Source organism: Klebsiella sp. BIGb0132 (assembly GCF_024810075.1).
In the GTDB taxonomy this organism is placed as follows: Bacteria; Pseudomonadota; Gammaproteobacteria; order Enterobacterales; family Enterobacteriaceae; genus Klebsiella; species Klebsiella terrigena.
Window position 1 is genome coordinate 230,687 of record NZ_JANUDW010000006.1, and the last position, 57,671, is coordinate 288,357.

Genomic DNA, 57,671 nt, shown 5'->3' on the forward strand with positions numbered 1-57,671 from the left:
AATGCAGCTGGCAGGCCCCGGCGTATTCGGCCCGCCAGCCGATCCTGAAAACGCCGTTCGCGTACTGCAGGCGGCGGTGGACGCGGGGGTCAACCATATCGATACCTCCGATTTTTACGGCCCGCACGTCACCAACCAGCTGATCCGCAGGGCGCTGCATCCCTATTCTGACGATCTCTGTATCGTGACTAAAGTCAGCGCCCGCCGCGATGAAAAAGGGAACTGGCTCCCGGCTATGTCGCCGGCGGAGTTGACCCAGGCGGTTGAGGATAATCTGCGCAACCTCAATCTCGACGTGCTGGAGGTCGTCAACCTGCGCAGCATGCTGAGCCCCCACGGCCCGGCCGAAGGGTCGCTGGAAGGCCCGCTGACGACGCTGCTCGAGCTGAAGGAGCGAGGGCTAATCCGCCACATTGGGCTCAGTAACGTTACCGCCACGCAGGTCGCTGACGCGCAAAAGATGACGCCGGTTGTCTGCGTGCAGAATCAATATAACGTCGCCAATCGCCAGGACGACGAGCTCATTGACGCGCTGGCCGCGCAGAATATTGCCTACGTGCCCTTCTTCCCGCTTGGAGGCTTTACGCCGCTGCAGGCGCAGGAGCTGAACGATATCGCCGCCGAACTTGCGGCGACGCCAATGCAGGTCGCCCTCGCCTGGCTGCTGCAGCGTTCAGCCAATATCCTGCTTATTCCCGGGACCTCATCGCTCCAGCATCTTGAAGAAAACCTTGCCGCCGCCACCTTAACCCTCCCCGCCGCTGCGCTCAGCACCTTAGATAACCTCAAGGTCTGAGCCGTTCCCCCTCTCCCCGGCGCGTCTAAGCGCATGGCGACAGGGGGGATTCTGCCGCTAATATTTGCCTGGAATTAACTCAACGCTGCTGGCACTATAGATCCCACAAATGGGTATTTGCCCCAGCCGTCCTTTCGCAAGTAACCCTATACAAAGCATCATTTTATACTATTTAGACCGGCCTCCTTATTGGAGGCCGCGGTCGTTTGTATCTATCTTCATTTTTTGAACTCTTGATTACAGGAAAAACAACTGCCAATTCGACGTTTATACAAATCAATTTAGCCAAAAAGATAGCTAATAACATCAAACGCTCATTAAAACATCTGATTAACACAATCAGAATGTTGTCATTGCTATAAAAAAAAATCCACACACACAATATAAAAATTAACAAGGACTTCACATGACAGAGGGAACAATAAAGACCAGTAAGTATGAGATCATTGCTATTTTCAGGGAGGAACTCAGAAAGCAGTCTGAGATAGAGATTTTCTATAATAACAAAAACTTCATTACGCAGCTGGCGCGTGTTGATTTTTCAGAATTTCACATCGTTACCCACAGTAAGATCCCTCCGGGGCACAAGTTCAAATTTGTTCTGCATAGCGATTCAGGGAAGATAGAGTTCTGTTCAACGCTGAAGAAACATTCGGGGAGCGGCAGCGCTAAAAGTAATAAAGTCTCATTTACCCTGCCTGAATGTATTCAGGTGGTCCAAAGGCGGCGCGATCCGCGCTTTCGGCTACAGCATCAGCATGATTTTTTTTGTCATGGCCGCCATAAGAATGGTGAGAATTACACGTTTGAAATTAAAGATATTTCAGATGGCGGCTGCGCGCTGATGGCCAAAAACCCGAACCTTAAATTTCTCACCCACAATTCGATCCTCAAAAATTCGATTCTATCAGCCGCCGAATATGGGGAAATCACCGTCGATCTGGTGGTTAAAAACGTCGTGTTGGTGACCCTCGATGAGGATGACGAACAGGGGGAAAGCTATCATCAGGTTTCTTGTCAATTTAAGTTCAGGCATCACGATGATAAGAGAAAAATTGAGAAAATGATGCTTGATTTGATTCTGGAAGCGAAAAGAAAAAAGAGAGTCTGAGCCCTTGGAGAGTATATTGCTATACACCGATGATAACCTCATCGGTCAATCAATACAGCGTTATATGATTGATAACGATAAAAACATTACCGCCTTAAGCTATCAGAACATTATGCAGGGGGAGGCGCTCCCTCAGGCTAAAATCGTTATTTTCAACGTCATTCATAAGGATATTTCTGCTGCTGACACGGTGCATCTGCTTAACAAACTGCGTTTCTGCCTGGCGCGCTGCGTCCGGCTGGTGCTGATCGTCAGGAGCGATATCGCCGGGCTGTTTCGGGAGCTGATCTTCCTCGAAAACCTGATAATTTTAACTGAAAAATCATCGCTTAACGATTTTTCAGACATCACAAACGTGCCGACCGCTGCCGCGGATTACCGGTTTCTGCTAACGCATAAAAAGCTCTCGGTCAGAGAGATTCAGGTGCTGGAGCTGATTATGGCCAGCTATAACAACAAGCGTATCGCCGCGGTGCTTCACATTGACCATAAAACGGTACACAGCCATCGAATTCACATCATGAAGAAACTCGGCATGGACAGCTCGCGGATTATGAATAAAAAAATAGTCACCATGTATCAGTGTTAGCGGTTCTTTTCACCCCGGGCTAAAGAAAGCGAGTGACCAATCAAAATACTGTCATCAATTGGTCACTTGCTTTTAATAAGAATTCACAACGGCATGAAGGTCACTTATAATAATTCTACCCTGCAGCGTACGCTTGCTAAATTTCCGACACGAGAAAATGAACGCAAATCTATTTTCAGACCACAATTTATCACGTGGCGATATCTCTGTTCGTTATGTTTTTCAGAAAATGTTCTCGCCGCAGGACCAGCTCGTCGCCGTTGAATGCCTGAGCCGCTTCGATCATATTCCCGTGGCGCCCGATTTTTTCTTCCGCCACGCCAACAAAGCGCTGCGTGAAAGTATTTTCATGGAGCAGCTGGCGCTGATTGAAAAGCACAAGGCGTGGTTTATTAAAAATAATATCTCTGCCACCATCAACGTTGACGACCATATCCTCAGCATTATACGCCAGCCGCAGATCGAAGCCTATATCGAGCGCCTCGGCTGCGTGCATTTTGAAGTGACGGAAAATTCCAACAACCTGCTTAATAATGCACTTAGCGCCTGGCAAAGCACGCAAACCAGCACCCTCTGGCTGGATGATTTCGGCGCCGGCAATGCGGGCATTAACGCCATTCGCGGATATCATTTCGATTATGTAAAAATTGATAAAAACTTTTTCTGGCACTTAATGCAAAAGGAGTCCGGGCGCCCGCTAATGGATGCGCTGGTGACATTTCTTGCCCATAATAACCATAACGTTATTATCGAAGGCGTTGAGAGCGAGGCGCATAAAAAGTGGTTGCAGGGAATGTCGTGGTTCGCCATTCAGGGCCACTACTGGAAAGAAGTCAGCATTGAACAGCTGGTCGAAGAAGATAAAGTGATTTAAAAAATGCCGGGCACGCCGGCATTTTTTTCGTTTTTACAAGGTCATTAACTTAGCGAAAAGTGCGCTTTTGCTGCTGTCGCGCAGCCACTTAATTATATACCAGCTCCCAGGTTGCCCAGCTGGTCATCGGGCCCGAGGTGGCTTTTTCCGGCGCCGGCGAGACGTAACCGATATAATAGGTAAATACGCCGCCATCTACCGCTTTTTCTTTAATCTGCACCCGGTTTTGCAGCGGGTCTGCCGGGACAATTTTATTGCTCTTATCCAGCGTATTGTTGTCATTGGTCGACAGCGCCAGATAGATGTTACGCGCGCCGTCCGGCAGCGTATTCGCCAGATAGCCCGCATTTTCATTGTTGACGGTATTGACCATAAATCCGTCGATCCAGCGAACGTTCACCGAACGGACTTCGCTTTGATCCGCCGCGCCGCCGTCATGGCGCAGCTGGCAGTTCGACAGCTCCAGGGTAAAAGGCTGCGCTTTCATAAAGGCCCCGGCTCCGCGATCGTGCACCTCCGCCAGGCTCACCGGCGCCAGCCAGACGCTGCCGCTGCCGGCATTATGGCCGCCGTTAAGCGCCACGCTGCAGGAGATATCCGTTACCCGGCCGGCAAAATCTACGCGCCCGTTATCGTAGTTGGTCATAAAACCCGCGGCGGAAGAGGCAACAAGCAGGCCGCTTATCGCCAGCAGGCCGGCAAATCGTTTGCCGCCGTTCTTAGATCCATTTTCCTTCATCCCCGCCTCCCGAATTAATCGTACGTCAGGTTAAAGATCATGTGAGACTCAACCTCGCCGGTGCTGGTGGCCGCCGCGTACTGATAAAAACGCGCAAGGAAAGGTATCGTGATGTAGCGCGTTTCCTGGTTACTTAAGGTCCCGACGTTGTAATTCTTATTGAACTCAACCGGCACGCCGCCTTTCAGCACCTGAATCCCAATCCCTTTGGCTATCGCGCTGCCGGCTTTTTCATTCAGCAACGCGCCACGGGTGAGGGTCGTGCCGGTCGCAAGGGTACCGGAGAAAGAGGCCTCGATATTGGCATAGCCGGTGGTGCTCAGCCCGCCGCTGCATTGCAGCTCAATATTAAAATTTTTGCCGCCGGCGTAGGTGCCGACGCCGTTCAGATCGCTGCGCTTAATGGTCCCGACGTCAACGTTCATATTCTTACCGCCGAGCACCGTACAGGAGGGAGAAACCACGGTAATCGCATTGGCGCTGAGGTAGGTTTCCAGAATCGGGTTGTTGCCCCGCTCCCAGTCGTAGGAGGTATATTTCCCCGCCGCCAGAGTACCGCTGCCGGTGACCGCGGCGGTTTTAATGATCTCCAGCGTAAAACGGGAGCCTTCCAGAGAGTAGTTGGTGGTTCTCGAGACGGACGACGAGAAAACGTCGGGATAGGTGATGTTCACCGTCGCGCCGCCGCGGCTAAAGCGCATGCCGATACCGGGCACGTTGGTGGAGTAGACCTTATTGCCCAGATCGCTCGAACCGGTAGAGACGATCTTCGCCGCAAAGCGGTTGGTGCCGGACGTACAGCTGTAGCTGGCCCCGCCCGGCGCGCTCATCGTCCAGTCCCGGGAGACAATCACCGAGCCCACCGGCAGATCGGGCGGAACCACAACCCTGCCGACGACCATATCCAGGTTCACCGTCGGCTGCGACAGGCGCGAGCAGGCGGCCCAGGCTGAGGTGGTCCCCAGCGCCATCAGGCCAATAAAAAGCGTCAGTTGTTTACTCAGCGACATACCCTTTCCTTTGATTTTGCCTTGCCCAGTTCCACCGTGCACTGCCCGCCGCTCCACTTAACGGTCGCGTGCTGAACGCTGGCGTCACTGATAAACATCATGCTGCCCTGGCCGACCACGCCAATCTCTTTGCCACTCGGGTCGAAAATGCTGGCAGCGAACGGCAGCGGCTGGCTATTTGCCTGGCGTGCCATAATCGTCACGTTGTTCTGCACCGTGGTGCCAAACGACACCTTCACCACGCTGCCTTCCCACGGCACCACCTGGGCCACGGTGCGATCGAAGGCGATATCGTCATGGCTGCCCTTCGGATCGATCTCGATGGAGTTAATCCGGTACGGGCGCAGATACGGCAGGATGGCGTAGCCGTTGCCGTCGACGCGGGTGCCCGGCGAGCCGGGCAGCATCGCACCTGCGGCATCTTTCGCTTCGATAAGCGCCATCGTGCTGCCGCTTTCCGGGGAGAACACCACGCCGTGGCGATGGGCGATCAGCGTCCCGCTGGCACCGAGGCCGCTCTGGCGATATCCCTCGCCCTGGCTATAGCTGCCGTTCAGGGTGGTCCACGGCGTGCGGTAGCTTCCGTTCAGCGCGACATCGTGCTGGCCGCCGGTGGCGGTAGTGGTCGAGACGCCGTAGTTGAGGTTGTTCTCGCTATCCAGCGAACCGTTGATGCCAATCTGCGAACTGCTAAAGCGCGAGTTATTAAACGAGGTATTCGACGTCAGGTTGGCGGTCCGATTTTCGCCAAACCACAGCGGATAGCTGAAGTTAAGCGAGACGCGGTCGTCGCGATTGTGGCCGGAACTGTCCGGCGTATAAACGCGCTGCGCGCTGGCGGACCACGAGAGGCGGCCGAACATATTGTTGTAGCTGAGCTGATACTGCTTCTCGGTGCCCGAACGGTTCCAGTAATCGGAGATCCGGCCGCTGAGATAAAAGCCGCCCCAGCCGTCCGGCAGGTTCTGGTTAACGGTGAAGGTCATGCCGTTTTTCTGCCGCCACAGGGTGTAGCTGCTGTTGCGGTTCTTCTCCTGGTCGACGGCGTACAGCGCGTCGTTCAGGTTGTAGTAGCCTTTGGTGGAGTAGCGATAGGCCGCCAGCACGATGCTGGTCTGGGTATCGGTAAACATGCGGTTAAAGGTGGCGCGGTAGCTCTGGCCGCTCTCGTCGAGGGTATCGCTCTTCAGCCGGGACTGGGTAATATCTAACGACAGCGCGCCGATGCCGGTATTCATCCCGGTCCCCAGCAGGAACGCCTGGTAATCGTCAAAGCCCGTGACGCCGGTATAGCCGGTAAAGACGTTATTCAGGCCGTGCTGCCAGGTCGCCTGGTAGAGCATCGGCTTGTTACGCAGCCCGCTGTCATCGACCTTACCGGCCGACAGCGCATAGCGGGTCATCCCCGGACGCAGCAGCTGCGCCACCGAGGCATAGGGAACGCTAAAGACCTGCACCGAACCGTCGGCCTCTTTGACCGAGACTTCCAGATCGTTACCGTAGCCGGAGGGATAGACGTCCTGCAGGGTAAACGGACCCGGCGGTACCGAGGTCTGATAGATAATGTTGCTGCCCTGACGCACCGTTACCAGGGCGTTGCTCTGCGCCACGCCGCGAATTTCCGGCGCGTAGGAGCGCATTCCGTCAGGGAACATGTTGTCATCGGTCGCCAGGTTGACCCCGCGCAGGCCAATGGTGTCGAAGAATTCGCCGTTGGTAAAAATCTGCCCGCCGCTGACGATCGAGTTGATCTGCGGGATCGGCCGCTGGAGATAGGTTTGGTTGCTGTTCCAGTGCGCTTTGCCCTGCTGCTGCTGCCAGTTCAGGTTACCGACGTGCTTGAGCAGCCAGCCGTCCCAGGAGAGACCGGCGTTAAGTCCCAGATAGGCGCTGCTGTTATCGGAGCCGTTATTCCCCGAGGTGTGGCTGGTCCAGGTGTTGGCCATCCAGCCGAGGTTCAGCGCCGCAATGCCTTTATCCCAGAACTCCGGGCTGACATAGTTTTTCAGGCGCTGATCTTCATAGATTTGCGGCACGGAAATTTCCAGCCGCAGGGAGGACTGAATCAGGTTGTCTTTAACGTTTTCTTCGTTACGCCACTCCTTCAGCCGTCCGCAGTAGCCTTCCTGCTTCCCCAGCTGCGGATTGAGCTTTTCCGCGGCAATGCCGTAGCGCTCGAGCATCTCTTTGGTGTAGCAGATCCCCATATTGCCGTCTTTATCGCGGGTGACCTGCAGCTCGTAGCGCCCTTTCCACTCGCTGTTGGTGTAGACGTCGAGGGAATAGGTGCCCTCAGAGATGGCGCTGGCGGAGAAGCGTGACAGATCGACCTTTTCTCGGCTGCCAACGATAAAACCGTCGTTAAACTGGTATACCGTTCCCGGGCTTTCCTGTCCGCTGGAAAATGGCGGAAAGCAGAGCAGCGCCATAGCGATCGCCGAACTTAACCTTCCCGGGCAGATGGTCCTCTGCTTCATGATAGTGTCCCTTATTTAACGGCTACTTTCACTGCCACATCTGCGCCATAGTCATTGATATTATTAATCGTCAGGGTCTCGCCTCTGCTCACGGCAGAAGAGAGGGCTACGGTCTGACTGGACTGTGGAGCGAGCATCACCGTTTTGCCGTTCAGGGCCTTGCCGCCGTCGCGGGAAATACGGCTTACGGTGAGATAAAATGGCGTAGGGTTGCTGACCGACAGGCTGCTGCCGCTGGCCGAAAGCGCTAATTTCTCCGGCGCAGCGTCGCGGTTGCCCAGCCCGGTCGGGCGGTAGATAAACTTAAAGCGCGAACGAATCGCCAGCTGCAGGATGTTCTGTCCTTCATTTTTTTGATTAGCCTCTACCGGCGGTATTTCCAGCAGATTAAGCCACCACAGCGTCTCTTTATCTTTGGCAAGCCCGGCGCTGCTGCCAAGCTTAATACGTAAGGTCTGCCCGCTTTTAGCATCCACGCGGGATATTGGCGGGGTAATAATAAATGGCGTGGTAATCGTATCCGGCGTGGCGTCGGCGTTGCCGTTATCCAGCCAGGCCTGCGCCAGCGCCGGACGATCGGCGGTATTCGAAAGCTGTACCGTTATTTCTTTTTCATTTCCGGGATAAATAAAGCGGGTGCCGTTAACAATAATATTATTGGCGTGGGCCGCAAAACTAAAAATGAAACAGAAACAAAGGGCAATACGCTTCATGCTGACCTCAGACGGGAAAAAATAAGCGGCAGCGGCTGCCGCTTTATCAATGCATATAACCGCCTCGAGCAAGGCGGTTTATTTTCAGACGATAATTACTGGTAGGTAATTTCGTAAGTCGCGTAGCTGTTAACCACGCCGGTAGTTACGGTAGCCGGGGTGCTGGTAGCATAGCCAACGAAGTAGGTGAAGCGCGCGCCATCCTGAACGGCAGAAGCATCGCCAGTTGCTTTAGGCTGAGTGCTGTCGCCCGGGATGATTTTGTTGTTCAGAGTAGTGGCATCGTCTGTAGACAGAACCAGCTGGATGTTTTGTGCACCGGCAGCTTCGGTGTTAGCCAGATAGCCAACCTGTTTGCCGGCAGCGCCAGCCAGCAGGTTACCGCCGGTCCAGTTCACGCCCAGTTTAGACACGTCGTCTTGTTTGGTGCCGTCGGCAGCCTGGCAATCAGATACGTCAATGGTGAAAGATTTCGGTTTCAGGTAGGTGTCTGCACCCGCCGCTTTCACTTCAGTTAAGGTTACCGGAGAGAGGTAAACGTTAGCATCGCTGCCCTGACCGTTTACGGAAACAGTACAAGATACGTCGGTAACTTTACCGAAGAAATTAACCTGGCCACCGCCAACAGTGGTATCAGCCGCATTTGCCGCTGCCATACCGAAAAATGCCGTTGCCATTGCTGCAGAGAGAAGAACCTTTTTCATTGCCATTTCCTTGTCAGAGTGAGTTTTGTATCAATAAACCAACAGTAAATCTGCAGACGATAAGAAACGTTATGCGATGCCCATCGCTGCAACTGTGAATAGAAACTTCGACTGACCGGAAGCCGCAATATTTAAGGCGTCAGGACGCGAATTCAAATAAGGAATTCGATAATGCTGTCGGCGTCAAAGAATGCTATTTTTCGCTGATAAATATACATTTGCTTATAACTTGTTACATCACGCTGACGATAGCTACCACCTATCAATTATTGATAAACAATAACTAAAAACGATAATTAAGTTATTTACTTCAGAAGGGATAAGGCGCAAGGGATATATCTATGGAGGTAAATATCATGACAAATATTGCTATTTGATGACCATCGGGAACAATCTGAATAATAGCGAGGATAAGGTCACGGGAATAGCGCCAGGCGATGTAATAAAAAACGTTCAGCCGCCGGTTTGTGCTGGCGGCCGGGCCCGGCGCCCTCCGCTCCTACAGCGGCAGCTGGAAGTGCCGGGCCAGGGCGCGCTTTCCTTCCGCGCTGACGGAAACCTCGCGAAAGCCCGGCGTCAGCACAAACCAGCCCTGCTGCTGACCATGCTGCAGGAGTGCAGCACCGACGATCCCGCCGGCGTGAAAGCGCCTTTCGCTCCAGTCCAGGCAGGCGCAGCACGCTTTGCGTCGGCCATCGCCGGTTAAGACAATCCCCAGACGGGAAAAGTGTGCTTCCCCCGCAGGCGTTACCGCCGAACCGTCGGGCGTAATCCAGGCCTCGCGCAGTAAAAATTGATAAATGGCCACCGCCAGCTCGCCGGCGAGATGATCGTAGCAGGTCCTGGCGTGGCGTAAATTAACCGGCGTTCGGGTGGTCAGCGTCAGCGCCCCCTTCCCGGCCATGGTCATCATATTCTCCACCAGGCCGGCGACGTCCGCCCCCGCCAGCCGGTAGTAGCGATGCCGCCCCTGCGCCAGGCATACCAGCAGCCGGCCGTTCACCAGGCGGCTCAGGTGCGCGCTGGCGGTAGAGGCGGAAATGTCCGCCGCCGTAGCCAGCTCCGTCGCCGTCCAGGCCCGGCCGTCCATCAGGGCGCAGAGCATTTTCACCCGCGAACTGTCGGCCATGGCGGAAGCGATCGCCGCCACGGCGGCGGCCAACGACTCATCATCGGTAATAACTGCGGCAGGTTTGAGCATATTGCCTCACGCGTGCGTGGCCCAGCGGCGCGTCGCCTCCTGCGCCAGCGGGAAATTATCGGTAACCAGAATCAGGCGATTATCATGGTCGCTGTACTGGGTCAAAATATTGACCCCCTGCGCGGCCAGCGCCCGGGCGATGGCGCCCAGCTCTCCCGGCTGCTCCTGCTTGAGGCGGCGAATTAGCGGCTGAGTAACCGCCATCACCGGGATCCCGGCCCGTTCCAGCGCGGTCCTGGCGCGCTCGCCATCGGCCACCAGGAAATGGGCGTGGCACCGGTCATCGACGGTGAAGACGCCGCCGCCCTCCAGGCCCACACCGCCCTTGCCGAGCGTTTGCCCGAGCAGCGCCAGCGCGCCCGGACGATTGGGCAGAATCACATAAATATCATACATGACCGCGATCCTCGCCTCTTTCAGCGCCTTTTTGCGCACCGTATTCACGCATCAGCCGGGTAATGCGAATCTGATAGTCGGCAAAGATACTCTCCTTACCCTCCTGCTGAGCCTCCCGGTGGGCGAGGTTATTTTTCCAGGCCAGTACCGCCTGCTCATCGCGCCACCAGGAAAGCGACAGAATTTTCCCCGGCGTCGTCAGGCTCTGAAAACGCTCAATGCTGATAAAACCATCGACAGTGCTGAGCAGCGGCTTAAGCTCCGCCGCCAGCGCCAGATAGCGCGCCTGGCCTTCCGGCGCCACCTCGGCTTCAAAGAGTACGGCAATCATTGTGTCATCCTTATTTATTCAGCGGTGCCGCCACTCTATGCCCCCCGCCCCGCAGATGCTTCGTCGGCGGACGAAGTATCGACCGCGCCTGCCTGGTTAAAAAAGCGCCAACACATTCACCAAAACAATGACCAAGACCCTGGAAAAGAAAAATCTCCGTGCCGTCGGCGGTAATTTTTCCTGAGAAATAAACCACGACCATTTTCATCAACCCACTGTTTTTATTGATTAATCAACATTGAAACGTCACCTGAACGTCATCTTAATGGCACAAAAGTGTGATCTAAATCGCACTTTTTGCAACGCGCGTTATAGTTAGCAGACTTATTATAAACCCATCGAAAGCACAGCGCTTTCCACCTGTAAAGTTAAAAGGAAAAACACCATGAAAAACGTAAAATTACTTGCCGCCGCCGGTATGCTGTCCCTGGTTTCTTTTGCTAGCTTCGCTCAGCACCCGGTCAGCGTGACCGCAGATACTCTGGACAGCGCGGAAGCGAAAATCGCTACCATCGCTAAAGATCAGGGCGCGTCTTACCACATTACCGAAGCCTACACCGGTAACCAGGTTCATATGACCGCCGAGCTGTCCAAATAACAGAATGGTTGCAGAGGGAGCTGCCGGACTGGCCGCCTGAAGGCGGCCCGTTTGGCTCCCGCCACGCAATAACCATGCAGCAATGTCGGGCCCCTTTATGGGGCCTTTTTTGTTAGCGCACGCTGAATAGACAGCACGCTGAGCAGCACCACGACCAGCCCCACCAGCGCCAGCCCCTGAATCTTCTGCCCGAGAATAATCCAGCCTAACAGCACCGCGGTCACCGGGCTCAGCAGGCTGAGCGCCGAGACCGCCACCGGCGAGAGGCGGCTAATCCCGCGGAACCACAGACCGTATGCCAGCATCGCTCCCGCCACGCACAGCCACAGATAGCCCGCCGCCTGGGTCAGGGTCACCTGCTGTAAAGGAGGATCGACCAGCAGCGCAATCGGCGCCAGCACCACACCGCCAATCAGCAGCTGCCAGCCCGTCAGCGCCACCACCGGCAGCGATATCGCCCAGCGGCGGGAGAGCCAGGTTCCCAGCGCCATGCTGACCGCCCCTAAAAACGCCGCGCCGATGCCCAGCGGATCCAGCACCGTCTGCGGAGAGAGCAGCAGCAGCGCCATGCCGATAATGCCGGTACAGGCCGAGGCAACCGCCATCCACGGCGATCGCTGCCTGTCCACGGACCAGGCCAGCAGCATCACCAGCAGCGGCTGAATGGCGCCGATCACCGCCGCCAGCCCGCCGGGCAAGCGATAGGCGGCAATAAACAGCAGCGCCTGGAAGGCGCCAATATTGAGGATCCCGGTGACCACCAGCTTCCACCACTCGCTGCGCAGAGGAAAGCGGCGGCACCAGATTAACAGGGCGATCCCCGCCGGAAGCACCCGCAGCAGCGCCGCGATAAACGGCCTGTCCGCCGGTAATAGCTGCGAGGTGACAATATAGGTCGTCCCCCAGATGGCCGGGGCCAGGGCGGTCAACAGCAGGTCAAAAACGGGCGAACGCGAGAGAAAGGTCATGATTTTATCTTCACATCAAGGTAAATTAGTCAGCCAAGTATGTATCGACAGATATCTTGATATCAAGGTAAGTGGGCACGAATGGACAAATCACCGCAAACAGACGCCGTAGACCGTATTCTTGAACAGTGGAAGCGGGAGCGTCCCGATCTTGACTGTAGCCCGATGGGGCCGATTGGCCGCCTGAAGCGCTGCGCCATGCTGCTGGAACCGCGCGTCGAGGCGGCGTTTATCCGCCACGATCTGGTGCGCTGGGAATTTGACATGCTGGCGACCCTGCGCCGGGCGGGAGAGCCGTTTACCCTCTCGCCGACCCAGCTTTTTTCGACGCTGATGATCACCTCCGGCACCATGACCCACCGCCTGAAGGCGCTGGAAAAACGGGGGTTCATATGCCGGCTGGCGAATCCGCAGGATGCGCGGAGCATGCTGGTAGCCCTGACGCCGGAGGGGCGAGAACGCATCGATCGCGCGGTTGAAACGCACGTCGAGAACGAACGCCAGCTGCTGGCGGGACTCACTGCGGAGCAGCGCCAGCGGCTGAACGACGCGCTGGCGGAACTGATGCGCCTGCTGGAAGCGGACTAGCAGCCGGCGGCGATATAGTCGCCGTTGGCGCTGATCGGGATCACCGTCAGGAACAGCACGCAGGCAAACAGAATCAGAATGATGCCGCCGGCAATCTTCACCGCCGGAACCAGCAGCCTGAGGCGCCCGCCGCCGCCGGCAAACAGGCCGACCGCCCGTTCGCGGGCGTAGCGCACCGCCAGCGACAGGCCGAGGATCGACAGGGCCGTCCCCAGCGACATGGCCATCACCGCGGCAATTCCCCAGCTGACGATCCCCAGGGCGTTGGCAAACAGCAGGATCATAATCGCCCCGCTGCAGGGCCTCGCGCCGATTGCCAGCACCACCCCGAGCCGGGTTTTCCAGTCCACCTGCGCCAGCTCGCGCCCGACGCCGTGGTGGCCGCAGCCGCAGTTTGCGCTATGGTCATGCAATGGCGTCAGCGAACCGATCGCTATCTTTCGCGGCCGCACGCTTTTAAGCGTTTGATAGATAATAAATACGCCGAAGGCACCGACCATCAGCGCGCTGATTTTTTCGACGTACCAACGGCTGGTGCTGAGATCGCCGGAGGCAAGATTGAGCCCTATCGCCAGAATAAATACGAACAGGATGGCGCACGCGCCCTGCATCAGGCTGCCGAGAAACGGCACCACCCGCGCCGCCAGCAGGCTCTCCTTATTGGTGCTGAGATAGGTGGTCACGATAAATTTTCCGTGCCCCGGCCCGACGGCATGCAGCACACCGTAGAGGAATGCCCCGCCAAGCAGCCATACGCCGCCGCTGTACTGGTGGTTGTTGAGCTGCAAAAGATACATCACCAGATAGCGGTGGAGCGTGATTTGCGTCGCCAGGCACCACTGAATAAACGCGCCCCAGTGCGCATGGAGTCCCCAGCCGCACCACAGTAACGCCAGCGCGGGCAGCCCCAGCGACAGCAGGCGCCAGTCGCGCGCGAGAATGCGAGTTGTCATCATTTTTCGCCATTAAGTGAATCTGAATTTTCCGCCCGGCGGGAGAGGCTCTTCCTCCGCCAGCGCGCTGAATAACGGGGATATTGCGTTTTGCAATACCCGCTAAATACGCATAACATCTGCCCCAATATATCGTCGTCAGGCAAGGAGATGCTTGTGGAACACAATACCGCTTCCGAGCGACCAGACAGCCACGAAAGCCGCTTCCATAAAGAAGAGTTTCCCTTCTTCTGGGTGGTCAACGTCTATGCAAAGTATACCCAGCAGATGGAAGTCGAATTAAAAAAAATCGACATCGACCTCTCGCGCTTTCGGGTGCTGATGCTGGTTCATCAGTACCACCGGGCCAGCATCTCCCGCATCACTGAATACGCCGTCAGCAAAATGCCCACCGTCACCAAAATTGTCGGCCGCCTGCGCGACGATGGTCTGCTGACCACCCACGTCAGCGCCAGCGACGGGCGCGTCACCGAAGCGGAGCTCACCCCCGCCGGCGAGGCCAAGGTGGCGCAGGCGCAGGTCCTGAGCAAAAAGGTCTTCACCAAAGCGTTCAAAGGGATTACCCCGGCGCAGGAGAAGAAAATGAACCACGTGCTCTCCCTGCTTCTGCACAACCTCGACGATTAATTCCCTTTCCGACGCGGCGACAATAACCATTTTGAGCCAATGGCTATTATCGCCTGCCCGCCTTACCCCTCGTTTTTCGCACGCTTTTTTATCATTTTTTTAACTTATATTTTGCGCTTTATTTTGTGACCAGCATCAAGAGAATAAAATATAACCACAACTTAATTCCAATAAAAATCAATATATTAAAAAATATTTTTTGTTTATAAAATGTTCTTATAGCTAAAAATGATGTGAAAAGTACGTTACAAATTACTTGAAGTTTCAAGTTTTAATGACAAGATTACCTCAGGTCCAGCCCGGCGTATTTTTCATACAGCCGACGCATTTCAGGTTATCGCTAAACGGGAACGTGAACCATGGCTAAGCAACATTGCACGGGTATTACCGAATCTCGTTCCGGGTTTATCTCTCGCTTTACGCTGGGCGCCGGGGAGCTGACGTTTGCGGCCAAAGATACGCTTGATATCGCCGGCCACCCAACCCGCGCCGGCAGCCCGGTGATGCAGGCCGCCCTGCCGGCGAGCGGGCACGCCGCGGTGATTCAGCGGCTGCTGGAGAACGGCTGTCGCCTGCTGGGCAAAACCACGCTTCACGAGCTGGCTTTTGGCGTTACCGGCATTAATGCGTGGAGCGGGACACCGCTTAACCCGCACTATCCGGCGCTGATCCCCGGCGGATCGTCCAGCGGATCGGCCACCGTGGTCGCCGCAGGCGAGGTCGATTTTGCCCTCGGCACCGACACCGGCGGCTCGGTGCGGATGCCCGCCGCCTGCTGCGGCGTGGTCGGCCTGAAGCCAACGTGGGGACGCGTGAGCCGCGAAGGGGTTATCCCTGCCCACAGCTCTCTGGACTGCGTCGGCTTCTTCGCCCGGGAGGTCGCCACCCTGCGTTCGGCTCTTGAGAAGGCGCTGGGGGAAACGGCGGCGCAGTTCCCGGCACAGCGCGGCGAGGCCGGCTTTATCTCCGGCCTGGCCAGCGCGGAGATTGACCGGCTGATCCTCGCGCGTCTGGCGCAGGCAGGCGTAGCGCCGTCGGCGGTGACCCTTCCGGGATTCAGCGCGGCGCACGAGGCCGGGCTGACGATCATCAGCCAGGAAAACTGGCAGGCTTTTCACGCCATCGTTGATGCCCCGGAGCTGGCGGCGGACGTTGCGCTGCGCATCCGCGCCGGGGCGGATATTAGTCCGGCTCAGCGGCAGGCGGCCGAGCAGGTGCGGGCAGCGTTCACCCGCGCCGTCGACGCGCAGCTGGCCAGGACGCCGTTTATCTTACTGCCGACCCTGCCGGCGCTGCCGCCCACCCTGCAAGAGGCGGCCGATCCGCTCAGGGTGGTCAACCTGACCCGGCTGGTGCGCCCGTTTAATTTAAGCGGCCATCCGGCGCTGACCCTGCCGGTTGGCGCAATAGACCAGCGCCCCGTCGCCCTGCAGATAGTCGGCGGGAAAAACAGAGAGTTCGCTTTACTCAGCTTTGCCGAATCGCTGCTGGCAAAACTGAAATAAAATTCAGACCCCAGGCAAAATATAATAATAGTCCAAAAGGATCCCCGCAGCTTATTCAGCCAGGCGGCGGGGATAGCCGAATAACGGCGGATATAAAAATTTATTCTCTTTAACTGGAAGAGGCAAAGTCGCATGTTACATTCATCTGCAATATCACGTGCGGAAAAGACGCTGCACGCCACGAATAGTGAATTAAGCGAACTTCTCGGCGATTTAAAACAGCGCAGCGAGGAATTTGAGCAGCAGAAATATATCTCCCACGATATTATTTCACGCTTTAAAAAGATTGGCGTTTATCGCGCGCTGGTGCCAAAACGCTACGGCGGCGACGAAATATCGCCGGCGGAATTCTGCCAGCTGGTGGAAACTATCGCCACCGCCGACGGCTCCGCCGGCTGGGTCGCCAGCTTCGGCATGAACCCGTTTTATCTCGGCGGCCTGCCGCCCGCAACCCTCGATGAAATCTACCGCCGCGGCCCGGACGTGGTCTTTGCCGGCGGCATTTTTCCACCGCAAAAGGCCACCACCCTCGACGACGGCTTTCGCGTCAGCGGCCGCTGGAGCTTCGCCAGCGGCTGTACCGGGGCCGAGCTTATCGGCGTCGGCATCCTCCCGGACGACGGTTCGGCCCGCCCGCTGCCGCGTATCGCGGTGCTGCCCGCGGACCGCTTCACCATCGACCCGGTGTGGAATAGCGTCGGCCTGGCGGGCACCGGCAGCCATGACGTGATCCTCAGCGACGCCTTTGTCCCGGCGGAGTGGACCTTTATCCGCGGCGGCGCGCTCAACCTCGACGGGGCGCTGTACCGCTACCCGGTGCTGTCGCTGGCCACCCAGGTGCTGTCCGTCGTCGCGCTGGGGATCGCCCGCGCCGCGCTGAGCGAAGTCTACGCCATCGCCGAGCGGCAAAGCTCCGTCACCGGCGCGCCCTGCCTCGCCGACCGCCAGTTTGCGCAGATGGAAATCGCCCACTGCGAGGCGGAGCTACGCTCGGCGCGCTGCTGGTTCTACGACGCCATTGACGACGTCTGGCAGGCGATCCTGCGCGGCGATGAACCCGGCGAAGCGGCCATCAACGCGCTGCGCCTCTCCTCCACGCATATTACCCGCGTCTCCTCCTCGGTCACCACCCGCGCGCTGAAGCTGGCCGGGATGCCGGGGATCGCCATGCGCAGCCCGCTGCAGCGCTACGCCCGCGACTCGATGGTCATCACCCAGCACGCCTTTATGGGCGAGCTGACCTATATCAATGCCGGCAACATGTTCTTCGGCCACCCGCCGCTGCCCGGCTACCTGTAACCCTATAAGGAGACTCACTATGATCCGCGTTTTATTCTGCATCGGCGTAAACCAGAACTTTTTTGACGCAACCCCGGAGGTGGGCAAGCAGGTGTGGGCCGCCTTCGGCGAAATGATGAACGGCATCGCCAACGTCGACGGCGTCACGGTCATCGGCAATATGGATGACGACCGGACGATGGTCGGGCCCTCAACCGGCTGGCCGTGGACCACCTACGTGCTGGCCGACGCCCGGGATTTCGAGGCCGTTACCGCCGCCTGCAATCTGTTTCGCAGCGTGCAGGTCGGCGGCGGCCCGGACCGGCTGTGGAAATATTGCAAAGTCGAAGCCCGTACCGGGCGAGAACTGATTATCCAGGCCTAGCCGATGAAGAATATACACACCCTGCTGCAGCGACTGGATAAGCTCGAAGCCGCCGACCAAATACGCCATCTCATCAGTCAATATATGCATTTATGCGATGACCTGAGCCATCCGGATATTGCCCGACAGATCGCCGACTTATTTAGCGAAGAGGCGGTTTGGGAAGGCGTTGGCGATTTATATCAAAGCAAGCTGGGACGCTATTGCGGACGTCAGGAAATAGCCGAAATGATGGCGCGCTATATTAGCGAGCCCGCCCACTTCGCCATTAACGTCCACTACCTGACCGCGGAATATATCGATATCGACGCCGAGAATAGCGCCAGCGGACGCTGGAAAATGCTGCAGGCGTCCACCTTTCGCGCCGGCGGCTCGCATTTGAACAGCGCCGAGCTGGTGATTCGCTTTAAAAAAACGGATGAGCGCTGGCTGATTGAACATTTCACCACCCGAAACCTGTTCAGCCGCCCGGTTGACGGCTGGCACTCGCTCGCCGATCTGCCCGTACCCGCCAGAGAAGCACAACAATAACGCCTGGAGATTGAGCAATGTCGATACCCGAAACGATCCCTGTTAAGAACCTCCTGCCCGGTGACTGCCCGGCCGCGCTGGGCGCGCTGGTGCAGTCAGACCGCGTGCATACTTCGCTGTACACCTCCAGCGACATCTTCGCCCTCGAGGTTGAAAAGATCTTTAACCGCACCTGGGTGTGGGTGGCCCATGAAAGCGAAGTCCCCGACGCGGGAAGCTTTAAGTCCGCCATGGTCGGCACCCAGCCGGTTATCGTGGTGCGCGATCGCAAAGGCGGGATTAACGTCCTGCTCAACCGCTGCCGCCACCGCGCCGCCACCGTCTGCGAACACCGCAGCGGCAAAACCAACGGCTTTACCTGCCCGTACCACGGCTGGGGCTACGGTCTGGACGGCGCCCTGCGCGGCGTTCCGCATCCGGAAAGCTACGGCGACACTCTCGAAAAGGACCAGCTTGGAATGGTGCGCCTGCGCACGGAGAGCTACGCCGGCATGATCTTCGCCAGCTTCAACCCGCAGATAGAGCCGCTGACCGATTTCCTCGGCCCGGCGATGAAGTGGATGGATCTGTTTATGAAACAGGGCGCCGGCTACCCGCTGCAGGCCACCACCGCCCACCGCTTCCGCTTTCCGGGCAACTGGAAAATCCAGCTGGAAAACACCACCGACGGCTACCACTTCCCCATCGTGCACAAGTCGTTCCTCAGCTCGGTCGATAAGCAAACGGAAGAGATGCTCAACTTCGTCGATGGCAAAGGTTTCGTCGAGGATCTCGGCAACGGCCACAGCGTGATGGTGATGATCCCTGAGCTTATCGATCTCGACGAAAATCTCGATGCGCCGATCCCCGAGCGCTTCCTCGAGCTGGCGCAGGGGCTGCGCGATGAGGGGCATGAAGAGCAGCAGGTGCGGCGGATCGTTCGCGCGGTCGGCGGCAGCGGCTTCAACCTCAACCTGTTCCCCAACGTCGCCTGCTCTATGGCGTTTTTCCGCGTGCTGCAGCCGCTGTCGGTCGAGGAAACTGAAATTCACCACGTGGTGCTGACCATGAAGGACGGCCCGGCCATCGCTAACCAGGCCCGCCTGCGGATGCATGAGCACTTCCAGGGGCCGATGGGCTTCGGCACGCCGGATGACTCCGAGGCCTGGGAGCGCGTGCAGCGCGGCGGCGGCGCGGGCGGCGATCTGTGGATCATGCTCAACCGCGGCCTGCCGGGAGAAACACGCACCGCCGACGGCCTGCGCGGCGACGTCAGCGCCGAAACCGGCATGCGTGCCGCCTATCAGCAGTGGAAACGCTACATGACCGCAGAGAACAGGGGGCAAAAATGAACCCACAGCCGATCCTCAACGCCGCCGTTCACTTTATTAATCTCGAAGCGGACCTGCTCGATCAGGGCGAATTCCGCGAGTGGCTGACGCTTTGGCAGCCGCAGGGGATGTATATCATTCCCGTCGACCAGCAGGCCACCGACTTTGCCAACACCCTGAACTACGCCTACGACAACCAGGCCATGCGCGAAAAGCGCGTGAACCGCCTGTACAGCGGGGAGTCTATCTCCACCACGCCGCGGGCGCGCACCGTCCGCATGACCGGCCGCCATCGCCTGCTATCCGCCGACGAGGAGCGCGTGGAGATCCGCTGCGCTCAGTTCCTCTATGAATACCGCAAAGGCAACGAACAGCACTATGTTGCCGACCTGAGCTACGTCCTTAAGCCGCAGGGCGAGACGTTCCTGATCGCACAAAAGGTAGTCCGCCTGATTAACGGCGACGACTTCCTGCACAGCATTGGCTACATCCTGTGAGGTCCCTATGAAACGAAGCGTACTCGTGACCGGCGCCGCCAACGGCCTCGGCCAGATCATCAGCCGCCACCTGTGGCAGCAGGGCTATCAGGTCGCCATGGCGGATCTCAGCCTTGAGGCCGCGCGCCTTAGCGCGCAGGAGATTGACCGCGGCGAAGCGCGCCTGCTGCCGCTGGCGCTGGATATTCGCCAGCCCGCACAGTTCAGCGCCGCGCTGGAGCAGATCGGCGCGCGCTTTGGCGAACTGGACGTGCTGGTAAACAACGCCGCGCTCACCCTAACCACGCCGATCATGGAGATCTCGGTGGAGGAGTTCGACAGGGTGACCAGTACGAACCTGCGCGGCACCTTCCTCGGCTGCCAGATCCTCGGCCGCTACTTTAGCCAGCGCAAGAGGGGCAGCATTATCAACCTCGCCTCCCTCGCCGGGCAAAACGGCGGCACCGCCTCCGGCGCCCACTACGCGGCCTCGAAGGGCGGTATTTTGACCCTGACCAAAGTCTTCGCCCGCGCCCTGAGCGCCGACGGGGTTAGCGTCAACGCCATCGCTCCCGGCCCGCTGGATCTCCCCTCGGTGCACGCCGCGGTGGGGGCCGACAAAATGCCGGCGCTGCTGGAGATGATCCCGATGAAGCGCCTCGGCGATCCGCTGCTGGTGGCCCGCGCGGTCGAGCTGCTGGCGGCTCCATCCGCCACCTTTATTACCGGGGCGACCTGGGACATCAACGGCGGCATTTACATGCGCTAGGCCCCGCGAGGGGGGAGAACACAGATGGCTGAAACACTGATCGTCCGCGTCGCAGAACGCGAAATGCAGGGCACCGACGTCGCGGTACTGACGCTGGCCTCCGTCGACGGCGCCGCCCTGCCGTCGTTTAGCGCCGGGGCGCATATCGACCTTCACCTCGGCGACGGGGTGGTGCGTCAGTACTCGCTGTGCGGCAGCGCCCATCACCCGCAGCAGTATCGCCTGGGGATCCTCAAGGATCGGGCATCGCGCGGCGGGTCGCTGGCCGCCCATCGGCTGGCGGTGGGCGAGACGGTGGTCATTAGCCCGCCGCGCAACCTGTTTGCGCTCGACATGGAGGCCGAACACAGCCTGCTGATCGGCGGCGGGATCGGCATCACCCCCATGCTGGCGATGGCGGATACGCTGTTCCGCGCCGGGAAATCCTTTGAGATCCACTACTGCGGCCGCAGCCGGGAGAGCATGGCGTTTCTGCACGAGCTGGCGGACTGCCATTTCAGCGCCCACGTCCGGCTGCATATCAGCGATGAGGGGCACAAGGTGCGTCCCGCCGAGGTGCTGGCCGGGCACCATCGGGCGGGACACCTCTACGTCTGCGGGCCGGAAGGCTTTATGACGTGGATAGCCGATGCCGCGCGGGGCTGCGGGTTTAGCGCCGGGCAGCTGCATCAGGAGTATTTCAACCGCGAAGTCGAAACCGGCGGCGAGCGCTTTGAGGTCGAGGTGCCGGAGCTGGGCCTCACCGTCAGCGTCGCCGAGGAGCAGACCATCGTCGCCGCTCTGCAAGAGGCGGGGATTAAGGTCAAAGTCTCCTGCGAGCAGGGAGTCTGCGGCACCTGCCTCGCCAACGTCTGCGGCGGCGTGCCGGATCACCGCGACGAGTATTTAACCGCTGAAGAACGTGAAGACAATGACCAGATCCTGCTGTGCTGCTCGCGGGCCAAAAGCCCGCGTCTGGTTATCGAAGGCTTCGAATACGTCAAACTGAAATAACGGATACCGCTATGAACCTGACATCTGATTTCCGTAACGCCATGGCGCAGCTGGGCAGCGCCATTACCATTATCACCACCGACGGCCCGGAGGGACGCTTTGGCTTTACCGCCTCCGCCGTCTGCAGCGTCACCGATTCTCCGCCCACCCTGCTGGTGTGCATGAACCGCTCCTCCTTCGCCCATAGCAAATTTAAAGAGAACGGCGTTCTGTGCGTGAACGTGCTTTCCGCACGGCACCAGGCGCTTTCAGCAATCTTTGCCAACAGCCAGCTGCGTTCGGAGGAGCGTTTTCAGCACGAGCAGTGGCTGGCGCTAGAAACCGGCTCGCCGGCGCTGGCCTCCGCCGTCGCCAGCGTCGACTGCACGATTAGCGCCAGCCATGAGGTTGGCAGCCACAGCGTGTTTTACTGCGAGGTCCGACAGATTCGCCAGGACCAGCCCGGCGACGGCCTGGTGTGGTTTAACCGCCGGTTTCATACCCTTAGCGCCGAGGCCCTCAGCCAGGCTACACCATAACTAAAAAAACCATCGCGACGTTTACCCGGCGCCCGCTCGCTGGCGCTCATTTTCACCTGTAGTGGAGTTCACGCAATGTCCGGATCTGCGAACGATATGACGCCAGGCAAGCCGCAATCAATGCGCAAACTGATTATTGGCTCTTTTCTCGGTAACTCACTGGAGTGGTACGATTTCTTTCTCTACGGTACGGCGGCGGCGCTGGTTTTCGGCCCGCTGTTCTTTCCGGCAACCGACGATCCTTTGCTCGGCGCGTTTCTGGCGCTATCCGGCTTCGCCATCGGCTTTATCGCCCGACCGCTGGGCGGCATCGCCTTCGGGCATCTGGGCGATAAGTACAGCCGAAAAATGACGCTGATAATCACCCTGACGCTGATGGGCGCCAGCACCTTTCTGATCGGCCTGCTGCCAACCTACGAGCATATCGGCATTCTGGCGCCGATTGCCCTGATCAGCCTGCGCTTCGTGCAGGGCGTGGCTTCCGGCGGGGAATGGGGCGGCGGCGTGCTGATGCTGAGCGAGAACGCGCCGGAAAGCCAGAAGGGCTACTACACCGCCTGGAGCCAGGTGGGGGTTTCCGGCGGCTTTGTGCTCTCTTCCCTCGCCTTCTACCTGGTGCAGCTGCTGCCCCAGGAGGACGTGCTGGCCTGGGCATGGCGTATTCCGTTCCTGCTGAGCCTGTTTATTTTCCTCGTTGGGGTCTATATCCGGCGCAACATCGAGGAGAACGCCGAGTTCGTTGCCCGTAAAGCGCAGCCGGCGGAGCAGCCTCTGCCGGTGCTGGCCGCCTTTAAGCATCACCCGAAAGCCATTTTACAGGCCATCGGCCTGCGGCTGGCGGAGAACGGCGCGGTCTACATCTTTTTCACCTTCTCGGTGGTCTACTGCAAGCATATCGGCATCGATACCAGCCAGACCATTGCCGCCGTCACCATCGCCATGGCGGTGGAGATCGCCACCATTCTCGGCTGGGGCTGGCTGTCGGACCGCATCGGGCGCAAAAAAGTCTACTATGCCGGCGTGATCGGGATGGCGCTGGTGGCCTTCCCCTTCTTCTGGCTGCTGCAAATGCACAGCTTCCCGGCGATCCTGCTGGCGATGCTGCTGGCGCTGCCGGTCTGCCACGGGGCGATGATCGCCGCCCAGCCGTGCATGATGGTGGAGCTCTTTCCGGTGGAGGTGCGCTATACCGGCCTGGCGCTGGGGCATGAAATCGGCGCGGTGATCTCCGGCGGCATTAGCCCGATGCTGGCGGTCGCCTTCCTGATGACGTGGGACAGCTACGTGCCGATCGCTCTGATGCTGCTCACCTTCGCCCTGCTGGCGCTGCTGGCCCTGATGAGCATCCGCCAGCCCGCCGCGCGCCGTCAGCAGCAGACGGCCTAGCGAAATTACCGTTCGGCGTCATAGGCTTAGCGGCCGTTGACGCCACCTTCGCCGACTGAGGGTCCGTTCAAATTTAATTTTAAACAAACTATTTGATAACAAAGCACTTTTTACGACAGCGAAAAAATATTCCCCGGCCACAATAGCGGTTAAATATTATTCATATGTCGGTTTGTTTTTTTATTTGAAGGGCTAGTTTATGAAAAAAATCATTCTCTCTCTGGTCACCGCCGCGCTGCTGCTGCCCGCGCTCTCCGCCCACGCAACCTACCGCAGCGATAACCGCCAGGACGCTCGCGATATCCGCCAGGACTCGCGCCAGGACGGGCGAGAGACCAAACAGCAGTGCGTAAGAGACGACAACAAAAGCAACGCCGGCTGCCGCCAGGATAAGCGCGAGAACCGTCGCGACGGCCGCCACGATGCGCGCAACGAGAAGTGGTAGGCTAAGCGCCGCCCGACGGGCGCGACCACGCGCCCGTTGATCTCCCCGCCGCATCCCCCTCCCCTCTGACTCATCGCGGCTGCAACGGCGCTATCGCGACGGGTTCAGGCTCTCCAGCGGAAAAGGACGATCCTGCACCACGGTTTTCATCACCAGGGTCGATCGCAGGTGCTGAACGCCGGGCATCGCGGAGAGCTTGTCATCGTATAGTTTCTGGAATGCCGGCAGATCGCGGGTCACCACGTGCATCAAATAATCCGGATCGCCGAACAGGCGCTGCGCCAGCACGATCTGCGGGATCTCTTCGACCGCCTCTTCAAACGCGCTCACCGCCCGCTTGTCTCCCTCTTTTAAGGTGGCAAAGACGATCGCCATAAAGTTAAAGCCCATCTTTACCGGATCCAGGCTCGCGCGATAGCCGGCGATGGTCCCGTCCTGCTCCAGCGCGCGCAGCCGTCGATGGCACGGAGAAAGGCTGAGATTGACCCGCTCCGCCAGTTCGGTTATCGAGAGGCGGCCATCGGCCTGCAGCTCGGCAAGAATTTTTCGATCTATGCTGTCCATTTGGAAGATTTTCACTTTTAAAAGGGGTTTTAAGCATAACATTGAAAGCTCATTGCGCATCATTCCCGATATTCTTGCGGGTAACTTTTCGCAAGAGTTTGAGCGCAATCGCCATGCACAATGGATCCAACCACGGTGGGGAGAGCCCGCTATGGAAATGAGTTTTATCGCGAGCTTCTGGCTGGTCTCTTTTCTGCTGATCGTCACGCCGGGGGCCGACTGGGCTTACGCCATCAGCGCCGGGATCGACGGGCGACGGGTGGTGCCTGCCGTGGCAGGACTGATGTCCGGGCATCTGCTGGCCACCCTCGTGGTGGTTGCCGGGGTTGGGGTGCTGATCGCCGGACATCCGCTGGCGCTGTCGGCCATCACGCTGCTGGGCGCGGGCTATCTGCTGTGGCTCGGTATCGGCATTTTACGCCATCCGTCGACACCGTCGGCCGCCGAAGGGCGGACGGATAGCTGGCAGGGCTGGGCGATAAAAGGGCTTTGCATTAGCGGCCTGAATCCAAAAGTCTTTCTTTTGTTCCTTGCCCTGCTGCCGCAGTTTACCGATCCGCACGGCAGCTGGTCGGTAGCGATGCAGATGTCGGCGCTGGGCTGCCTGCACCTGATAACCTGCACGGCTATCTATTTGCTGGTCGGCTACGGTTCGAAAACGGTATTAAGCGCTCGCCCCCTGGCGGCGCAAAGGGTCAGCGTCGTTTCCGGTATCATCATGGTGATAATTGCCCTGTTCTTATTCTACGAGCAGCTAAAATAACCGTGACGCGCGGGCGAAAAAGGATCAATATTGCCCCGAGCGTTTAATCCCTGAGGCCGCGGCGTGAATTTATCGCGCAGCGGCCAGCGCTATTTCCGTCAGCCTTCCGAGGTGGATCCGGCGTCATTAAATAGCCTGTAAAGCGGATCAAACATCGCGTTTCAGGTGCGAGTAATAATCACTTCAAAAAACCCGATAAAACCAGCACGCTTATTCCGGCGTAAAACAACTGGTACCAAAAATTCCAGATAACTCCAAAAAATTCCAAACAAACCGTAAACAAGATGAGCGGCTGGCTCAGCGACGCCGGGGGAGTTTCCTCCTCACCGGCGGCGTAAATAATTGGCCGCCGGCGCCACACATATCGCTTTACTTATTATTACTATTCTCCGCCTGAAATTTGCAGTATGGTTTAGGCGCTGTTGTAGTGATGCAGTCAATGCTATCCGGCGTGGATATCGTTCTTCGCAAGCTGCGGGACATTTATGCAATATTCATCTGCGGTACGCGGCCTGAACTCTCCGTCATGGAATGATGGCAAGCCCGCCGGGAGTTTAATTATTACAGTACTATGAGTCAGGAGAGACCCCGACCCATAGCCTATGCCTCTCTATTTATGGAGCGCATAATCAGGAGAAAAGCAGGATGAACCGGACGCTGAAACCACCAGGAAAAACGTATTATTTCAAAGAGATAAAAACACCATCCGTCACTCTCAATGAAGCCATCGCGCCCCGAACGCGGGGATACTTTCTGCTTCACTCATTATCGCAAACGTAATGACCTGACCCGGCAGACATATATGCTGGAATACCTTCCCTGCGCCCTAAAAGTACAGCGAAAGGTAAAATTAACGATTAAACATTACAGCCGGATGTAAAAACTGGCCTGCTGACGATGGCCAGAACGTAATGTATGCCTGCAATTAAAAGGGATGATAATGAAAAACAATACCGATATCAAAAAAAGGAACTTCCTGACTCAAGCCGAAATAGAGTCGCTGTTGAAAGCAGCCAATACGGGAACGCATGCCGCGCGTAACTACTGCCTGACGTTATTGTGTTTTATTCACGGACTGCGCGCCAGTGAAATATGCCGCCTGCAAATATCCGATATCGACCTCCGTTCAAAATGTATTTATATTCATCGTCTGAAAAAAGGATTCTCTACTACCCACCCGTTACTGAATAAAGAGATTCAGGCATTAAAAAACTGGCTGGAGATCCGTAGCAGCTATCCCGATAGCGACAGCGAGTGGCTATTTTTGTCCCGGAAAGGTAATCCCCTTTCTCGCCAGCAGTTTTACCAAATTATTTCGTCATCCGGAGACCATGCCGGACTGTCGCTGGAAATACATCCGCACATGCTCCGCCACTCCTGTGGATTTGCGTTAGCCAATATGGGAATCGATACGCGATTAATCCAGGACTATCTCGGACATCGTAATATCCGCCATACCGTCTGGTACACCGCCAGCAACGCCGGGCGCTTTTACGGTATCTGGGACAACGCCAAAGAGAAGCAGCGCGTTAGCCTTATCCAGTAATCTCAGCCAACGCCACGGAGGGCGTTGTCATGCGCCGCCGCCGCGGGAAACATTAATAAATATTAACCATGCGTTAATTGCGATTAATGTTCCCGCAAGTTCTTATTTCAGCAATAAACAAGCAAATTGCGATATCCCTGGATATATTCCGGATATCCGCTCGCTATTTATAAGCGCGCGTAACGATTGCCACCTATTGGGCCCGGAAGGCGCGGAGTCACCCGCGTGGTAGCGGGGGATGATACGCCCCGCAGGGCGCGGAAACTCCGGGCACTGCGCCGGCTCTGGCAAGGGCAAAGCGGGTCAATAAAATAGCCTGGCGCACGCGTTTTAAATGCTTGCGAACTATTTTTTCATCTATCATATCGCCCGCAATAACTTTTTCCCTTTTGATTTTATGAACCTGGCAACGATTGCCGGCGTCTCTATTGTGGTATTGAATAAAATCCATAAAAATAAGAATTATCGCGTGGCGCTATTTTCGCTATGTGTAAATGTAATGTGATCGCCTTTTTGAAATTAAATACCTTCATATAATACGGTTTTAACATCGCGGATTATTTTTTCATCAGCCTGAACGTTTTTTCAGGCTGAGGTTCTGGTGCAAATTAAATACAGGAGCAATGTATTGTGAATCGACGTCGTTTTCTTACTGGTAAAGAAGTTCAGGCTATGATGCTGGCCGTTCGCCACGGGCCCACGGGCGAACGTGATTATTGTCTTATCCTGCTGGCGTTTCGCCACGGCATGCGCATCAGTGAGCTACTCAACCTGCACTACCGCGATCTTGACCTCAGCGAGGGGCGCATCAACGTCCGCCGGCTGAAGAACGGATTTTCAACCATCCACCCGCTGCGCTTTGACGAGCTGGAGGCCATTGAGCGCTGGACCCGGGCTCGTGCCGGCTGGAAGGCCGCGCAAAGCACCGACGCTATTTTTATCTCCCGCCGCGGCACCCAGCTCTCACGGCAGCAGGCGTATCGTATTATCCGCAGCGCCGGCGAAGAGGCCGGAACCGCCACCCACACCCATCCGCACATGCTGCGCCACGCCTGCGGCTACGAGCTCGCCGAAAGAGGGACAGATACGCGTTTGATTCAGGATTATCTGGGACATCGCAATATTCGCCATACGGTACGCTATACCGCCAGCAACGCGGCGCGTTTTGCCGGATTATGGGAAAGAAATAATTTGCTGGATAAAAGTATCCCTGAGCAGAAGAAATAAATTATCACTTTGATAAATAAGATAAATTTCGTGAATGAATAGGTCAATTGGGGCCAAACTGTTTATATCATAAAAATGTTTTGTAATCTTTTGCAACTGGCAAGTGCATATATTTCCAAAAATAATAAATATCTAATTGATTAAAAACACTTTTTACTCCGACATTTATTTACTTTCATTTCCATCCGATTCGTAACCTCGCCTTGTCCTCTCCGCTGACTCAGCCACTCCGTTTACGCTACTAAAAACAAAAATCCAGCATAAAAAACCACAAAAAAGAACAACAAAGAACTTTAAATTCAAAACTACGCCTTAAAACCCCCTAATTTCAGCACTTTAATCCAACGAGTCAAAATGGCCCCAATTGACTCATCGTTGGGGCAAAAACTGAGCAGAGCCGGCAGTCGGACCATTCGGCTGACATATGGAATGCCTGGAAGGCACAAAGACTGCCAATTTCGGTTCGTAATATCGACATTGTTTAAAGGAAAACAACATGAAAATCAAAACACTGGCAATCGTTGTTCTGTCAGCCCTGTCCCTGAGCTCCGCGGCGGCTTTGGCCGATACCACCACGGTAAACGGCGGGACAGTGCATTTTAAAGGGGAAGTGGTCAACGCAGCCTGTGCAGTAGACGCCGGCTCTATCGATCAAACCGTGCAGCTGGGCCAGGTGCGTTCAGCCAAACTCGCTACCGCGGGCAGCACCAGCTCCGCCGTTGGTTTCAACATCCAACTGGACGACTGCGATACGACCGTTGCGACTAAAGCCTCCGTTGCCTTCTCCGGCACCGCGGTCGATAGCACCAACACCACCGTACTGGCGCTGCAAAACTCTGCAGCCGGCGGCGCAACTAACGTTGGCGTCCAGATCCTCGACAGCACAGGCACCGCGCTGGCGCTCGACGGCGCAACCTTCGGTGCTGCCACCACGCTGAACGACGGCACCAACATCATTCCGTTCCAGGCTCGCTACTACGCGACCGGCGCAGCAACTGCCGGTACCGCTAACGCCGACGCGACCTTCAAAGTTCAGTACGAGTAATTCACCATCACGCACGGATGCTCGTCGGGCCAGGATGGCCCGTTATCCATACAGGACTGGGGTAATCACGATGCAAGGAATGAAATCAGGTCTGCTGATCGTTTTGCTACCGCCGCTGGCGCTGGCCGGTAACCAGTGGAACGTCACCCTGCCCGGCGGCAGCATGCGTTTCCAGGGCGTGATCATCGCCGAATCCTGCCGCGTGGAAGCGGGAGACCGTCAGCTAACGGTCGAGATGGGGCAAATCAGCAGCAATCGGTTTCATTCAGTTGGCGAAGAGACTAACCCCGTTCCTTTCGCTATCCATCTGCAGGATTGCAGCACTGCGGTCAGCCAGCGGGTGGGAGTGACCTTTCACGGCGTTGCTGACGGCAAAAATCCGGACGTGCTCTCGGTGGGCGAAGGCCCCGGCATCGCAACCGGCGTCGGCGTGGCGCTGTTTGACGGCGAGGACCATCCGATCCCGCTCAATAGCCCACCGGCGGCCTGGTCACGGCTGTATAGCGGACCGACCACGCTACATTTTGTCGCCAAATATCGGGCGACCGGACGTCAGGTGACCGGCGGAGCCGCGAACGCTCAGGCCTGGTTTGCTTTGACCTATCAGTAACCAGCCAGCAGGCATACCGGATACAGGAATCAACGGTGAGTATAAAAGGGGAAAACGTGAGAAAGAGACTGGGGATGACGCAAAGCCTGGTGGCGGGCTTTTTGATGATCGCCACCGCCGGGTTTAGCACCGCTGCCGATGCGGGCGTGGCGCTGGGAGCCACCCGGGTTATCTATCCTGCCGGGCAAAAGCAGGTCCAGCTGGCGGTAACCAATAACGATGACAACAGCACCTATCTGATTCAGTCGTGGGTAGAAAATGCCGACGGTCAGAAGGACGGACGGTTTGTCATCACCCCGCCGCTGTTCGCCATGCAGGGTAAAAAAGAGAACACCCTGCGGATCATTGACGCCACCAACAATCAGCTGCCGCAGGATCGCGAAAGCCTGTTCTGGATGAACGTTAAGGCGATCCCGTCGATGGATAAATCGAAGCTCAGCGACAATACCCTGCAGCTGGCGATTATCAGCCGCATCAAGCTCTACTATCGCCCGGCTAAGCTGGCGCTCTCGCCGGATCAGGCGACGGAGAAGCTGCGCTTTCGCCGCAGCGCAAACACCCTCACGCTGATTAACCCTACTCCCTACTACCTGACGGTGACCGAACTCAACGCCGGAACCCGGGTGCTGGAAAACGCGCTGGTTCCGCCAATGGGCGAAGCCTCGGTGAAGCTACCGCCGGGCGCCGGCAGCGAGATCTCCTGGCGGACGATTAACGACTACGGCGCGCTGACCCCGCGGATGAAGGGCGTCGCGCAATAGCTCCGGGGAAACCAGCGTTATCCCCTGAAATATAATAAGAACTGACAGCCGGGCGACTTCGGACCGGAGGGATTATGTCACATCTGAAATATGGACCGAACCGTTTGGTTTCTCCCCGCACCCGGCGTCATGCCCCGCGTTTTGCGGGGCCGCTGGTGCAGTTCCCGCTGCTGCTTGCGCTGGCCACCCTGGCCTTTTCCGCGCGGGCGGAGCTCTATTTTAACCCGCGTTTTTTGGCTGACGATCCGGCGGCGGTGGCGGACCTCTCGAACTTCGAGAAGGGACAGGAGGTGCCGCCCGGCACCTATCGGGTCGATATTTATCTGAACAACGGCTTTATGACCACCCGCGACGTGACCTTTAAGGCCGGGGAAGAGGATCATCGCCTCGCGCCCTGCCTCACGCGTAGCCAGCTGGCGAGCATGGGCGTCAACACGCCCGCCGTGGCGGGAATGGAGGCGCTGGCCGCCGACGCCTGCGTACCGCTCGCTGCCCTGATCAAAGAGTCCACCAGCCGCTTCGACGTCGGCCAGCAGCGCCTGTACCTGACCGTTCCCCAGGCCTTTATGGGCAACCGCGCACGCGGCTATATTCCCCCTGAACTCTGGGATGACGGAATTAACGCCGGGCTGCTGAACTACAACTTTACCGGCAACAACGTGCACAACGATATTGGCGGCAGCAGCAACTATGCCTGGCTTAATCTGCAAAGCGGCCTCAATCTCGGTGCCTGGCGCCTGCGCGATAACACCACCTGGAGCTACAGCAGCGGCGGCGGTTCATCGAGCAACGAAAATAAGTGGCAGCACGTCAACAGCTGGCTGGAGCGGGATATTGTCCCTCTGCGCTCGCGCCTGACGCTCGGCGACAGCTATACCAACGGCGACGTGTTCGACGGCATCAACTTCCGCGGCGCCCAGCTGGCCTCTGACGACAATATGCTGCCGGACAGCCAGAAAGGCTTCGCCCCGGTCATCCACGGGATTGCCCGGGGAACGGCGCAGGTCTCGATCAGGCAAAACGGCTACGAAATTTACCAAAGCACGGTGCCGCCCGGACCGTTCACCATCAACGATCTCTATGCCGCAGGTAACGGCGGCGATCTGCAGGTCACCATCAAAGAGACCGACGGCACCCGCCAGGTCTTCACCGTGCCGTGGTCAACGGTGCCGGTGCTGCAGCGCGAGGGCCATTCGCGCTTCGCCCTGACGGCGGGGGAATACCGCAGCGGCAACGACCAGCAGGAGAAGCCGAAATTCTTCCAGGGAACGCTGCTCCACGGCCTGCCGGCGGGCTGGACGCTGTACGGCGGCTCCCAGCTGGCCGACCGCTACCGCGCCTTTAACCTCGGCGTCGGTAAAAACATGGGCGATTTCGGCGCCGTGTCGCTGGACGTGACCCAGGCAAACGCCACCCTGCCGGACGACAGCAACCATCAGGGGCAATCGCTGCGCTTCCTCTATAACAAATCGCTTAACGAAATCGGCACCAATATTCAGCTGGTCGGCTACCGCTACTCCACGCGGGGCTACTACAGCTTTGCCGATACCACCTATAGCCGGATGAGCGGCTACGACGTCGAGACCCAGGACGGCGTTATCCAGGTGAAGCCCAAATTCACCGACTACTACAACCTCGCCTACAGCAAGCGCGGCCGGGTGCAGGCCAGCGTCACCCAGCAGCTGGGGCGCACCGCCACGCTCTATATGAGCGGCAGCCATCAGACCTACTGGTCAACCGGCAAGGCGGACCAGCAGCTGCAGGCCGGGCTCAACGCCGCGGTGGACGATATCAACTGGACGCTGAGCTACAGCCTGACCAAAAACGCCTGGCAGCAGGGGCGCGACCAGATGCTGGCGGTCAACGTCAACATTCCGTTCAGCCACTGGCTGCGCTCGGACAGCAAATCCGCGTGGCGCCACGCCAGCGCCAGCTACAGCATGTCGCACGATCTCGACGGCCGGATGACCAACCTCGCCGGGCTCTACGGCACCCTGCTGGAGGATAACAACCTCAGCTACAGCGTGCAGACCGGCTACGCAGGAGGCGGCGCCGGCAGCAGCGGCGGCACGGGCTATACCGCCCTGAACTACCGCGGCGGCTACGGCAACGCCAACGTCGGCTACAGCCGCAGCGACGGCTTTAAGCAGCTCTACTACGGCGTCAGCGGCGGCGTGCTGGCCCACGCCAACGGCGTGACCTTAAGCCAGCCGCTGAACGACACGGTGGTGCTTATCAAAGCGCCCGGCGCGGAGAAGGTGAAGGTGGAGAATCAGACCGGCGTGCGCACCGACTGGCGCGGCTACGCGGTGCTGCCTTACGCCACCGAGTACCGGGAGAACCGGGTGGCGCTGGATACCAACACGCTCGCCGACAACGTCGATCTTGACGACGCCGTGGTCAGCGTGGTGCCCACCCATGGCGCGATCGTCCGCGCCGACTTTAAGGCCCACGTCGGGATGAAACTGCTGATGACCCTCACCCGCAACGGCAAGCCGGTGCCGTTCGGCGCCATGGTGACCTCGGCGAGCAATCAGAGCGGCAGCATTGTCGCCGATAACGGCCAGGTCTACCTCAGCGGGATGCCGCTGGCCGGCCGGGTGCAGGTGAAGTGGGGAGACGGGCCGGATGCCGGCTGCGTCGCCGAGTATCGTCTGCCGCCGGAGAGCCAGCAGCAGGCGCTCAGCCAGCTCTCAGCCGTGTGCCGCTAAGGAAAGGATCATGATGACAAAATCATTCTATTTGCTGCTGGCCGTGCTGTCGCTTGCCGTCGCCAACGCGTGCGCCGCCGACAGCACCATCACCATCAGCGGCTACGTGCGGGATAACGCCTGCGCGGTGGCGGGAGAATCAAAGGATTTTACCGTCGACCTGCTGGATAACGCCGCCAAACAGTTTCACGCCGTCGGCGCCACCACGCCCGCGGTGCCGTTTCGCATCGTCCTGTCGCCCTGCGGCAGTTCGGTTACCGCGGTAAAGGTGGGCTTCACCGGGGTGGCAGATAGCCTCAACACCGACCTGTTAAAGCTGGACAGCGGCGCGTCGGCCGCGGCGGGCATGGGGGTGCAGATCCTCGATACCCAGCAGGCGATGCTGCCGCTGAACGCCGCCTCCTCGGCGATAGCCTGGACCACCCTGACGCCGGGGCAGACCAATATCCTGAACTTTTACGCCCGCCTGATGGCGACCCAGGTCCCGGTTACCGCCGGGCACGTTAACGCCACAGCGACCTTTACGCTGGAATTTCAGTAACCGGAGGCTGAGATGAAATGGACTCCCCCAGGCTGGCTGGTAGCCGGCGCGCTGCTCATGGCCGCCTCCTCGCTGCAGGCCGCCGACGTCACCATCACCGTGAACGGCAAGGTGGTGGCCAAACCGTGCACGGTGTCGACCACCAACGCCACCGTCGAACTCGGCGATCTCTACACCTTCAGCCTGGTCTCGGCGGGAGCCGCTTCGGCGTGGCACAGCGTGGCGCTCGATTTAAGCAACTGCCCGATTGGCACCTCGCGGGTGGTCGCCACCTTCAGCGGCACCGCGGACGGCACCGGCTATTACAAAAACCAGGGCACCGCCGGCAATATCCAGCTCGAGCTGCAGGACAGCGGCGGCACCACGCTGAACAACGGCGCCACTCAATCGGTGCAGGTCGATGACGCCACCCAGTCCGCCCGTTTCCCGCTGCAGGTCAGGGCGCTGACGGTGAACGGCGGCGCCACCCAGGGAACCATTCAGGCGGTGATTAACGTCACCTACACCTACGCCTGAATCAGGAGAGTACGTTTATGAAAAAAATAGTCACCCTGCTGGCCGCGCTGGCGATGATGGGCTGGTCGATTAACGCCTGGTCCTTCGCCTGTAAAACCGCCAGCGGACAGACCATCCCCATCGGCGGCGGCAGCGCCAACGTCTACGTCAATCTCGCGCCTGCGGTGAGCGTCGGGCAGAACCTGGTGGTCGATCTCTCGACGCAGATTTTCTGCCACAACGACTATCCGCAGACCATCACCGACTACGTCACCCTGCAGCGCGGCTCGGCCTACGGCGGCGTGCTATCAAGCTTCTCCGGTACCGTAAAATACAACGGCAGCTCCTATCCGTTCCCGACCACCACGGAAACCTCGCGGGTGATTTACGACTCGACCACCGATAAGCCGTGGCCAACCGTGCTCTACCTGACGCCGGTCAGCACCGCCGGCGGGATCGCCATTACCTCCGGGTCGCTGATCGCCGTGCTGATCCTCCATCAGACCAACAACCACGACAGCGACTCCTACCAGTTCGTCTGGAATATTTATGCCAATAACGACGTGGTGGTGCCGACCGGCGGCTGCGACGTCTCCGCCCGCGACGTGACGGTGACCCTGCCGGACTATCCCGGTTCGATGGCGGTTCCGTTGACGGTGCACTGCGCGCAGAACCAGACGCTGGGCTACTACCTGTCGGGCAACACCACCGGCTCCGGCAACGCCATTTTCACCAATACCGCCTCCGCCTCGCCGGCGCAGGGGATCGGCGTGCAGCTGACCCGCGGCGGCACGGCGGTGTCCGCCAACAGCCCGGTATCGCTGGGTACGGTCGGCACCTCGCCGGTGAGCCTTGGGCTGACCGCCGAGTACGCGCGCACCAGCGGGCAGGTCACCGCCGGCAACGTGCAGTCGATTATCGGGGTGACGTTTGTCTACCAGTAGGGCGCCACTCCCGCCGCCGGCCCCGGCGGTGGAGTGCATACTCTCGCCCTGTTCGATGGCCGCGGAGGGGCTCTCTTCGCTGATCGGCGCGGGCGGGCGGCGGCCGACGTTTTTATCCCCTCAGGCCCATGACGCGCCGTCGCTGCCCGACCCGACGGCCTTCAGGCGGATCGTGGTGTTTCTACCCGACGACCCTTTCTGGCTGCTGTTCACCCTGCGCCAGGCGGCGCTGCTGCTCGACCGCAGCGCCAGCGCGCTGCCGATGCTGATCCTCAGCCGCAGCCCCGCCGGCTGGCTGTGGCAAACGCTGCTGCACCTGGTGGGCAACCGCCGCCGTCTTGCCGCCGTCAAAACCGTCGCCTCCGACCTGCCCTGCCGGCAGCTGGCCTCGCTGCTGAGCCAGCCTGCGCCGGACTACCCTTCGCTGGAGACGCTGGCCTGTGAGGAGGCGACCGCGCGCGGTATTCCCCCGACGGGCCTGAGCAAACCCGAGTTCAACGCCGCGCTGGACTGGCTGCGCGGATACAGCATTACTCGCCAGGCCGAGCTGCGGGGCGTGAGCCATAAAACCCTCTATAACCAGAGACTGTCAGGACTAAAAAAGATGGTGGAACAGCATCCGCATCTGGCGAACCGCTTCCCCGGAGGCCAGGCAAAAGGGCAAAAGGCGCAGGCGTTCGCCACGCTTTCGGCGTTTGAGCGCGAGTTCGTGCACGCGATCCACTGTCGGCAGGTGTTTCCGGTATTCCAGCCCATTACCGATGGCCGGCTAATGCTCAAGGGTATCGAGGTGCTGTCGCGCTGGCGACGCAGCGGCAGCGTGCTGCTGCCCGGCGAGTTTCTGCCGCTGGTGCGCGCGGAATATGCCTGGCTGCTGCTGACCGCCTTTGCGCTGCGGGAAGCGGTTCAGGGCATCAACCAGCATCGCGGGGAGTACTACTTCTCGGTGAACGTTCCGCCGGTTATCGCCGGGCATGACAACCTCATGCGGATGATGGAGGCGGCCCGCCAGCAGCTGGGCGATCCGCGCTGGGCGGAGAGGCTGGTACTGGAATTTGCCGAAACCGTCGATCTCAACCGCCAGGGCAAGATCGGCAGCAATATCGTGAAATTACAGCAGCAGGGCTTTCGCATTATGCTCGACGACTGCTTTTCACAAAGCAGCGTGATGTTTCCGGTCCGCGCGGTGCGCTTTAGCGAGTACAAGCTCGACATGAGCATCGTGAATGATTTCCAGCACGACGCCCACGCGCTGGCGCTGGTAAAAAGCCTGATCTACTACTGCCAGCTAACCGGCAGCCGCTGCGTTGCCGAGGGGGTGGATAGCCTGGAAAAGCTGAATATGCTGAAGGCGCTGGGGATCGACAGGTTTCAGGGCTATCTGATCTCGCCCCCGGTCACTCGCGAAAACCTCGACGATATTATTCAACGCTTTTCGCCGGGGCGATACGCCACGCCCGTTGCCGGATAGAACGCGTTTCCTGCTGAAATCACAGCGGTTTATGCCGATTTCCACCCTCCACTCTCCTGCGTCGCGGCAGGGGGTGCGCGCTTTTTCGGAATATGCCTGGTTCCCTTTCCTTGACAAAAATTGAACAATTTTACACAAACTCACATTTTGTTCATTTTCACATTGCAAGGATGCCAATGAACCGCGAAGCCATTTTTTGCCGGGCGATCGCCTCAGCTATAGGTCTGTTTTTTCTGCTGCCGGCCCGCGCCGCAGGCCCTGACGATCAGTTTATCATTCAGCAGCAGCGTCAGAAGGCGCTGGAGCAGCAGCTGACCCCGCCGACGCCCGACGTGCGCCTCTCCGAGCCCGCTTCCGGCTTCGGTCGCATTACTTTCCCGACGGAAACGCCCTGCTTTCCCATCCACCGCGTGGCGCTGAGCGGCCAGCAGGCACTTCCCCGCTGGCTGCCGCTGCAGCGCATCGCCGACCAGGCGCAGGGGCGCTGCCTCGGAGGGAAAGGGATTAACCTGCTGATGAGCACCCTGCAAAATCGGCTGGTCGACGGCGGCTGGATCACCACCCGCGTGCTGGCGCCCTCCCAGGATTTGAAAAGCGGCACCCTGAAGCTGGCGATCGTGCCGGGCCACGTGCGCCACGTGCGGCTGACGGAGCAGAGCGACGACTATATCCGGCTGTATAGCGCCTTTCCGGCCCATGAGGGTAATCTGCTCGACCTGCGCGATATCGAACAGGGGCTGGAAAATCTCCAGCGCCTGCCCACCGTCGAGGCGAGCATGGAAATTGTCCCCGGCGACAATCCCGGCGAGAGCGATATCGTCATTACGCGTAAGCAGTCGAAGATGTGGCGCCTGGGGCTGTCGCTGGACGACTCGGGCACCGAAACCACCGGTCGCTATCAGGGTGGCGTAACGCTGTCGCTGGATAACCCCTTCTCTCTCAGCGACTTGCTGTACCTCTCCGCCAGCCACGATCTGGACGACAGCGGCGGCAAGAGCAGCCGCAACTACATTACCCACTACTCCGTGCCCTACGGCTACTGGATGCTGGGGGTCACCGGCAGCGACTACGACTATCACCAGACGGTGGCCGGGCTGAACGGCGACTACCGCTACAGCGGCAAAAGTAAAAATCTCGACCTGCAGCTCAGCCGCGTTCTGCACCGCAGCGGGACGCAGAAAACGACCTTCACCTACGACGTTCTGGCGCGCGAAACCCGCAACTTCATCGACGATACCGAAGTCGGCGTCCAGCGTCGCCAGACGGCGGCCTGGCGCGTGGGGCTGCAGCATCGCCACTACATCGGCCAGGCCACCCTCGACCTCGGCGCCAGCTACCAGCGCGGCACCCGCTGGTTTGGCGCGCGGCCCGCGCCGGAAGAGTACGTCGGCGACGCCACCGCGCTGAGCAAAATCACCCAGCTCAACGCCCAGCTCGACCTGCCCTTTACCCTCGGGAGCCAGAATTTCCGCTACAACGTGCAGTATCTGCGCCAGATCAGCAACACCCCGCTGACGCCGCAGGATCAGTTCGCCATCGGCAACCGCTGGACGGTGCGCGGATTCGACGGCGAGCGCACCCTCAGTGCCAGCCACGGCTGGTACGTGCGCAACGATCTGGCCTGGCGCACCCCGCTGGAGAGCCAGGAACTCTATCTCGGCGCGGACTACGGTGAAGTCGGCGGCTATAGCTCTGATTACCTTATCGGCCAGCACCTTGCGGGCGGCGTCATCGGCCTTCGCGGCAGCGCCTTCAACACCGGCTATGACCTGTTCGCCGGAACGCCATTCTCGAAGCCGGATGGATTCCACACCAGCGCCGTGACTCTTGGCTTCAACCTGAACTGGAGCTGGTGATGCGCACTGGACAATACGAGATTAAGGCGCCGCTGATCTTCGGCGGTACCGACAACGAGGCCGAAGTGCTGGGGGCCAGCGTCTGGCTATGGATGCATTCGCCGATGCACCGGGACGCCCCGCTGCACGCCCTGCCCACGCTGCTGATGCCGATCATCAAGCGCCGCCAGTATGTGCTGGTTATCCAAAACGAGCGGCCGGTGTTTTTTCTCAGCTGGGCGTGGCTCAACCGGGAGTCGGAGGCCCGCTACCTCACCCGTCCGGCGATTGAGATGCGCGAGACGGACTGGGACAGCGGCGACCGGATGTGGTTTTGCGACTGGATCGCGCCGTTCGGCCATACCGCCGCCATGAACGCCCTGATGCGCCAGGAGGTCTTTGCCGACCACTGCGTGCGGGCGCTCTATCACCGCGGCGAGCAGCGCGGCAAGCGGGTGGTGATGTTCCACGGCCGCCGCGTCAGCCGCGAACAGGCCAGGACCTGGCGGCTGTCTCACCCGCTCGCCGTCGACCTGCCGGAAGCGTTTAAAGGACTAAACCATGAATAAGAACCTCTACCGTATTGTGTTCAACAAAGCGCGCGGCATGCTGATGGTGGTGGCGGACATCGCCCGTTCCGGACGCGCCGGCGCCGCACGCTCTTCCGCGCCGGGCAGCCTCCCGCGCCGGCTGCACGGCAAAATCAGCGCCATTAGCTTCGGCCTGTGGCTGGCGATGGGGGTGATTCACCCGACGCAGGCCAATATCGTCGCCGACGCCGGCGCGCCGAAAAACCAGCAGCCGACGGTGATGCCGAGCGCCAACGGCACGCCGCAGGTCAATATTCAGACCCCGTCGGCCGCCGGGGTATCGCGCAACACCTACAGCCAGTTCGACGTCAACCAGCAGGGGGCGATCCTCAATAACTCGCATAAAAACGTGCAGACCCAGCTGGGCGGCATGGTGGCAGGGAACCCCTGGCTGGCGAAAGGCGAAGCGAAGGTCATTCTCAACGAGGTCAACTCGCGCGACCCCAGCCGGCTGAACGGGATGATTGAAGTGGCTGGGAAAAAGGCCCAGGTGGTGATCGCCAACCCGTCCGGCATTACCTGTAACGGCTGCGGCTTTATCAACGCCAACCGCGCCACCCTGACCACCGGCCAGGCGCAGCTTAACAACGGCAACCTCACCGGCTATCAGGTCGAGCGCGGCGAAGTGGCCATCGAAGGCGCCGGGATGGAGAGCTCGGGGGCCGACTACACCGATATTATTGCCCGCTCGGTGAAGGTTAACGCCGGGCTGTGGGCCAAAGACCTGCGGGTCACCACCGGGCGCAACCGGGTGGATGCCGCCCACCAGCGCATCGAAAAAACCGGCGACGATCCGGCAACCCGCCCGCAGCTGGCGGTGGATGTCGCCAGCCTCGGCGGCATGTACGCGGGTAAAATCCGCATGGTCGGCACCGAGAGCGGCGTCGGGGTGCGTAACGCCGGGGCCATCGGCGCCCAGGCCGGAAGCGTGAGCCTGAGCGCCGACGGCCGCATTGAAAACAGCGGCACGCTGCGCGCCAGCGAAGACGCTACCGTCCGCACCGCCGGCGAGTTCAGCAACGGCGGCGCGTTGACCGCCGGCCATAACCTGGACATTCAGGCGGCCAGCCTCACCGGCAGCCGCGACAGCGTGCTGGCCGCCGGAGTGCAAAATGACGGCAGGCTGGCGGAGAGCGGCGACCTGCGGCTACACGCCGACGGCCAGCTGAGCGTCCACGGCCAGACGCTGGCCGGCGGGAACCTGCGCGCCAGCGGCCAGGGCGTGGACGTCAGCGGCAGCCGAACCCAGGGCCAGCGGGTCGAGCTGGACAGCGGCGCGGGCCACCTGCTCGCGCAAAACGCCGGGGTCAACGCCCGGGATCTGACCCTGCGCAGCGGCCAAACGCTCAACAACGACGGCGGCACGCTCAGCGCCGACGCGATAACCCTCTCCGCACAGCATCTTTCGAACCGCAAAGGCAAGCTGGTGCAGACCGGCGGCGGCGCCCTGGCGGTGAATCTGCCGGGCGATATCGATAACCGGGAGGGGGAGATTGCCGCCAACGGCGATATTCAGCTCGCGGCGCACGCCGTCGATAACCGCAGCGGGAAAGTGCTGGCGGCGCAGGGCGGCAGCCTGACGGCGCACGCCAGGACGACGCTGGATAACCGCCAGGGCACCCTCGCCGCGGCGGGCGATACCCGGATCAATGCCGGGGATCTCAACAATAGCGAGGGGCTGATCTCTGCCGCCACCGGCAGCGGCGAGATCCGCAGCATGCAGACGGTCAGCAACGGTAAGGGCCGCATCGAAGCGGCCAAAACGCAGGCCATCAGCGCCGCCGGGCTGGATAACCAGCAGGGGGTTATCGTCGCCGACGGGGCCACGCTGGCGCTCGCCAACGGCACCTTCAACAACCACTCCGGCTCGCTGTACTCGCACGGCGCGCTGGCTATTCACAGCGGCGCGCTCGATAACCAGTTTGGCTACCTCGCCAGCGGCGGCACGCTCACCTTCAAAGGAGGCGATGTTGATAACCGTGCCGGTCAGTTCGCCGCAGAGCAGGCCCTGAACGCCAGCTTCAGCGCCTTCCTGAACCACGAGGGCAGCCTGAAGGCGCTGGGCGCGATGACGCTGAGCGGCGGTACGCTGGACAACGCTCGCGGGATCGTCGGCGCGGGCGGCGCGCTCGACGTTGGCGTCAGCGCCCTCGACAACCGCCAGGGCACCCTGTTCAGCAGCGCGGATGCCCTTCTGCGCGCCGACCGGCTGGACAACCAGGGCGGCCAGCTGGCGGCGCAGCGGGCGCTGAGCGTTAGCGGCGGGCAGTTGGTCAACGATAGCGGCGGCCTGATCCAGAGCGGCGGGAGCCTGACGCTCGCCGCGGACGACATCAGCAACCGCAGCGGCAGCATCATCAGCAGCGCAGCCGCCACCTTGCGCAGCCAGCAGCTGCACAACGGCGGGGGAGAGATCCAGAGCGTCGGCGATCTGCTGATCGATAGCGCCCGCGGCATCGTGGATAACGTTTCCGGGCTGATGCGCAGCGGCGCGACGCTCACGCTCACCGCCGCCCGGCTGATCAACCACAATACTCTCGGCGACAATCAGGGGCTGGAGGCGCAGAACATCGCCCTCGCCAGCGAAGCGCTCGATAACCACAGCGGGATGATTCTGGCCGATAAATCGCTGACGGTGCGCAACGGCGGCGAGCTCGACAACCGCAGCGGCGGGCTGGCGGCCTCCGGGACGGTGGATATCCGTGGCGACGGACTGGCGCTGCTTAACCAGGACGGCACGGTGAAAGCCGGCGAGATGCTGCGCATTGACGCGGACAGTCTCGACGGCGGCGGCCAGCTGCTGTCGCTCGGCGATATGGCGCTGAGCAGCCGCCGGTCGCTGAATAACAGCGGGACGATGGTAGCCAACGGCAGCTTCACGCTCGCCTCCGCAGGGGATATCACCAACGGCGGCAGGCTGCTGGCGGGCAGCAGGCTCGACCTCACCAGCCACAGCCTGAGCAACGGGGCCAGCGGCGAAATTAACGCCGGGCAAAACACCCTTAACGTCAGCGACACGCTGTTCAACGCCGGGCTGATCGACGGCGGCTATACGCGGATTCATGCCGGGACCCTCACCAACAGCGGCAGCGGGCGCATCTACGGCAACGCCATTGGCGTCAATGCCGTCACCTTCAACAACCTGGCAGAAAACGGCACGGCGGCGACCCTTGCCGGGCGCGAGCGCGTCGATCTCGGGGTACAGACCCTGAACAATCGCGATCGCGGGCTGATCTACAGCGGCGGCGATCTGCTGATTGGCGGCGCGCTGGGGGATAACGGCGCCGCGATCGGCCGGGCGGGAACCGTCGATAACCACAGCGCGACGATCGAATCCGCCGGGGATATGACGATCGCCGCCGGGCAGATCAACAACATCAACGATCGCTTCACCACCGGGATCGTCACCGTTGCTCAGGATCGGCTGACCGAATATCAGCACACCGGTTCCCCCAACCGCTGGAACGCCGCGGACGACGGCGTGTTTGTCGACAGGAACTCCGCCGACGGCCTGCGCAATCTGAATACTCCGGACGACACCGGCAGCAATAACGACAGCTTCAACCAGTTCGACTATACCCGCACGGTGGAAGAGACGCGGATCCTCGAATCCGACCCGGCGAAGATCCTCGCCGGCGGCAATATAACGCTCACCGGCGATCGCCTGCTGAACGATAAAAGCCAGGTCATCGCCGGCGGCACCCTGGCGATCGCCGGCCTGCAGGAGGTGAAAAACGACGACATAACCGGCGAGCGGCGAACCACCGACGTCGGTACCGCCACCCACTACTACCGCATTCGCCACAAAGGGGGCGACGAGCAGGGCCGCGACCGTACCGCCTATACGCCGCCGACCGAAATTCAGAGCATCTCCCTGAAGCCGGGGCAGCTCATCAGCGGCGGCAGCGTCGAGGGCACGTCGCTCACCCTCGCGCCGCTGACCCCGCAGGGCACGGCGGCGGCGATCGGCGTGGCGGGCGCCGTCGCCGGTCAGCACGCCGTTTCGCCCGGCGAGCCGGTCACGCCGCCGGCGGGCCAGCAGTTTGAGGTCACGCCCGCGGAAGGGGCGATTCGCATCGTCGGCCCGAACACCACCCTGCCGGATAACAGCCTGTTTACGGTCAACCCCGCCGCCGACGTGCCGTATCTGGTGGAGACCGATCCGCGCTTCACCAACCAGAAGCAGTGGCTCGGCAGCGACTACATGCAGCAGGCGCTGGCCGGCAACGGCGACACGACGCTGAAACGGCTGGGAGACGGCTACTACGAGCAGCGGCTGATCCGCGAGCAGGTGGTCGCCCTGACCGGCCAGCGCTATCTTGACGGCTACACCAGTGACGAAGAGCAGTTTAAGGCCTTGATGGATCAGGGCATTACCTTCGGGAAGCAGTACGCGCTGAAGAGCGGCGTGGCGCTGACCCCCGAGCAGATGGCGCTGCTGACCGGGGATATCGTCTGGCTGGTGAATACCACGGTGAAGATGCCGGACGGCTCGCTGCAGAGCGTGCTGGTGCCGCAGGTCTACGCCAAAGTCAAACCGGGCGACATCGACGGCTCCGGCGCGCTGCTCGCCGGGAATAACGTCAGCATCAAACTCAACGGCGACCTCTTCAACAGCGGCACCCTTAACGGCCGCCGCGTCCTGCAGCTTGATGCCGGCAATATCACCAACCAGTCGGGCACTCTGCTGGGCGACGACGTGCGCCTGAACGCCCGCAACGACATCAATAACATCGGCGGCATCATCCAGGGCGACAGCAGCCTGCAGGCGCTGGCCGGGCGGGATATCAACGCCACCACCACCCTCGCCGACGCGCAGAGCGTCAGCGGCGATAACCGCTTCAGCCGCACCACCATCGACAGCGTCTCCGGCATTTACGTTCAGGGCGATGACGGCAGGCTAACGCTGCACTCCGGCCGCGATATCACCCTCAGCGGCGCGCAGGTGGTCGCCAGCGGCGAACGCGGCGAAGTCCAGCTGGTGGCCGGGCGCGATATCCAGCTCAACGACGTCACCACCGCCTGGCGCGATAATCTGGTGTGGGATGCCGACAACGCCCTCAGCCAGAGCCAGAGCAGCAGCACCGGCAGCGAAGTGACCGGCAAAGGCAACGTCACCCTCAGCGCCGGGCATGACCTCAGCGCCCGCGGCGCCCTCCTCTCCTCCGGCGCGGCGCTGAACCTCGGGGCGGGTAATAACCTCACCCTCGCGGCAGGCGAAAACAGCCAGACGCTGGACGAGCGCCACAAGGTCACCGGCAGCAGCGGCTGGCTGTCCAAAACCACCACCCGCACCGAGGACAGCGTATCGCGGCAGACGGCCCAGGGCAGCGAGCTGAACGGCGACAGCGTCGGCATCACCGCCGGGAACGATCTCACCCTGCGCGGCAGCAACGTGGCCGGCAGCGGCGACGTGGCCCTGCGGGCGGGCAACAATCTACAGATCGACACCCAGGATGAGTACAACAGCGAGCAGCACCTCAAGCAGGAGAAAAAATCGGGGCTGATGAGCTCCGGCGGGATCGGCTTCAGCTACGGCACCCAGAGCGTGAAAACCACCGATACCGGGGCGGATATCACCCGGGCGGGCAGCACCGTCGGCAGCGTGAACGGCGACCTGACCCTGCGCGCGGGCGACAACCTGACGGTCAACGGCTCCGACCTGATCGCCGGCCAGGACATGGCCCTGAGCGGCAAAAACGTCGCCATTACCGCCGCCGAAAACCAGAGCCGGCAGACCCACGTGGTCGAACAGAAAACCTCCGGCCTGACCCTGGCCCTCTCCGGTACGGCGGGCAGCGCCCTCAACAGCGTGGTGCAGGCCACCCAGGACGCCAAATCCGCCGGCAGCAGCCGCCTGCAGGCCCTGCAGGGGGTGAAGGCGGCCCTCTCCGGCGTACAGGCCGGCCAGGCCGCGCGTCTGGATGTGGCGCAGGGCAACGATCCGGCCAACAACAATACCGTTGGCGTCAGCCTCTCTTACGGCAGCCAGTCGTCGAAATCGACCCAGCGCAGCGAGCAGACCACCGCCCAGGGCAGCAGCCTGACGGCGGGGCGCGACCTCAGCATCACCGCCCGCGAAGGCGACCTGAACGCGGTCGGCAGCCAGCTGAAGGCGGGCAACGACGTGGCCCTCTCCGCCAGCCGCGACCTGAACCTGATCTCTGCTGAAAATGCCTCGCTGCTTGAAGGCAAAAACGAAAGCAAAGGCGGCACGGTCGGCGTCGGGATTGGCGTCGGCTCCGGCGGCTGGGGGATCAGCGTCTCCGCCAGCGTCAACAAGGGCAAAGGCAGCGAAAGTGGCAACGGCACCACCCACAGCGAAACCACCGTCGATGCCGGCAATAGCCTCATCCTCAACAGCGGACGCGACACCACCCTCACCGGCGCCCAGGTCAGCGGCGACACGGTTATCGCCGATATCGGCCGCAACCTGACCCTCACCTCCGAGCAGGACAGCGACCGCTACGACTCAAAACAGCAGAACGCCAGCGCCGGGGGCAGCTTCACCTTCGGCTCCATGAGCGGCTCCGCCAGCGTCAACCTCAGCAAGGACAAGATGCACAGCAACTACGATTCCGTGGTGGAGCAGACGGGCATCTTTGCCGGCAAAGGCGGCTATGACATCACCGTTGGCGAGCATACACAGCTGGATGGCGCGGTGATTGGCTCGACGGCGACGGCGGACAAGAACAGGCTGGATACCGGCACGCTGGGCTGGGGCGATATCGACAACCGCGCCGATTTTAAAACCGAACACCAGAGCGTCGGGTTCAGCACCGGCGGCAGCATCGGCAGCCAGTTTGCCGGCAACATGGCCAACGGCCTGCTGACCGGCGGGAACAACGAGGGCCACGACAGCAGCACCACGCACGCGGCGGTGAGCGATGGCGACATCATCGTACGGGATAAGGATAAACAACATCAGAACGTGGCGAACCTCAGCCGCGACGTGGAGCATGCCAACCAGACCCTGTCGCCGATCTTCGATAAGGAGAAGGAGCAGCAGCGCCTGCAGCAGACCCAGCTGATTGGCGAGATTGGCAACCAGGTGGCGGATATCGCGCGCACCGAGGGACAGATTAACGCCATCAACGCAGGTAAGGCCGAGCTGGCGAAGGAAAAGATCAACGAGCCGGAAAAAGGCGCCAGCAAGGAGGCCTGGGAGAAATATAACGCCCAGTTGGCCGCGACCGACGGCTATAAGGCCGCGCAGCAGCAATGGGGCACCGGGAGCAGCGTCCAGCAGGCGATTCAGGCGGCAACCGCCGCCGTGCAGGGCCTGGCGGGCAGCGACCTGAAGTCGGCGCTGGCCGGCGGCGCGGCGCCGTATGTGGCGGAGGTTATTAAGCAATACTCACCGAATGAAACCAGCCGGGTAATGGCTCATGCCGTCATGGCCGGGGTTGCGGCTGAATTACAGGGAAACAGTGCAGCAGCAGGCGCTGCGGGTGCCGCAACGGCGGCTATCGGAACATCAGTGATAGCGAAAGCGCTATATGGTACAGATGATTTCAGCAAACTGAGCGAAACACAAAAACAAACGGTGTCTGCGCTAAGCACGCTGGCAAGCGGTCTGGCGGGCGGGCTCGCCGGGGGAGATACAAGCGGTGCAGTGGCAGGCGGCCAGGCCGGTAAGAACACATCAGAGAACAATGATATGTTCAGTCTGCCATCCGGGCTGAATGACTATGGCGCTGCAGCAGCTTCCTGGAATCAGTATGCAGTAGATAAAAACCTGACGCCGGAGCAGACACAGGCTGGACTGGATAAACTGGCTAAAGGTGACCTGCCTGAAGGTGCTAACATCACAAAAGTGATTGTGGATGGCTATAAGGATGGGGTACTGATTGCGGGAGCCGCGTATTTAGGGCCTGCGGCGTCGGTTGGTAAAGTTGTAGGTGGCGCAGCAATCGCAGAAATTGCTAACGGAACGTATCAGTGGTTCGATATAAACAGCGAGAAGAATCAGAGCTTGCCAGAAAATCAACAAAAGACATGGGATTATAAGGGAAGTATTTCTGCAGGGATTACCGGAGCTCTGGCTCCTGGGCGTGGCATATGGCAGAACGCAGGGATCGCTGCAGGTGGAACTCTATTTACTGACGGGCCTGACAGTGGCGCTTTAACAGGTACAGGAGCTGGTTGGACATTCGGTACCGCAGTTAGTTCGATCGCGCCCTCTGTCCTGGAACCGGCTTTAGGTCCAGGCTCTGGCTTCGTAAGTGATATTATTGGTTCTGTTGGTGGTGAATTTATTGGTAATAAAATAAAAGATAAAATAAATAAAAAGGATGCTAATCATGATGAAAAATAAGAGAATAACTTTAAGTCTTTTGTTTTTAAACGTTATTTACCTTATTGTTTGTTGTTTTGTTTTTTTCTTTATCGCTAGTGTTGCTATCGACTTAATTTTTGATGGTAAGGTGAATTTAACGCGAGAAGTCATCAAAGACATCATCGTTGTAAGTATTATCGCGGGCACCGCGGGAGGTCTGGGTTCATGGCTCTTCGCCAAACTAGATGAACGCAAAGCCCGCAAATCGCCTCCTTCAGATCCTGATTGATCTTCACATAAATCCCGGCGCCTGAGCCGGGATTTTACCTTAAGGGTCAGTCACGGCTTCGCTTCAGGCAATCATAGCGGTGCTTCTCCCGCCGGATTACCGGCAGGTCACCGGTATCGTTAAGCGCACCGGGGAACGTCTTGATCCACAAGTCCATTTTCTTCTTGCTGAAATGAGCCGCGCTTAACCCTTCGGCACAGCCGAACAGCTCTCGGCTGTTCTGGGCGGTGATCACAACGCAATCTGGCATCACTCTGATTTTTATCGGCATACCCGGCGTAAATCCGGCCTGCGAAAGCCAGTCACCCTGGAGCGGGATATAGTCATGCCGCATACGGTCATAAAACTCCGTGCGGCTAAGCGGTTGCGGTGACTCCGGTGTGAATTTATTCTGCAAGTGCTTAACTGATTTTTTACGTAACAGCTCGCAATTTTCGCCACTAGTTTCTGATTCATCAGATTCTATTTTGGCAATAGCACTTTCTGGCTTAAAATTCTGCTCAGCCATATTCAACTCCTGCTTAGTTGTCTGTGGTTAGCGGTAAAAAGGTGGTGGTACACCTTCTTACCGCGCTCTTTAAAAACCTTCCTGTTTATTCCATCCTTCCGTTATGACAAGCGAAGTTTTATCTGGCTTCATTATATCGCAATGAATAAAAACACAGTATATATTGCATAGAGATTGTTGATTATTGCGAAGTGGATTCAGGAAATAATATAACTTCATGTAACGTTGCATTATTAATAAGAGTACGCATTTTTTCTGCCATCAGTAGCGGTATTGATGGTATCTCTCCCCTGCCCTCCGTCAAAAATGGCGGACTGCCGAACACCTCCTCCCATACCCTAGATACGGGGGCGAGTCAGAGTACAGGCAACGAGGTGAACGGTAACACTAAAGGGCAGCTATGAGCGAGGAGCGGACGAAAGTGGTCTCCTCAATGAGGATTTGTCTTTCTATTTTGTAATAATTTTTTGCGTTCACGCGCGTAGTGCCCCATTCAAAACATACTGTTTCTGTCAGCACAGCAAGCAGACGCCTCTAAGGTTTTATGCTACATAATTCCATAGAGTGATAGATTAATGTAGAATCAGACGTTAAATAAACGACACTTATCTGCCCTTTCAGCACTCAGTTCCCAGCAGAAGTGAGGGCTGATAAGTATCACTTCCTTACTTAACACCTGAGCACGCGAAACTATGACTAGCGAATTAGATTCACATTTTTTTGATAAAGCCTCTGATATCGCAAAATCACTCGGCAATGGCAGACGCATGCAGTTGCTTGAATTGCTGTCTCATGGTGAAAAGTCTGTAGAAAGACTGGCGATTAGTCTCGATGTCGGAATCACTTCAGTTTCTGCTCACCTGCAGATCCTGAAAAATGCAGGTGTTGTTCGCGCCCGCAAGGACGGGGTTAGAGTATTCTATTCAATCGCTGATAAAGGGGTTTCACAGCTCCTCGATCACGTAAAGAATATTACAGCAAAGATAGGTTATCCCGAGACGGAGACCGCCCTGCATATGGTTTCAGAGCATTCGATATCCCTTCATCAATTAATCAATAAGTTAGATGCAGGTAATTGTGTATTAGTCGATGTTCGCCCAAAAGATGAGTTCGAAACCTTCCATATTCCAGGAGCGCAATCTGTTCCTGTTGAGGATGTGAGTGACTGGGCACTCAATTTTAATGATAACCATGAAGTGATCATTTACTGCCGAGGCATTTACTGCCTTCTCTCGATTGCGGCAATGCAAACCCTTACCGCCAAGGGGATTACGTGTTCAATCTACCCTCAAGGTATCAGTGAATGGCGACGAGCAGGTTTTCCTGTTGAAGGGGCATTTGCGTAAACTTTTTTCTTAATTAACAATCATATATTTAATTTTCGGGTATTTAGCTCTATGTTTAGCTCATCACCGCATCCATTATTCCATTGTTAAATGGAATAATGGATGTTATGGTTGTTGCCTTGGCTCGCCCCAGAGCACTCTGGGTGTACGAATTGTATTGCTACTTAAATTTGGACTTTCTGAATGGTATTTGAAGCGATTTTACTCATGGTGGGAGCCGGTATTGTTGCGACAATTGTCGGCGATCTGGTATCAAAACTTGTTTTCGGTAAAAGCCACTGGAACTTGGTTGGCCGGTGGGTTGCTGGTATTCCCCATGGAAAACTTATAAATACTGAAATAAGCGGGAGTCCCTCAGTGCCTTTCGAAGCGGCGCTTGGTTGGGGATTCCATTATTTGACCGGCATTGTTTATGGGGTCATGTACATCGGTATTTGCCTTCTAATTAAAACTCCACCGAGTTTCGTAAGCGCTGTTGCCTTCGGTGTGCTGACCGCTGTAGCCCCGTTCTTTATTCTCATGCCGGGAATGGGGATGGGTGTTCTCGCACGTAAAACACCCACACCCTTAAAAAACTGTCTGTCCTCACTTTTCGTGCACACCATTTTTGGGGTAGGCCTATGGCTTGGCTCTCAATTTTTCACCATACCGCACTGACGTTTACCTGGTGAAGCTGTAATACAAAGCAACTTCCCGCTATTTTTTGCCGTAAATATCCCTAATGGGATGGCATTCAATGTAATTAAATAATTGGGAGTCATTATGCCTGTTGGCCTTTATGCCCTTGCTGTTGCAGCCTTTGCGATGGGAATGGCGGAATTTATCGTGGTAGGGATCCTGCCAGCTATTGCCTATGATATTCATATTGATGTCCCCAGTGCCGGGCTGCTTGTAACTCTCTATGCAGTGGGTGTTGCTATATCAGCTCCGGTATTAACTGCGGTAACCAGTCAGGCAAACCGGCGTTTGCTCGCATCCGGGCTAATGTGTCTTTTTATACTTTCCAATATCATTGCATGGCTCGCACCCAGCTTCTCAGTACTTCTGATTTCACGGGTTCTTGCCGGGGTTTCTCATGGCGTATTTTTCTCCATTGCTTCTGTCATCGCCTCTGGTCTTGTGGCAAAAGAAAAAGCGGGTCGAGCAATTTCTATTATGTTTACAGGTCTGACTGTCGCACTGGTTACTGGCGGACCTGTAGGAACAATGATAAGTGAAGCATTCGGATGGCGAGCTGCTTTTCTTGGAATTGCGGTGACAGGAGCAATTGCGATGGCTGCTATGCTTATCTGGCTGCCCAAAAATCTTAAAACGTCGGGGGCTTCCTCACTCCTCTCCCAGTTTGAAGTGTTAATAAAACCCAGGCTTCTTCTGGTATTTGCAATCACCACGATTGGACATTGTGGATCGTTTGTGGCTTTCACTTTTCTATCTGAAATACTTCAGGGCCAAACGGGCTATTCACTTACCTCTGTGGGCATCATTTTTGTCTGTTACGGTGCAGGGGTTATGATTGGCAATAATTACTTTGCACGGCTTGCAGACCGTCGTGGCGCAATTACCGCACTTCTGTGGGTTTACGTAATGTTAAGTCTGGCTCTGCTAACTCTTGGGCTGACTGCTTCGAGTAAAGTTGCGGTTATCCCTGTGATTATTGCATGGGGGGCTTTTGCCTTTGGTAACGTTCCTGTTTTGCAACTGTATGTCATGCAGCAGGCGAAAAAGATCCTTCCTCATGCTACAGAAGCTGCATCCAGCATGAACATTTCGGCTTTTAATATTGGCATAGCTGCAGGGGCATGGTTGGGCGGCATAGTCGTCGCGAAATCAGGGATTGGGAGTGTCGGCGAGGTGGCCGGGATAATCGTGTCGATAAACGTTATTCTTGTACTGATAAGCGGTTATCTGGACAGACGGAATTACGCAAACTCTTCCGTTCCATGTGACAGCTGTCAGGAACCCTCTTAGGCCGTTTTCGGAGAGTATCCACAATATATGGATACTCTCATTTCTCTTTATTCTGAATAATTTGTCCGCTCTTGGCACGGAGCGGACTGTCAGATTAGGCCTCAATCAGTTCATATGCAGTATCGGATCACCAAGAAACTACTTCTCCTCCGACAACATATCTACCCGTTCCTGTTACGCCAACCATTACCTAACACACTAATAAATAATAAAATACTTCATAATTAAAGGACTATTTTTCGCTAAACTACGAGTGTGGCAGATCTGCGGATCATGGCGAGCGGTAGCCTTGCCTGCTCATCACCGGAGATAGAGCACCATCTCAGCATCACCGCCCGCGAAGGCGATCTGAACGCGGTCGGCAGCCAGCTGAAGGCGGGCAACGACGTGGCCCTCTCCGCCAGCCGCGACCTGAACCTGATCTCTGCTGAAAATGCCTCGCTGCTTGAAGGCAAAAACGAAAGCAAAGGCGGCACGGTCGGCGTCGGGATTGGCGTCGGCTCCGGCGGCTGGGGGATCAGCGTCTCCGCCAGCGTCAACAAGGGCAAAGGCAGCGAAAGTGGCAACGGCACCACCCACAGCGAAACCACCGTCGATGCCGGCAACAGCCTCATCCTCAACAGCGGACGCGACACCACCCTTACCGGCGCCCAGGTCAGCGGCGACACGGTTATCGCCGATATCGGACGCAACCTGACCCTCACCTCTGAGCAGGACAGCGACCGCTACGACTCAAAACAGCAGAACGCCAGCGCCGGGGGCAGCTTCACCTTCGGCTCCATGAGCGGCTCCGCCAGCGTCAACCTCAGCAAGGACAAGATGCACAGCAACTACGATTCCGTGGTGGAGCAGACGGGCATCTTTGCCGGCAAAGGCGGCTATGACATCACCGTCGGCGAGCATACCCGGCTGGATGGCGCGGTGATTGGCTCGACGGCGACGGCGGACAAAAACCGCCTCGACACCGGCACGCTGGGCTGGGGCGATATCGACAACCGCGCCGATTTTAAAACCGAACACCAGAGCGTCGGGTTCAGCACCGGCGGCAGCATCGGCAGCCAGTTCGCCGGAAACATGGCCAACGGCCTGCTGACCGGCGGGAACAACGAAGGCCACGACAGCAGCACCACCCACGCGGCGGTCTCCGACGGTACGCTCATTGTCTGCGACCAGGGTCAGCAGACCCAGAACGTGGCGAACCTCAGCCGCGACGTGGAGCATGCCAACCAGACCCTGTCGCCGATATTTGATAAGGAGAAGGAGCAGCAGCGCCTGCAGCAGACCCGGCTGATCGGCGAGATTGGCAACCAGGTGGCGGATATTGCGCGCACCGAGGGACAGATTAGCGCCATCAACGCAGGTAAGGCCGAGCTGGCGAAGGAAAAGATCAACGAGTCGGAAAAAGGCGCCAGCAAGGAGGCCAGGGAGAAATATAACGCTCAGTTGGCCGCCACCGAAGGCTATAAGGCCGCGCAGCAGCAATGGGGCACCGGGAGCAGCGTCCAGCAGGCGATTCAGGCGGCTACTGCCGCCGTGCAGGGCTTGGCTGGAGGGGACCTGAAGGCCGCTCTGGCCGGCGGCGCGGCGCCGTATGTGGCGGAGGTTATCGGCCACTACAGCAATCTGGACGATGCGGGCAAGGTCGCCGCGCACGCGGTGGTCAACGCCGCCCTTGCCGCCGCGCAAAACCAGAGCGCCCTCGCCGGTGCCGCCGGCGCTGCAACCGGTGAACTGATCGGCATCATCGCCACGCAGATGTACGGTAAAACGGTCAGCGAGCTGGACGAAACGCAGAGGCAGACCGTCTCGACCCTGGCAACGCTGGCGGCGGGACTGGCGGGTGGGCTGGCAGGTGACAGCAGCGCCTCTGCGGTTTCCGGCGCGCAGGCCGGGAAGACGACGGTGGAGAATAATTATTTAAGCAGCACTCAGGCATTGGCCTTTGATAAGGAGCTTGCAGATTGCCGGAAATCAGGAGGCGATTGCCAGGCCGTTATTGATAAGTGGAAGCAAGTTAGCGATAAGCAAAGTGCTGAAACCGATCAGAAGCTGAAGGATAACCCGCTGGAAGCCGTAGTTGTTGATAAAGAAGTGGCTCAGGGCGGTATTGATATGGCCGATCGCCCTGACTGGTTGAATGGCATTGGTGCCGATGTAATGAGCAGTGATGAGGCCAAAGCCTACGTTCAGCAGTGGAACGGCCGGGATCTGACGAAAATAGATCAAAATAGTCCTGAATGGATGAAGTATGCCGCGTTCGTATCTGATCCAGAAAATCAGGCTGCATTAGTATCACTGGGAATGTTAGGTAAAGATCTTGTACTGATAGCAAAAAATAGTTTTACAACTAAGTCATTATTTAATGAAATGACAACCCAAGGTATTAAGTTTACACCTGAAAATGTTGTGAGTGCTGCAAAAGACAGTAGCGGCAAGATTATTTTTCTTGAGAAAGGTAGCTCTAAAGCAGGGCTGCAACATATTGTGGAAAGCCATGGTAGCCAATTTGCGCAAATAGGTGTATCAGAGGCGCGTATTCCTGATATAGTAATGAAAGCCGTCACTGATGGGAAAATAGTTGGTTATCAAGGTAATGGCACTGGCCGTCCAATTTATGAGACCATGATAAACGGTAAAAAATATAATATTGCTGTCACCGTAGGAAATAATGGGTATATCGTGGGAGCCAATTTACGAGGTTCGGTAAAATGAAAAAAATAAAATTAATGGCTGATTATCAGTGTCATCCATTGTGGGGGGTAACTCCTGAAGAACTTGGTGATATATCACCTGAAAAATTGCCAATATCTTCAGGATTAAAAAGTAGTCTTGAAGAGTGGGCTAAGCGATATGATGCCATTCTCAATATCGATGATCCTGCATCATCGGGTTTTAAAAATAAGGAAGAAGAAAAATTGTTTATTGACGATGGCTATAAATTAGCCCAACGTCTTCGTGAAGAACTAGGGAATGAATACGAAATCATTTATCAGTTTTGAATGATAAAATCCCGGCTACTGAGCCGGGATTTTACTTTAAGGATCAGTCACAGCTTTGCTTAAGACAATCATAACGGGGTTTCTCCCGCCGAATTCCCGGAATATCTGGAGTAGTTGCACCACCTTTATTTGGCCTGTTTTAGATCATGGCTCCGCTCCTGCTGGTGATATTATTGGTGCCATAAGTGGTGGATTTATCAGCAATGCAGTTAAGGATGAAATAAATGAAAAGAAAAAATAAAGCTACTGTAGGCTTACTGTTCCTGAGCATTGCATATATGGTTTTCTGTTGTGCAATATTTTTCTCCCTGGCTCTAATAATTGTGAAATTTGCTATTAGCCATGAAGTGAATATTAAAAAATCAGATATTAAACATGTTCTAGTTGCCAGTTTTATTGCAGGAACAGCGGCAGCATTAAGATCATGGTTCTTCGCCAAACTAGATGAACGCAAAGCCCGTAAATCACCACCTTCAGATCCTGAGTGATCTTCACATAAATCCCGGCCGCCTGATCCGGGATTTTGCTTTGAGGGTTAATCACGGCTTCGCTTCAGGCAATCATAGCGGGGCTTCTCCCGCCGGATGACCGGTAGATCACCAGTATCATTAAGCGCACCAGGGAACGTCTTGATCCACAAGTCCATTTTCTTCTTGCTGAAATGAGCCGCGCTTAACCCTTCGGCACAACCGAACAGCTCCCGGCTGTTCTGGGCGGTGATCACAATGCAATCTGCCATCACTCTGATTTTTATCGGCATACCCGGCGTAAATCCAGCCTGCGAAAGCCAGTCACCCTGGTGTAAGTCCCCCTGCAAAAAGAACCATTCACTTTTAGAGATCTTCCGGCATACTGATTATGTCCCCGGAGGAGATCGCCATGCGCAAAGCACGATTCACCGAACACCAGATCATCGCCGTTCTGAAATCCGTCGAAGCCGGACGCACCGTTAAGGATGTCTGCCGCGAGGCCGGGATCTCTGAGGCATCGTACTACAACTGGAAAGCGAAGTTCGGCGGCATGGAAGCCTCTGATATCAAAAAGATGAAGGACCTTGAGGATGAAAACCGCCGGCTTAAACAGATGTTTGCGGACCTGAGTCTCGAGTGCCGCGCCCTGAAAGACGTTATTGAAAAAAGCTTTAAAACCAGCGATAAAGCGTGAGCTGGTCAGCTATCTGACCGCGCAGTTTGCCATGAGCTTACGTCAGGCATGCAGGACATTGTCGCTGAGCAGGACGGTATTTCGTTATCAGCCGGATACGCGACGTGATGAGCCGGTCATTATGGCACTGACCGTGGCGGCTGAACGCTATTCGCGATACGGATTTAAAAAGCTTTTTCAGGTGCTGCGCAGGCAGGGCAATACCTGGAACCATAAAAGAGTTCACCGTATTTACTGCCTGCTGAAACTGAATTTTCGCCGTAAGGGAAAACAGCGCCTGCCGGTACGTAATCCGGCTCCGCTGGCGACGCCAGAGGCGATGAACCAGAGCTGGTCCATCGATTTTATGCACGATGCACTGGTGTGCGGCAAACGCTTCCGGACCTTCAACGTGGTGGATGATTTTAACCGCGAAGCACTGGCGATCGAAATTGACCTGAATATCCCCGCGCAGCGGGTCGTGAGAGTGCTGGAGAGGATCGTGGCGAACCGCAGATATCCGCTGAAAATGCGGATGGATAACGGTCCGGAGCTGATCTCGCTGACGCTGGCACAATGGGCAGAAGAGCATGGTGTGATGCTGGAATTTATCAGGCCCGGCAAGCCCACGCAGAATGCCTTTATCGAACGGTTCAACCGGACGTACCGGACAGAAATACTGGATTTTTATCTGTTCAGGACGCTGAATGAAGCACGGGAAATCACAGAACGCTGGCTGGCTGAATATAACAGCGAGCGCCCTCGTGAATCCCTGAATAACCTGACGCCGGAGGAGTACCGGCTGATGGCTGAAAAAACGGAAATCTCAAAAAGTGTGTGGAACTAAAACGGGTATGCTTACAAATTCGCCGTGTCATTGTTACTCCCCGATTGTTTGTCAAAACAGCGACAGACTCTATTTATAGTCCATTAATATATCGTGATATTGGCTGCGCCCGCTTGTGGTAAACAGGTGGCGGTCCACTCCCCCTTTCCTCCAGCGGTATATCTGCTACAAACAGTCATGATATAAACCACTGCCGGCGTTGATGTCCAGAATGATGACGATAAACTGACGCCACCGTCCGGTCGCAGAACGCCGACGCACCTGATTAGGTCGCCCCTTCCCACTAAGCATTATTCGTCTTTTCAAGATAATACCGCGAAAACTCTCTCATCGAAATCAGCACCGGCAGTAGAGCCATCCCCGCAGCGGTCACGCCATATTCTACGCGCGGGGGCTGTTCGCCAAAATCGGTCCTGAAGATGAGCCCGTCGCTTTCCAGCTTACGCAGATGCTGGGTTAGCACCTTATGGGATATTTCAGGCATGCTTTTTAAGAACTGCGAGTGCCGCATTCCGGGCTCGGCGCAGAGCCTGAAGAAGATCGGCAGCGTCCATTTTGCGGAAATTAATTTAACGACCTGAGTCACGTGGGCAACCGAGCCCTCTGGCCCCAGGCAGCGTTCTCTTTCTTCATACTCTACAGGCACTTTTAGGTGCCTAATTGATTCATTCATCGGTTTGTCTTCCAATGGGCTGCAATAGGGTTACAGGAGAAAAGCTATGGACCTGAAGCTTAAAGGTAAAACCGCGCTGGTAACGGGCAGCAGCAAAGGTATTGGTGAGGCTATCGCCAGAGCGCTTGTCGGTGAAGGGGCTACCGTCATTATACACGGCCGCGATCGGTCAAAAGCGGAAAGCGTCGCAAACGATATTAAAAATCAGGGCGGGCAGGCCTACTTTGTCAGCGGTGACTTGACGAG

The 57,671-nt window shown here is 57.9% G+C and carries 54 protein-coding genes and 2 pseudogenes (2 of these 56 running past the window's edge); 41 read left to right on the forward strand and 15 right to left on the reverse strand.

Annotation, left to right across the window (positions count from 1 at the left end):
* From M2416_RS17695 to mrkJ, 4 genes are all read left to right on the forward strand, one after another.
* Positions 1-796 carry the 3' portion of an oxidoreductase gene (locus tag M2416_RS17695; protein ID WP_076945923.1) on the forward strand. Its footprint begins 71 nt before the window's first position, so 796 of the gene's 867 nt are visible here — the last part of the coding sequence; the start codon falls outside the window, past its left edge; it ends in the stop codon at positions 794-796.
* A gap of 406 nt (positions 797-1,202) precedes the next feature.
* Positions 1,203-1,907, forward strand: a complete 705-nt coding sequence (locus tag M2416_RS17700) for a flagellar brake protein (RefSeq protein WP_076945921.1) — start codon at positions 1,203-1,205, stop codon at positions 1,905-1,907.
* 4 nt (positions 1,908-1,911) lie between these two features.
* Entirely contained in the window at positions 1,912-2,496 is a 585-nt protein-coding gene (locus M2416_RS17705) for a helix-turn-helix domain-containing protein (protein ID WP_076945920.1), read from the forward strand.
* Positions 2,497-2,653: 157 nt separating this feature from the next.
* Positions 2,654-3,370: a cyclic-di-GMP phosphodiesterase MrkJ gene (mrkJ, locus tag M2416_RS17710; RefSeq protein ID WP_076945919.1), complete on the forward strand. Its 717-nt coding sequence runs from the start codon at positions 2,654-2,656 to the stop codon at positions 3,368-3,370.
* A gap of 88 nt (positions 3,371-3,458) precedes the next feature.
* Here the strand turns inward: mrkJ and M2416_RS17715 are convergent, their stop codons facing one another.
* The 9 genes from M2416_RS17715 to M2416_RS17755 all read right to left on the reverse strand — a co-directional run bounded on the left by M2416_RS17715 (position 3,459) and on the right by M2416_RS17755 (position 11,149).
* Positions 3,459-4,109 carry a fimbrial protein gene (locus M2416_RS17715; RefSeq protein ID WP_259226208.1) on the reverse strand — a complete coding sequence of 217 codons (651 nt, stop codon included), beginning with the start codon at positions 4,107-4,109 and terminating at the stop codon, positions 3,459-3,461.
* 14 nt (positions 4,110-4,123) lie between these two features.
* Positions 4,124-5,119 carry a fimbrial protein gene (locus M2416_RS17720; RefSeq protein WP_076945917.1) on the reverse strand — a complete coding sequence of 332 codons (996 nt, stop codon included), beginning with the start codon at positions 5,117-5,119 and terminating at the stop codon, positions 4,124-4,126.
* Entirely contained in the window at positions 5,110-7,596 is a 2,487-nt protein-coding gene (locus tag M2416_RS17725) for a fimbria/pilus outer membrane usher protein (RefSeq protein WP_076945915.1), read from the reverse strand. Before M2416_RS17725 ends, M2416_RS17720 begins: the two co-directional genes overlap by 10 nt.
* A gap of 11 nt (positions 7,597-7,607) precedes the next feature.
* Positions 7,608-8,309 (reverse strand): fimbrial biogenesis chaperone, encoded by a 702-nt coding sequence (locus M2416_RS17730; RefSeq protein WP_041147074.1) that lies wholly within the window; start codon positions 8,307-8,309, stop codon positions 7,608-7,610.
* 95 nt (positions 8,310-8,404) lie between these two features.
* On the reverse strand, positions 8,405-9,013 hold the full coding sequence (locus tag M2416_RS17735) for a fimbrial protein (RefSeq protein WP_076945914.1): 609 nt from the start codon (positions 9,011-9,013) through the stop codon (positions 8,405-8,407).
* Positions 9,014-9,512: 499 nt separating this feature from the next.
* Complete coding sequence (locus M2416_RS17740; RefSeq protein ID WP_259226209.1) at positions 9,513-10,214, reverse strand: ArsR/SmtB family transcription factor; 702 nt, start codon at positions 10,212-10,214, stop codon at positions 9,513-9,515.
* Positions 10,215-10,220: 6 nt separating this feature from the next.
* On the reverse strand, positions 10,221-10,610 hold the full coding sequence (locus M2416_RS17745) for an amino acid-binding protein (protein ID WP_259226210.1): 390 nt from the start codon (positions 10,608-10,610) through the stop codon (positions 10,221-10,223).
* Entirely contained in the window at positions 10,603-10,941 is a 339-nt protein-coding gene (locus M2416_RS17750) for an antibiotic biosynthesis monooxygenase family protein (RefSeq protein WP_041147078.1), read from the reverse strand. The genes M2416_RS17745 and M2416_RS17750 overlap by 8 nt, the downstream gene beginning before the upstream one ends.
* 10 nt (positions 10,942-10,951) lie before the next feature.
* Positions 10,952-11,149: a hypothetical protein gene (locus M2416_RS17755; RefSeq protein WP_259226211.1), complete on the reverse strand. Its 198-nt coding sequence runs from the start codon at positions 11,147-11,149 to the stop codon at positions 10,952-10,954.
* A 177-nt stretch (positions 11,150-11,326) separates the two neighbouring features.
* On the opposite strand from M2416_RS17755, the gene M2416_RS17760 reads away from it, so the two are divergent.
* On the forward strand, positions 11,327-11,539 hold the full coding sequence (locus M2416_RS17760; protein ID WP_015585822.1) for a YdgH/BhsA/McbA-like domain containing protein: 213 nt from the start codon (positions 11,327-11,329) through the stop codon (positions 11,537-11,539).
* Positions 11,540-11,634: 95 nt separating this feature from the next.
* On the opposite strand, the gene M2416_RS17765 is transcribed toward M2416_RS17760, so the two are convergent.
* Complete coding sequence (locus M2416_RS17765; protein WP_132512927.1) at positions 11,635-12,507, reverse strand: EamA family transporter; 873 nt, start codon at positions 12,505-12,507, stop codon at positions 11,635-11,637.
* An 81-nt stretch (positions 12,508-12,588) separates the two neighbouring features.
* On the opposite strand from M2416_RS17765, the gene M2416_RS17770 reads away from it, so the two are divergent.
* Positions 12,589-13,095, forward strand: coding sequence for a MarR family winged helix-turn-helix transcriptional regulator (locus M2416_RS17770; protein WP_076945910.1), 507 nt, complete (start codon positions 12,589-12,591; stop codon positions 13,093-13,095).
* On the opposite strand, the gene M2416_RS17775 is transcribed toward M2416_RS17770, so the two are convergent.
* The gene (locus tag M2416_RS17775; RefSeq protein ID WP_076945909.1) at positions 13,092-14,048 is read right to left on the reverse strand and encodes a nickel/cobalt transporter; all 957 of its coding nucleotides are present in this window, start codon (positions 14,046-14,048) and stop codon (positions 13,092-13,094) included. The genes M2416_RS17770 and M2416_RS17775 overlap by 4 nt on opposite strands.
* 150 nt (positions 14,049-14,198) lie before the next feature.
* Here M2416_RS17775 and M2416_RS17780 point away from each other — a divergent pair, with 150 nt between their 5' ends.
* The 12 genes from M2416_RS17780 (at position 14,199) to M2416_RS17835 (ending at position 24,271) form a co-directional block, all read left to right on the forward strand.
* Entirely contained in the window at positions 14,199-14,675 is a 477-nt protein-coding gene (locus M2416_RS17780; protein ID WP_115191964.1) for a MarR family winged helix-turn-helix transcriptional regulator, read from the forward strand.
* 359 nt (positions 14,676-15,034) lie between these two features.
* Entirely contained in the window at positions 15,035-16,180 is a 1,146-nt protein-coding gene (locus M2416_RS17785) for an amidase (protein ID WP_259226212.1), read from the forward strand.
* Between the two features lie 132 nt (positions 16,181-16,312).
* On the forward strand, positions 16,313-17,479 hold the full coding sequence (locus tag M2416_RS17790) for an acyl-CoA dehydrogenase family protein (protein ID WP_259226213.1): 1,167 nt from the start codon (positions 16,313-16,315) through the stop codon (positions 17,477-17,479).
* A gap of 19 nt (positions 17,480-17,498) precedes the next feature.
* On the forward strand, positions 17,499-17,843 hold the full coding sequence (locus tag M2416_RS17795; protein WP_041147083.1) for a hypothetical protein: 345 nt from the start codon (positions 17,499-17,501) through the stop codon (positions 17,841-17,843).
* A 3-nt stretch (positions 17,844-17,846) separates the two neighbouring features.
* On the forward strand, positions 17,847-18,374 hold the full coding sequence (locus M2416_RS17800) for a nuclear transport factor 2 family protein (RefSeq protein ID WP_259226214.1): 528 nt from the start codon (positions 17,847-17,849) through the stop codon (positions 18,372-18,374).
* Between the two features lie 23 nt (positions 18,375-18,397).
* Entirely contained in the window at positions 18,398-19,705 is a 1,308-nt protein-coding gene (locus M2416_RS17805; protein ID WP_374761798.1) for an aromatic ring-hydroxylating oxygenase subunit alpha, read from the forward strand.
* Positions 19,702-20,181, forward strand: coding sequence for an aromatic-ring-hydroxylating dioxygenase subunit beta (locus tag M2416_RS17810; RefSeq protein WP_041147086.1), 480 nt, complete (start codon positions 19,702-19,704; stop codon positions 20,179-20,181). The genes M2416_RS17805 and M2416_RS17810 overlap by 4 nt, the downstream gene beginning before the upstream one ends.
* Positions 20,182-20,188: 7 nt before the next feature.
* Positions 20,189-20,929: an SDR family NAD(P)-dependent oxidoreductase gene (locus tag M2416_RS17815; RefSeq protein ID WP_259226216.1), complete on the forward strand. Its 741-nt coding sequence runs from the start codon at positions 20,189-20,191 to the stop codon at positions 20,927-20,929.
* A 24-nt stretch (positions 20,930-20,953) separates the two neighbouring features.
* A complete protein-coding gene (locus M2416_RS17820) occupies positions 20,954-21,922 on the forward strand; it encodes a PDR/VanB family oxidoreductase (RefSeq protein ID WP_259226217.1) in 969 nt (322 codons plus the stop codon).
* A gap of 11 nt (positions 21,923-21,933) precedes the next feature.
* The gene (locus tag M2416_RS17825; RefSeq protein ID WP_259226218.1) at positions 21,934-22,440 is read left to right on the forward strand and encodes a flavin reductase; all 507 of its coding nucleotides are present in this window, start codon (positions 21,934-21,936) and stop codon (positions 22,438-22,440) included.
* A 120-nt stretch (positions 22,441-22,560) separates the two neighbouring features.
* Positions 22,561-23,826 carry an MFS transporter gene (locus tag M2416_RS17830; protein WP_259226271.1) on the forward strand — a complete coding sequence of 422 codons (1,266 nt, stop codon included), beginning with the start codon at positions 22,561-22,563 and terminating at the stop codon, positions 23,824-23,826.
* A gap of 199 nt (positions 23,827-24,025) precedes the next feature.
* Complete coding sequence (locus tag M2416_RS17835; RefSeq protein WP_076945902.1) at positions 24,026-24,271, forward strand: hypothetical protein; 246 nt, start codon at positions 24,026-24,028, stop codon at positions 24,269-24,271.
* Positions 24,272-24,361: 90 nt separating this feature from the next.
* Here the strand turns inward: M2416_RS17835 and M2416_RS17840 are convergent, their stop codons facing one another.
* A complete protein-coding gene (locus tag M2416_RS17840; protein ID WP_041147735.1) occupies positions 24,362-24,835 on the reverse strand; it encodes an Lrp/AsnC family transcriptional regulator in 474 nt (157 codons plus the stop codon).
* Between the two features lie 151 nt (positions 24,836-24,986).
* On the opposite strand from M2416_RS17840, the gene M2416_RS17845 reads away from it, so the two are divergent.
* The 15 genes from M2416_RS17845 (at position 24,987) to M2416_RS17915 (ending at position 47,941) form a co-directional block, all read left to right on the forward strand.
* Positions 24,987-25,598 (forward strand): LysE family translocator, encoded by a 612-nt coding sequence (locus M2416_RS17845; RefSeq protein ID WP_259226219.1) that lies wholly within the window; start codon positions 24,987-24,989, stop codon positions 25,596-25,598.
* 940 nt (positions 25,599-26,538) lie between these two features.
* Positions 26,539-27,144, forward strand: coding sequence for a tyrosine-type DNA invertase (locus M2416_RS17850; protein ID WP_041147093.1), 606 nt, complete (start codon positions 26,539-26,541; stop codon positions 27,142-27,144).
* A 630-nt stretch (positions 27,145-27,774) separates the two neighbouring features.
* A complete protein-coding gene (locus tag M2416_RS17855; protein ID WP_123552024.1) occupies positions 27,775-28,371 on the forward strand; it encodes a tyrosine-type DNA invertase in 597 nt (198 codons plus the stop codon).
* Positions 28,372-28,867: 496 nt separating this feature from the next.
* A complete protein-coding gene (fimA, locus tag M2416_RS17860) occupies positions 28,868-29,416 on the forward strand; it encodes a type 1 fimbrial major subunit FimA (protein ID WP_045857312.1) in 549 nt (182 codons plus the stop codon).
* A gap of 70 nt (positions 29,417-29,486) precedes the next feature.
* On the forward strand, positions 29,487-30,026 hold the full coding sequence (gene fimI / locus M2416_RS17865; RefSeq protein ID WP_076945899.1) for a type 1 fimbrial minor subunit FimI: 540 nt from the start codon (positions 29,487-29,489) through the stop codon (positions 30,024-30,026).
* Between the two features lie 35 nt (positions 30,027-30,061).
* Positions 30,062-30,787: a fimbria/pilus periplasmic chaperone gene (locus M2416_RS17870; RefSeq protein WP_071844980.1), complete on the forward strand. Its 726-nt coding sequence runs from the start codon at positions 30,062-30,064 to the stop codon at positions 30,785-30,787.
* 74 nt (positions 30,788-30,861) lie between these two features.
* On the forward strand, positions 30,862-33,498 hold the full coding sequence (locus M2416_RS17875) for a fimbrial biogenesis usher protein (RefSeq protein ID WP_259226220.1): 2,637 nt from the start codon (positions 30,862-30,864) through the stop codon (positions 33,496-33,498).
* A 13-nt stretch (positions 33,499-33,511) separates the two neighbouring features.
* Positions 33,512-34,039 (forward strand): type 1 fimbrial adaptor subunit FimF, encoded by a 528-nt coding sequence (fimF, locus tag M2416_RS17880; protein WP_259226272.1) that lies wholly within the window; start codon positions 33,512-33,514, stop codon positions 34,037-34,039.
* A gap of 12 nt (positions 34,040-34,051) precedes the next feature.
* Positions 34,052-34,555 (forward strand): type 1 fimbrial minor subunit FimG, encoded by a 504-nt coding sequence (fimG, locus tag M2416_RS17885; protein WP_041147097.1) that lies wholly within the window; start codon positions 34,052-34,054, stop codon positions 34,553-34,555.
* 17 nt (positions 34,556-34,572) lie between these two features.
* Complete coding sequence (locus tag M2416_RS17890; protein WP_076945896.1) at positions 34,573-35,478, forward strand: fimbrial protein; 906 nt, start codon at positions 34,573-34,575, stop codon at positions 35,476-35,478.
* Positions 35,465-36,949 carry an EAL domain-containing protein gene (locus M2416_RS17895; RefSeq protein ID WP_374761796.1) on the forward strand — a complete coding sequence of 495 codons (1,485 nt, stop codon included), beginning with the start codon at positions 35,465-35,467 and terminating at the stop codon, positions 36,947-36,949. Before M2416_RS17890 ends, M2416_RS17895 begins: the two co-directional genes overlap by 14 nt.
* Positions 36,950-37,125: 176 nt before the next feature.
* Positions 37,126-38,805, forward strand: a complete 1,680-nt coding sequence (locus M2416_RS17900; RefSeq protein ID WP_259226221.1) for a ShlB/FhaC/HecB family hemolysin secretion/activation protein — start codon at positions 37,126-37,128, stop codon at positions 38,803-38,805.
* Positions 38,805-39,353, forward strand: a complete 549-nt coding sequence (locus tag M2416_RS17905; RefSeq protein WP_041147100.1) for a toxin-activating lysine-acyltransferase — start codon at positions 38,805-38,807, stop codon at positions 39,351-39,353. The genes M2416_RS17900 and M2416_RS17905 overlap by 1 nt, the downstream gene beginning before the upstream one ends.
* Positions 39,346-47,691 carry a hemagglutinin repeat-containing protein gene (locus M2416_RS17910; RefSeq protein ID WP_259226222.1) on the forward strand — a complete coding sequence of 2,782 codons (8,346 nt, stop codon included), beginning with the start codon at positions 39,346-39,348 and terminating at the stop codon, positions 47,689-47,691. The genes M2416_RS17905 and M2416_RS17910 overlap by 8 nt, the downstream gene beginning before the upstream one ends.
* Positions 47,678-47,941, forward strand: a complete 264-nt coding sequence (locus M2416_RS17915; protein ID WP_227507601.1) for a hypothetical protein — start codon at positions 47,678-47,680, stop codon at positions 47,939-47,941. The genes M2416_RS17910 and M2416_RS17915 overlap by 14 nt, the downstream gene beginning before the upstream one ends.
* Before the next feature lie 46 nt (positions 47,942-47,987).
* Here M2416_RS17915 and M2416_RS17920 read toward each other — a convergent pair whose 3' ends face one another.
* Complete coding sequence (locus tag M2416_RS17920) at positions 47,988-48,449, reverse strand: SymE family type I addiction module toxin (protein WP_259226223.1); 462 nt, start codon at positions 48,447-48,449, stop codon at positions 47,988-47,990.
* Between the two features lie 692 nt (positions 48,450-49,141).
* Between M2416_RS17920 and M2416_RS17925 the strand changes: the two genes are divergently transcribed.
* The 6 genes and pseudogenes from M2416_RS17925 (at position 49,142) to M2416_RS17950 (ending at position 55,250) form a co-directional block, all read left to right on the forward strand.
* Positions 49,142-49,795 (forward strand): ArsR/SmtB family transcription factor, encoded by a 654-nt coding sequence (locus M2416_RS17925; protein WP_259226224.1) that lies wholly within the window; start codon positions 49,142-49,144, stop codon positions 49,793-49,795.
* A gap of 183 nt (positions 49,796-49,978) precedes the next feature.
* Positions 49,979-50,452, forward strand: coding sequence for a DUF2938 domain-containing protein (locus tag M2416_RS17930; protein WP_259226225.1), 474 nt, complete (start codon positions 49,979-49,981; stop codon positions 50,450-50,452).
* Positions 50,453-50,557: 105 nt separating this feature from the next.
* The gene (locus tag M2416_RS17935) at positions 50,558-51,763 is read left to right on the forward strand and encodes an MFS transporter (protein WP_259226226.1); all 1,206 of its coding nucleotides are present in this window, start codon (positions 50,558-50,560) and stop codon (positions 51,761-51,763) included.
* A gap of 315 nt (positions 51,764-52,078) precedes the next feature.
* A pseudogene (locus M2416_RS17940) lies at positions 52,079-54,475 on the forward strand (hemagglutinin repeat-containing protein); the annotation flags it as partial.
* Positions 54,472-54,762 (forward strand): hypothetical protein, encoded by a 291-nt coding sequence (locus M2416_RS17945; RefSeq protein WP_259226227.1) that lies wholly within the window; start codon positions 54,472-54,474, stop codon positions 54,760-54,762. The pseudogene M2416_RS17940 and the gene M2416_RS17945, both read left to right, overlap by 4 nt.
* 224 nt (positions 54,763-54,986) lie before the next feature.
* Complete coding sequence (locus tag M2416_RS17950) at positions 54,987-55,250, forward strand: hypothetical protein (RefSeq protein WP_259226228.1); 264 nt, start codon at positions 54,987-54,989, stop codon at positions 55,248-55,250.
* 47 nt (positions 55,251-55,297) lie between these two features.
* Here the strand turns inward: M2416_RS17950 and M2416_RS17955 are convergent.
* Positions 55,298-55,558, reverse strand: a pseudogene (locus M2416_RS17955) (SymE family type I addiction module toxin); the annotation flags it as partial.
* Between the two features lie 83 nt (positions 55,559-55,641).
* Here M2416_RS17955 and M2416_RS17960 point away from each other — a divergent pair.
* Positions 55,642-56,752, forward strand: a protein-coding gene (locus M2416_RS17960; protein ID WP_259226229.1) for an IS3 family transposase whose coding sequence is annotated in 2 segments (ribosomal slippage) — positions 55,642-55,895 and positions 55,894-56,752 — 1,113 coding nt in all. Because the reading frame shifts where the segments join, the coding sequence is not laid out codon by codon here.
* 283 nt (positions 56,753-57,035) lie between these two features.
* On the opposite strand, the gene M2416_RS17965 is transcribed toward M2416_RS17960, so the two are convergent.
* Complete coding sequence (locus M2416_RS17965) at positions 57,036-57,425, reverse strand: winged helix-turn-helix transcriptional regulator (RefSeq protein WP_259226230.1); 390 nt, start codon at positions 57,423-57,425, stop codon at positions 57,036-57,038.
* 46 nt (positions 57,426-57,471) lie between these two features.
* On the opposite strand from M2416_RS17965, the gene M2416_RS17970 reads away from it, so the two are divergent.
* Positions 57,472-57,671: the 5' portion of an SDR family NAD(P)-dependent oxidoreductase gene (locus M2416_RS17970; protein ID WP_259226231.1), read on the forward strand. Its footprint extends 610 nt past the window's final position; only the first 200 of its 810 coding nucleotides appear in the window; the start codon lies at positions 57,472-57,474; the stop codon falls past the right edge of the window.

Bases quoted from the DNA above. Each gene is read 5' to 3' on its own strand.
- M2416_RS17915 (WP_227507601.1), top strand. From the start codon at position 47,678: ATGATGAAAAATAAGAGAATAACTTTAAGTCTTTTGTTTTTAAACGTT.
- M2416_RS17730 (WP_041147074.1), bottom strand. From the start codon at position 8,309: ATGAAGCGTATTGCCCTTTGTTTCTGTTTCATTTTTAGTTTTGCGGCC.
- M2416_RS17840 (WP_041147735.1), bottom strand. From the start codon at position 24,835: ATGGACAGCATAGATCGAAAAATTCTTGCCGAGCTGCAGGCCGATGGC.
- M2416_RS17775 (WP_076945909.1), bottom strand. From the start codon at position 14,048: ATGACAACTCGCATTCTCGCGCGCGACTGGCGCCTGCTGTCGCTGGGG.
- M2416_RS17720 (WP_076945917.1), bottom strand. From the start codon at position 5,119: ATGTCGCTGAGTAAACAACTGACGCTTTTTATTGGCCTGATGGCGCTG.
- M2416_RS17935 (WP_259226226.1), top strand. From the start codon at position 50,558: ATGCCTGTTGGCCTTTATGCCCTTGCTGTTGCAGCCTTTGCGATGGGA.
- M2416_RS17810 (WP_041147086.1), top strand. From the start codon at position 19,702: ATGAACCCACAGCCGATCCTCAACGCCGCCGTTCACTTTATTAATCTC.
- M2416_RS17795 (WP_041147083.1), top strand. From the start codon at position 17,499: ATGATCCGCGTTTTATTCTGCATCGGCGTAAACCAGAACTTTTTTGAC.
- M2416_RS17800 (WP_259226214.1), top strand. From the start codon at position 17,847: ATGAAGAATATACACACCCTGCTGCAGCGACTGGATAAGCTCGAAGCC.
- fimA (WP_045857312.1), top strand. From the start codon at position 28,868: ATGAAAATCAAAACACTGGCAATCGTTGTTCTGTCAGCCCTGTCCCTG.
- M2416_RS17755 (WP_259226211.1), bottom strand. From the start codon at position 11,149: ATGAAAATGGTCGTGGTTTATTTCTCAGGAAAAATTACCGCCGACGGC.
- M2416_RS17945 (WP_259226227.1), top strand. From the start codon at position 54,472: ATGAAAAAAATAAAATTAATGGCTGATTATCAGTGTCATCCATTGTGG.
- M2416_RS17820 (WP_259226217.1), top strand. From the start codon at position 20,954: ATGGCTGAAACACTGATCGTCCGCGTCGCAGAACGCGAAATGCAGGGC.
- M2416_RS17715 (WP_259226208.1), bottom strand. From the start codon at position 4,109: ATGAAGGAAAATGGATCTAAGAACGGCGGCAAACGATTTGCCGGCCTG.
- M2416_RS17725 (WP_076945915.1), bottom strand. From the start codon at position 7,596: ATGAAGCAGAGGACCATCTGCCCGGGAAGGTTAAGTTCGGCGATCGCT.
- M2416_RS17745 (WP_259226210.1), bottom strand. From the start codon at position 10,610: ATGTATGATATTTATGTGATTCTGCCCAATCGTCCGGGCGCGCTGGCG.
- fimI (WP_076945899.1), top strand. From the start codon at position 29,487: ATGCAAGGAATGAAATCAGGTCTGCTGATCGTTTTGCTACCGCCGCTG.
- M2416_RS17700 (WP_076945921.1), top strand. From the start codon at position 1,203: ATGACAGAGGGAACAATAAAGACCAGTAAGTATGAGATCATTGCTATT.
- M2416_RS17900 (WP_259226221.1), top strand. From the start codon at position 37,126: ATGAACCGCGAAGCCATTTTTTGCCGGGCGATCGCCTCAGCTATAGGT.
- M2416_RS17930 (WP_259226225.1), top strand. From the start codon at position 49,979: ATGGTATTTGAAGCGATTTTACTCATGGTGGGAGCCGGTATTGTTGCG.
- M2416_RS17785 (WP_259226212.1), top strand. From the start codon at position 15,035: ATGGCTAAGCAACATTGCACGGGTATTACCGAATCTCGTTCCGGGTTT.
- M2416_RS17790 (WP_259226213.1), top strand. From the start codon at position 16,313: ATGTTACATTCATCTGCAATATCACGTGCGGAAAAGACGCTGCACGCC.
- M2416_RS17765 (WP_132512927.1), bottom strand. From the start codon at position 12,507: ATGACCTTTCTCTCGCGTTCGCCCGTTTTTGACCTGCTGTTGACCGCC.
- M2416_RS17835 (WP_076945902.1), top strand. From the start codon at position 24,026: ATGAAAAAAATCATTCTCTCTCTGGTCACCGCCGCGCTGCTGCTGCCC.
- M2416_RS17750 (WP_041147078.1), bottom strand. From the start codon at position 10,941: ATGATTGCCGTACTCTTTGAAGCCGAGGTGGCGCCGGAAGGCCAGGCG.
- M2416_RS17830 (WP_259226271.1), top strand. From the start codon at position 22,561: ATGCGCAAACTGATTATTGGCTCTTTTCTCGGTAACTCACTGGAGTGG.
- M2416_RS17920 (WP_259226223.1), bottom strand. From the start codon at position 48,449: ATGGCTGAGCAGAATTTTAAGCCAGAAAGTGCTATTGCCAAAATAGAA.
- M2416_RS17815 (WP_259226216.1), top strand. From the start codon at position 20,189: ATGAAACGAAGCGTACTCGTGACCGGCGCCGCCAACGGCCTCGGCCAG.
- M2416_RS17890 (WP_076945896.1), top strand. From the start codon at position 34,573: ATGAAAAAAATAGTCACCCTGCTGGCCGCGCTGGCGATGATGGGCTGG.
- M2416_RS17740 (WP_259226209.1), bottom strand. From the start codon at position 10,214: ATGCTCAAACCTGCCGCAGTTATTACCGATGATGAGTCGTTGGCCGCC.
- M2416_RS17770 (WP_076945910.1), top strand. From the start codon at position 12,589: ATGGACAAATCACCGCAAACAGACGCCGTAGACCGTATTCTTGAACAG.
- M2416_RS17910 (WP_259226222.1), top strand. From the start codon at position 39,346: ATGAATAAGAACCTCTACCGTATTGTGTTCAACAAAGCGCGCGGCATG.
- fimG (WP_041147097.1), top strand. From the start codon at position 34,052: ATGAAATGGACTCCCCCAGGCTGGCTGGTAGCCGGCGCGCTGCTCATG.
- M2416_RS17735 (WP_076945914.1), bottom strand. From the start codon at position 9,013: ATGAAAAAGGTTCTTCTCTCTGCAGCAATGGCAACGGCATTTTTCGGT.
- mrkJ (WP_076945919.1), top strand. From the start codon at position 2,654: ATGAACGCAAATCTATTTTCAGACCACAATTTATCACGTGGCGATATC.
- M2416_RS17850 (WP_041147093.1), top strand. From the start codon at position 26,539: ATGAAAAACAATACCGATATCAAAAAAAGGAACTTCCTGACTCAAGCC.
- fimF (WP_259226272.1), top strand. From the start codon at position 33,512: ATGACAAAATCATTCTATTTGCTGCTGGCCGTGCTGTCGCTTGCCGTC.
- M2416_RS17760 (WP_015585822.1), top strand. From the start codon at position 11,327: ATGAAAAACGTAAAATTACTTGCCGCCGCCGGTATGCTGTCCCTGGTT.
- M2416_RS17845 (WP_259226219.1), top strand. From the start codon at position 24,987: ATGGAAATGAGTTTTATCGCGAGCTTCTGGCTGGTCTCTTTTCTGCTG.
- M2416_RS17950 (WP_259226228.1), top strand. From the start codon at position 54,987: ATGAAAAGAAAAAATAAAGCTACTGTAGGCTTACTGTTCCTGAGCATT.
- M2416_RS17780 (WP_115191964.1), top strand. From the start codon at position 14,199: ATGCTTGTGGAACACAATACCGCTTCCGAGCGACCAGACAGCCACGAA.
- M2416_RS17925 (WP_259226224.1), top strand. From the start codon at position 49,142: ATGACTAGCGAATTAGATTCACATTTTTTTGATAAAGCCTCTGATATC.
- M2416_RS17905 (WP_041147100.1), top strand. From the start codon at position 38,805: ATGCGCACTGGACAATACGAGATTAAGGCGCCGCTGATCTTCGGCGGT.
- M2416_RS17875 (WP_259226220.1), top strand. From the start codon at position 30,862: ATGTCACATCTGAAATATGGACCGAACCGTTTGGTTTCTCCCCGCACC.
- M2416_RS17825 (WP_259226218.1), top strand. From the start codon at position 21,934: ATGAACCTGACATCTGATTTCCGTAACGCCATGGCGCAGCTGGGCAGC.
- M2416_RS17965 (WP_259226230.1), bottom strand. From the start codon at position 57,425: ATGAATGAATCAATTAGGCACCTAAAAGTGCCTGTAGAGTATGAAGAA.